A 57447-nucleotide genomic window follows, 5' to 3' on the forward strand; every position below is an offset into this window, starting at 1 on the left:
AGACCCCGGGTCCAGGAGCAGCTCGATACGCTCCCGCGCCGTCAGCTTGCCCTTGGCGTGCTGCGCCTCGGTCGCCCTCTCGCTGGGGCCCGCCAGCGCGTCTGCGCGCACCATGTGCAGTTCCGCAACGCGTACGCGGGCAGCTCCCACCTCCCCCGAGGCCTGGGGTATGGAAATGTCATTCACCATGGTCACGGCGTGTCCCTCCTCGTGGTGCGGCCCGAAGAATCGATACGCCCCCAGCGCGAGCAACCGCCTGCGCGGGGCATGCATGGGGGGTGCGGGCCGTTCACAAATCAGCCATGGACGCTGGCGGCTCTACCGCCAGTTGTACGGGGAGCGGTAGGCCGCACGCGCCCGCTCCGGGCGCCACCGCGGGACGGCGGGGGCGTGCCCCGTGCCCGCATCTTCGCCCTGGGCGGCCAACAGTGAGAGCAACACAACGGTGACAGCGGCCAGTTCCTCGTGCGTGGCCTGGCCCCGATGCACCCGGATCGCAGCGTGCGGGCTGCTCGTCGGGCCGGCTCCCCCGTCGTCGAACCTTCTGTCCGTGTCGCCCATGCCACCTCCTCTATTCGGCAACCGTGCGGCATGGCGCTCAAGAGGAGCTTTCGGCCCGCTGGAAGAGCACTGGCCCGGCTCAGTGCACGCGGTCGTGCGGCTGCTCCCCGTACGTCACGGAGGCCAGGACGCGGTCGGGGGCCGCCGCCAGCCACGGCAGGATGAGGGACCAGAACCGTGCCACGCGCTCGGCCGAGGGCCACTCCGTGTCCACCATGGCGATCACCTCGAACCCGACTGTGGCCGCGACGATCGTCGTCGTCGCGTCGTCGGCCGAGACATCCTGCGCCAATTCCCCCGCGTCCTGGGCCTGGAGGATCAGCTTGTGCACGAACTCGCGCCACCAGTGGAGCAGTTCCGTGTCGCTCTTACGGGACGGGTCGCCGCTCAGCTTGAATCCGGCGCGGACGACCGGGTCGTCGGCGGCGGCGGTCAGCAGGCCGAACACCGTTCGGACCAGCGACTGCAGCGCGGAGCCGGCCGCGCTGCGGCAGCCCTCGGCCAGCTGCTGCATGGAGTCCGTCGCCTCGGACTCCACTTCCTTGGCCAGGTCGTCCTTGCCGGCGAAGTGGAAGTGCAGGGCTCCGGCGCTCACCCCGGCGCGTTGGCTGATCACGGAAAGGGAGGCCATGGCATAGCCGTCGTCGGCGAACACCTCGGCGGCAGCGCGGATCAGAGCCTGACGCGTCCTCACCGCCCGCTCTTGCTTGGCCATCACGCCTCCTTTACGTGACCTGGGATATTAGCAAACCGCACGCTTGGTATGTTTATCAGATCGGGATCGGCCGCCAACCGTGCGGGCGCCTTCCTCCACCAAGCCTCCGCACACACCGGACAACGCCTCAACCTGCCGGAACACAACGGGACTCCGCCGCCCTGGGCCGGAGCGGCGGAGTCCCGTCGGTCGGATCGCGCCAGTGCCATCCGCGGAGCCGGTCCGACGGCGTCAGTCCGTCGGGGTCAGGATCACCGGCAGCTCACGGTAGGTGTTCATCAGGAAGGTCGGCATGGGCTCCAGTTCCTCCGGGGAGCAGGCCAGCCGCATCCGGGGAAAGCGCTCGAACAGCGCGGTGAAGGCTTCGGTCGCCTCCACGTCGGCGAGCGGGGCGCCCATGCAGCGGTGCGTGCCGTACCCGAAGCCGATGCTGGTCTTCTCACGGTCCTCGCGCAGGAGGTCGAAGCGGTCGGCGTGCTCGCCGTAGCGCTCGGGGTCCAGGCCGCTGGCGGCGAAGTTGACGATGATCGGGTCACCCTTGCGGATCGCCACGCCGTCCAGGTCGATGTCCTCCACGGCGAACCGCATCGGCGCGTAGGCGACGGGCGTGTGCGCCCGCATGGTCTCGGCACACACGTCCAGCCAGCTCGCCCGGCCCGCGCGGACGTGCTCCATCTGCTCGGGGTGGCTCAGCAGCTCGCCCACCGCGTTGGTGATCAGGGCCGCGCTGGTGTCCTGCCCGCCTGCGACGAAGAGGAAGAGGGTGCCGAACAGCTCCTCCTCGCTGAGCCGGTCGCCCTGGTCGCGCGCCTCGATCAGCGAGGAGGTCAGGTCGTCACCGGGCTCGGCCCGTCTGACCGTCACATGCTCGGCCAGCAGCATGAACGCCTGCATCCGCGCGGCCTCCACCTCCTGGCCGGAGAGGCTGGTGCTGAAAACCTTCTTCAGCGCTTCGCACAGGGTGTCCGTCTTCTCCCCCTGCGGGATCCCGAACAGTTCGCAGATGACCCGCATGGGCAGCACATCGGCGAAGGCGGCCCGCAGATCGACCGGCGTGCCTGCCGGGGTGGCGGCGAGTTCGTCCACGAGTTCGGCCGTGATCTCGGCGACCCGGGGGCGCATCCCCGCGGCCCGTCGCGCGGTGAACGCCCCATTGACCAGCCGGCGCAGCCGGGCGTGGCTCTCGCCGTAGGTGAACAGCATGTTCTCGTTGGCCACCCACGGATACAGCGGCCAGTCCTCGGTGATCTTCCCCTCGATGAACGCGGGCCAGTGCCGGCGGGCGTCCCTGGAGACCCGTGAGTCGGTCAGCAGCTGCTCGATGTAGCGCTGCCGGACCACGGCCCAGGCGGTGACACCCCCCGGCAACTCCACCTGGACGGCCGGGCCCTGGGCCCGCAGCATCGCGGATTCGCCCGGCAGATCACGCCCCATCGCGTTCAGGGCATAAGGGCATGAAGTCGTGTTCACTGTCGTTTCTCCCCGGGTCTTGGTAATGCACACATTGCGTTGCGCCGTGCCCAGGGGAGGGGTCCCCCGCCCTCCCCCCCGGGGGCGTACGGAATCCACGCCCCCAACGACTGTTCATTTGTTGTGCTCTGCGCCTGGCGTCCTGCGCGGCTCAGCCGCCGGCGGCGACCTGTTCGGCCGGGACGATCTCGTCGTGCTCGCTCTGCGCACGCAGCTTCAGTGCGGCCTCGTACACCCGAGACCCGCGGTCGGGGGTCGTGTCGAGCTGCATGAGCACCCCCGGGACGGCGATGCTGGCCATCATGTGCCGGTACAGGTCCGACACCCGTTCCGGCAGATCGGCATGATTCGTCATGATCTTGGACAGTACCTGTACGCCGGTGAACGCCCCGACCATCATCCGGGCAACGGCCGTCACCTCGATGTGCGGCAGCAGCTCCCCGTTCTCCTTGGCCTTGCGCAGGATTTCGACGTCATGCTGGAGCCAGCCGCTCATCGGCACCTGCCGGTCCAGGCCGTCGTTCGGGGCGCCCTGATCCACCGTCAGGCGGATGCTGCCCTGCACGACCGGGTCGCCCATAGCCAGGAGGTGGGCGAGCATGAACGCCTCGTCCATGCCCTGCTGGAGCATCAGCTCCTGCTGGGGCACGGCGGGAACCGCTGCGAGCTGACCGGCCAGGACCGCCTGGGCCAGCTCCTCCTTCGAGGCGAAGTGGAAGTACAGGGCACCCTTGGTGACGTCGGCCCGATGGAGGATTTCGGAGATCGTTGCCGCCTCGTATCCCACCTCGGCGAAGACCGCGGCGGCTGCGACGAGGATGGCCCGCCTCGTCCTGATGGCCCGTTCCTGCAGTGCCACGGCCACACACCTCCGCGCTGATCCCTGTGTCCGGAAAAAAATAAACCGGCAGGTTTGTATCCTGCCACCCCTCCGTCGCGTCATCAACTATCATCGTAACAATTGTCCATGCATGCCCGTTTTGGTGGTTATGGGTCTGCCACGGAGGCGTGAATTCAACTCGAAGAAAACCTGACGCCCGGTATTTTCCAACCTGAGCAACGATAATATCTTGCTGGAGGCTTTTGGCCAGTCGCCTGGAATCCGAAATTCCGCTCGTGATCGGCTCGGAACGCCTTCGAGAATGAATCGTCCAATGCTCGCACTTTGCCTGGATTTTACTTGATAAGAAAACCGGTAGGTCCGTATCTTCTGGCTTGCTGCACATCTTCGGATCTGCGACAACGGGGAGAGAGAGGGTCATGGCCCTTCTGACAGTCCAGCCCGGCAAACGTCCCACGTCCGACCACGGGGACGACGGGCCGGAGCCTCGGCCGGAGACTTCGCACACAACCGAAGAGGGGATACTCGGCGGCCCTGGAGGCATCGAGGCAGCACCCGCCCGGGAACTGGCCCGGCTCCTCTTCGGTCAGGGCGGCGAACGAGAGAAGATCCACGGCAGATGGCGCCGGCTGATCGCCACCGAAACATTCCGACACACCCCGGACCGCTCCCCCGCCCAGCAGGCCGCCCAGGCCTACGACTGGTTGCGGCTGGTGAACGACAACGTTGCGGACCCCATAAGCCTCGCCGCAGACCCTGATCTGCTGGCGAGCCTGCACGAGTGGACGGCGATCGTGGACGGCGGCGGGGGCCTCTGCACGGTGGCGAGCATCCACTACAACCTGTTCCTCGGCAGCCTGCTCGACCACGAGCCCGACTCCCGCAGGGACCTGTCCGAGTTCACCTCGCTGCGCCGTATCGGCACGTTCCTGTGCACCGAGGTGGACCACGGCAACGACAGTACGGCGCTGGAGACCACCGCCGAACTCGACCGGGAGACCGGGGAGTTCATTCTCCACACACCGCATGCGGGCGCGCAGAAGTTCATGCCCAACACCAGCACCACCGGCGGCCCCAAGACCGCCGTGGTCGCCGCCCGCCTCCTCGTGGACGGCGAGGACCAGGGCGTGTTCCTGTTCCTGACCCCGCTGAGCGACGAGCGGGGCCTGCTGCCCGGCATCAAGGTGCGCAGGCTGCCGCTGCGGCCCGGCGCGCCCGTCGACCACTGCCTCACCGCCTTCGACCGGGTACGGCTGCCCCGCGAGGCCCTGCTGGAGGCCGAACACGGCCGACTCGGCGACGACGGCACCCTGACCAGCAATCTGGGCAACCGCCGCAAGCGGTTCCTGCAGTCCATCGGCAGGGTCACCATGGGCAAGCTGTGCATGAGCGGCGCGGCCGTCGGCGCCTCCCGGGCCGCCCTCGCCATCGCCGTCCGCTACGGCCAGCACCGTGAGGTGGGCGGCCCGAAGGCGGGCGAGCGCATCCCGGTCAACAGCCACCGCACCCACCACAGCCGGCTGCTCAAGTCGCTGGCCACGGCGTACGCCACGACCTTCCTGCATCGCTCGGCGGTCTCCGCCTGGGCCCGGCACACCGAGGACAACCGCGCCGAGGTGGAGCGCCTGGTGGCCGTCGCCAAGGGATGGATCACCTGGCAGGCCCGTTCCATCACCGTCGAGTGCCGCGAACGGTGCGGCGCCCAGGGCCTGTTCGCGGTCAACGCGCTGATCGGCTTCCCGGAGTACGTCGAGGGGACCATCACCGCCGAGGGCGACAACCTGCTGATCTGGTCCAAGGCGGCGGCGGAGCTGCTGTTCGGCCACGAGGCCGCTTCCGGTGCGGCCAAGCCGGGCACACCGGAGGATCTGGCCGACCCCCGGTATCTACGCGCGCTGCTCGCACACGCCGAGGCCGTCTGGCAGGCACGGGCCCGGGCCGCCCTGCGCCGCGGCCCCTCCAAGGACCCGGTGGCCCGCTGGAACAAGTCGTCCTCGGCAGCCCTGGAGATGGTCGCCGTGCACGCCCCGCTACGGGCGGCCGACGCCTTCCTCGAGGCGGCCGAGCGGGCGACGGACCCCGAGGCCCGAAACCTGCTGGAGAAGCTGTGCACGCTGTTCCTGCTGGACCAGCTCGCCGGCCACACCGGTGATCTGCTCGCCGAGGAGTACCTGAGCGCCGATCAGGTCCGCGAACTGCCGTTCGTCGTGGACGAGGTCATGGACGACCTGGCCCCGCACATGACGACCCTGGTCGACGCCTTCGACCTGCCCGAGGAGTACCTGTCGGCCATACCGATAGCCAACAGCGGCAGCGTCAGCCTGGCCGACTACGCGGGCGACACCGAGTACGCGGGCTCCGCGCCCTGAACGACCCTCTATTACGGCGTAATAGCTCCGGGAGCAGCCGACGGGCCGCCATTACGCGAGCTATTACGCCGTAATAGCTCGCCCTACAGCGGCAGCGGCAGTCCCTGATCCGGCGAGGAACAGGTCCCGCCCTCGGAACGTTCCGTCTTGCGCCCCTTGCTGCCCGGGGCAAGCGTGCGCGGGTCGATGGCCTCGGCGGGCGCCCCGGTCGCGTACAGCCCGCCGGGGACGGTGTCGCGGTCGTGCGGCAGCAGCCAGAACACCCGGCGGCGGAACGTCCCGGAGGACCGGGACGCCTTGGCGTCCGGGCTGAGCTGGGCGTAGCCGACCATCCGGCCGTCGCGGTGGTAGGCGGGTCTTCCCCGACGCGTGGGCAGCCGGTCCAGACTCTGGCGTACGTAGTCCAGCTTGCCGACATCCTCAAGCCAGACGATCTCGGCCTCGTGAGCGATCTCGGCCTCTTCTATGAGGGCGCTCATGGTGTCTCCTCGTCGGCAACCAGTCCGATGCCCGGGTAGTACTTACGCTGGTTGGACAGGATCATGTCCTTCGGAGACGCCAGCCCCACCACTTCGCGGACGCGCGCCGCGAAAGCGCGGGACGAAACCGCCGGAGCCCCTTCCTCATTCTGACACCACGTCTTGTAAGCCGCGTAGAGCTGCGTCTGTTCTGCACGGAAATCGGGGCCGATTCGACACGACTCGGAGAGGAATCTCCCGGTGTGGTCCTCGGTCTCCGCGTACGCCGTGGTGGCGATCCTCACCCTCTCGGGCCCGGTGAGGTCCTTGTCCCCGCTCAGATAGCGACGGGCGCCCTGGATCAGCCAGTTGAGGATGCCGGGGCCCTCCTCGGTGACGAGGATGTCCGCCAGGTTGTCGATCTTGCGGTCGTCGGAGACCACCCGCTCGAACGGGATGAGCCGCATCCGGCGCCAGAAGGCAAAGCCTCCGGTGCCCACTTCGGGCCGGTGGTTGCCCAGCAGCCACAGCTTGTGCGTGGGCTGGAAGCTGAAGAAGTCCTGCCGCATCCGGCGCGCCTTGATCCGGTCGCCACCGGTCAGCAGCTTCACCCGGGCCTCGTCGAACCGGTCCCCCGGCTTGACCTCACTGCACACGATGACCCGCCGCCCGTGCAGTTCGGCCAGGTCGGTCGGGTGCCCCTCGTACGAGCGCGCCATCAGAAAGCCGGGCGGGGCCGCGTCGGCGTAGTCACCGACGAGCTTCATCAGCACGTCCAGCAGCACCGACTTGCCGTTCTTGCCGGAGCCGAACAGGAACGGCATCACCTGACCGCCGACGTCGCCGGTGATGGAGTAGCCCAGCAGCAGTTGCAGGAAGCCGACCATCTCGGCGCCCTCGGGCTCATCGCCGAAGGTGTCGGTCAGGAACCGGTCCCACAGCGGCGTGGGCACCGGCTCGGGGGCGGCGGTGGTGGAACGCGAGTGGAAGTCCTTCTCCGGGTCGGGGGTGCGCAGCAGCCCGGTGCGCAGGTCCACGATGCCCGTCGGCGTGCACAGCGCGTACGGGTCGGCATCCAGCCGGGCCGCGTTGAGGACCATGCCGGGGGCCGACTTGGCCTGGACGAGCAGGGCGGTGAGGCCGCTGGTGCTCAGCGTGCGGCGCCGGTGCTGCACCAGCACCTCGGACGTGTGCACCCCGTTCGGGTCCTGGGTCGCGAACGACTCCGCCATGTCGCCCGCGGCCCACAGAACGGTGTCGTCCTCGTCCATCTGCCAGCGGGTGCCGTCCCAGCGGTACCAGCCGAGCCCCGGCACATGCCGGTAGTCGTTGGCGTACAGCTTCACGAACAGCTTCGCGTTGCCGCGGTCGCTGAGGCTGTCGGGCACCAGCCCGTCGGCCGTCGCCCTGCCGTCCCCGCCCTGCGGATCCGACACGTGCCCGACGTCGTCCGTCCGTGGCGCGGAAGCCTGCCGGGGCAGCTGGGCCTGCTGCTCGGCGATGATTCGGGCGGCGATCGCCCGGGGGTCGAAGAGCGTGTCGCCGTCGCTGACTTCCTCGGGTACCTCGTCGTCGGGCGTCATGCGACCCCTCCCGGTGTGAAGGGGCGTGTCCGCCCGGCACTGAGCCCGCTGCGGATGATGGCGCCACAGCGCCGCTCCTGCCCCGGCCGGGCGTACTCGGCGGCCTCGGTGAGCACCTGCTCGGCCTCGGCCTCGCTCAACTGCCCGGCGGCGACGAGCCCTCCGGCGGTGTAGGCGGCCCGGTTGAGCTTCTCCGAGAAGGCGGCTCCTTCGGGTACGACGGCACAGGCGGTCACCTCCGCCAGTACGGCGTTCAGGGCGCGCCTGGCGGCGGAGCCGGCGCCCCTGGCCTCCAGGACGGCCTGCCGGGCGCGGGGCGGCACCGGCCGGGGTCCGGGCAGCCCTGCGGCGGGCAGATGCCCGGTGCGCTCCAGCTCGCAGGCCAGCCAGGCAGGCAGCGGAGCGGGTTCGCGTCCGGCGTCGACAGGCTCGTACACGCCCGCCTCGGTGACGGTGCCGGGCGCGACGATGTAGCCGCCGTGCGCCCGTACGTCGACCTGCCAGGCCAGCGAACGGCCGCCGCCCGAGCCCGTGGAGCACTGCCAGCGCTGCCCTCGCGGGGCCCGGTACCAGACGTGCAGCCCGCCCGAGGGCGTACGCACGCGCATGGTGGTCTCGTCGTCCGCGGGGCTGTCCGCACCGCGCAGAGCGGCCAGTACGGCGATGGTGTGGAAGCCGTTGGCGAGCCCGGTCAGGTCGACGGCGGCGGGGATGGTGATGCCGGGCAGCAGCCGGTCCCGGCCCGGCAGTTGGGTCGTATGGGCATCGATGTCGATGACGACCAGCCCGGCCGGGCCGCACGCGACGCCCACGCCGAAAACCGGGTGGGCGCCCCACCACTGCTCGATCCGGGCCGGGTCGAGGGTGGCGGCCCGGAAACCGTGACACCAGCGCCCGGCGGCCGGGCACGCGCACTCCCGGTAGTTGTGCCCCGGCTCCCGGCAGTCCTCGCAGTTGCCCGCCGGCGTCTTGCGTCCGGGGGCCAGCGGGTGCACCGGCCACCCCCGCCCGGCGCACCACCGTGCGGTGGCCAGGGCCCGCCCGGGCCCCTGCGGCCCGGGACGCGGCTGCGGCTGCCTTGAGTCGCTGCGGGAAACCGGCAGCTCAGGCACCATGCGCATTCCCCCACCAGCGACCGAAGCGACTCAACGTTTGAGACAGGTTAGCGAACCAGAGGGACAGCAGGGGACACGAGTCGAAGCAAAACAGTCGTGTGCCTCCAGCGATCCACGAGCTACTGAAGCCATCTGACCCAGCGACTGAGGAAGTTTCAGTCGCTGTCTGGGTAGCTCAACGAATCCGCAGGTCAAAGGGTACGCACAAGCCAAACAGCGACTGAAGCGACTGAAGGCCCCTATGTATGACGCCAGCGCGCGCACACGCACACGCACGCGCCAATGTCGTTATATATAGCCCCCTTGAGTCGCTTCAGTCGCTAATCGGGCCTTAAACCCATCTTGACCTGCGGTTTTGTTCAGCGACTCAAAGCGACTCAGAAAACCTTCGGTCGCTGTTTTTCGGTAGCTGTTCAGTCGCTGAGGGCCTCGACCCCCCTCAGCGGGCCCGCCGAGGGGGGTCTTCCAGCGACTCAGGGCAGCGACTCAACGAAACGGGGCAGCGATCCAGCGACTCAAGCAACTCTTCGACTCCTCTGGAGGACCCGAGCCCGGGCTCACCCCGACTCCGGGCGCGGGTCGCTTGAGTCGCTTCGGTCGCTGCGTCCGCCGCCACCGCAGCCGCTGGCGGCACGACGAGGGCTATTACGCCGTAATAGCCCTCCCCCACGGCCCGGCTGACGCAGGATCGCCGGACCGCACCAGCCAACTTTCCCTAGCTAACGTGTCGCAGGAGATTTTGATCAAGCGCGTTAGTAAGGTAGCCCCATGAGTTCTCCAGCCACCTCCAGCGACCGTGAGAAGGTCGTCTCCAAGTTGCCGGGTCGGCTCCGTCAGGACCTCAAGGTCAGAGCCGCCCAACACGGGCTCGACATCCAGAGCGCCGTCGAACAGGGCATCACCGCCTGGTGCGGCCTCGCTTCCGCCCGCGAACCCGTCGACACCTCGGGCGCCGACTCCTTCTCCACCTTCCTCCCGCAGGGCCAGTGGGACGACTTCAAGCGCACCGCCGCCGACCGGGGCGTCTCCCTCATCCAAGGCCTGGCCCAGTCCGTGAAGCTCTGGCTGGACACCAACCCCGCCCCGGACGTCGTACGCCCCGCCGTCACCCGGCGCATCATCGTCTGCAACCAGAAGGGCGGTGTCGGCAAGACCGCCATCACCGCGGGCACCGGCGAGGCGATGGCCGAGGACCCCAACAAGCTCTACCCGGTCCGCGTCGCCAAGCAGCTCGTCGCCGCCCTGCGTGCCGTCGAACAGGCGGACACCCCGGAAGCGGCCGACGACCCGCTGGACATCGAGAACCTGCCCGGCCTCGGCATGCGCGTCCTGCTGGTCGACTTCGACCCGCAGTGCCACCTGACCAACCAACTGGGCGCCGCTCCCCTGCCGATGAACGGCGACAGCCTCACCAACCACATGGCGGGCGACCCCAAGGGCGACCTGCGCGACCTGGTCGTCGCCGTCGACGAGGACACCTTCGAGGGCCGGCTGCACCTCCTGCCAGGCTGCAACGACGCCTTCCTTCTCGACGTACGCCTGTCCGCCGTCCGCGCCCGGGAGGCTGCCCTGGAGCGGGCCCTCGCTCCGCTGGAGCCCTATTACGACGTAATAATCGTCGACTGCCCGCCCAGCCTCGGCCTGAGCATGGACGCCGCCGCCTATTACGGCCGCCGCCGCGACAGCGAGAAGCCTGGCCAGTCCGGCGCCCTCATCGTCGTCCAGGCCGAGGACAGCTCCGCCGACGCCTACGAACTGCTCACCACCCAGATCGAGGACCTGCGGGCCGACCTGTCCCTGGAGATCGACTACCTGGGCATCGTCGTCAACCTCTACGACGGCCGCCGTGGTTACATCGCAACCTCCTCCCTGCAGGGCTGGGTGGACATAAAGGATCCGCGCGTCGTGGGTCTCGTCGGCGACCTGAAGGAACAAAAAGAAGCCGTCCGCATGAAGCAGCCCCTCCTGTCCTACGCCCCCAAGTCCCAGCAGGCCGTGAGCATGCGTGCCCTCGCCCGGGAGATCTCATGACGAAGAAGGCCGACCAGCTGGGCGCCGGCCGCTTCGGAGCCTCGGCCCGACCCGTCAGCGCCCGCCGCGCTGCCGTGGCGGCGGCCACCGGAGTCCCCACGGACGGGATCGCCCCGCCCACCGAACTCCCGCCCCACCGCATCAGCCCGAACCCCGACAACCCGCGTTCGTCCCTCGGCGACCTCACCAACCTTGCGGGCAGCCTCGCCACCCACGGCCAGAAGCAGGCCATCACGGTCATGAACCGCGACGCCTACCTCCGGGCCAACCCCGCCCACGAGGCCGACCTCGAACCCGACACCTATTACGTCGTAATCGACGGCAGCAGCCGCCTGGCCGCCGCCCGGGAAGCCGGACTCGCCACGGTCAAGGTGATGGTCAGCGACGACCAGGGCAGCACCTCCGAGGAACTCCTCGAATCAGCCCTGGTCGCCAACATCCACCGCCAGGACCTCGACGAGCTCGACGAGGCCAGGGCCCTCCACCGCCTCCTCGCCATCCACGGCAGCCAGACCGCCCTCGCCAGGCGCCTGCACCGCTCCCAGGGCTGGGTCTCCCAGCGTCTGGCCCTGCTCAATCTCACCCCGGAACTCCAGTCCCGCATAGGCGAGGAGCCGATCGACCTCCTGCGTGCGGTGGGCAACAAGCCGGCCGAGCGGCAGGAGCAGGCCCTGGAGGAGCTGAAGGCGGAACGCGCCCGCAAGGACGCCCAGAAGCAGGGCAGGCAACCCGAGCCCCATGACGAGCCCGCGCCCCACCCCGACCCCGAGCCACCCCACCCCGACCCCGAGCCACCTCATGCCAACCCCGAGCCCTATTACGACGTAATAGAGGAGACTCCCCCACCGCCTGTCTCGCCCCACCAGGAGACACCTCCGCAACAGGAGACCTCGGTCCCCGAACCCCGCGGTACGGAGTCACTGTCCACCGGCAACCCGCCGAAACTCCCCTACGACGACGGTGCCTTCCTCGCGATGCACCTCATTCGCAAGATGACGGGCACCGAGTTCGACAAGATGCTCCGCATCCTGAACGAGCATCAGCACCAACGTCTGGCCGCCACGGCCACCGACAACTGAACACCCGATGCAAGGGGCCCCTGCCACTCCCGGCAGGGGCCCCAGTGCTTGGGTCTCCGTGCTCGCCCACCCTGAAGTACCGGGATACGTGGCTGATGCCGTCCCTGGTTGCTGGAAACACACGCGCGCCTGGTCGTCCGGCGCACCCACCGCTGTGGCGGGCTTTCGGTGGCCGAGGTCAAAGGGGGCCGGAACAGGGTCACTCCACCATCAACGGGACACCGGGTGTGCCGAACTGCCCATGCCGTTCCCGGCTTTCCCGCACCCAGCAACGGCGGGTTTCCCACAGTAAGAGAGCACCCCGCTCTCAAACCCCCTCTGACCTGCGAAAACGCCCCCTCCGACCAAGATCTGCGGAACTGCCAGGCAGTTCCGTCAGCAGCACAGGGGGTTCCTGGGGACTGGGCACCACGATCACAGGAACCGGGTAAATTGACCTCACGTTCATGAAGGCAGCCCTGAGGGGGCCTCCGGACACCCTTCTCCGAGGTCACTTGAGAATCCCTGGAGAATCCCTGGAGAAGTTCAGCGACACGGCCTGTCGGGCAGGGTTCATCGACTTCCTGTTCATGTACGTTAAGTTCATCTGGTCGGCCAGACAGCCGTCCTTCATGACCACACCAGCAACCAGGCACGGAGGCCCCTTTTGGGAACAGCGCGCAGACTGCTGGACGCCGACACCGGTGAGCTGGTCCCCTATGCGCCGTACGCCTTCTCCGGACGGCACACCCAGGTCGACAAGGCCCGCGTGGAGGCGATCACCGAGAGCAAGGCCTTCACGCCCAGTCAGAAGTTCCTCGTGCTGTGGTGGATCGGCGTCTCCCCGGAAGGCATGGAGCCGCTCAAGGCCACCGGCGCGGACATTGCCAAACGAGTCGGCATGTCCACGGACGCCGTAGGGAAGATCAACCGGAAGCTGGCCAAGCACCGCATCCTGATCGTGCGGGGCCGCATCGGCAACTACAACTTCTACCGGATCAGCCCGTACATTGCCTTCCACGGAACGGGAATCGAGCAACGGGAAGCCATCAAGACCTGCAACCCGCCGGACATCCCCGGATTCGACGAGTCAACCCCTGCCAGGTGGGAGGCCAAGTGAACAACACCAAGGACATGACCCTCCGCCTGCTGGAGCACACGGCCGGTCTGCCCGCGAACCAGCGCCTGATCCTGATGCTCTACGCCGCGCACCCAACCGACCGCGCCGGTACCGTCAGCAAGACGGCCGCCGAGCTTGCCGAGGTCCTCGGCATGTCGCCCACGGTGTTCTCCCGCACCCGCCGCCAGGTCGTCGAGGCCGGCTGGCTGGAGGAGTCCGAGCGCCTGGGCCACATCCGCTACTACCGCCTGAGCGCCAAGGCCACCGGCGAGGACGTCGTCGTACCTCTGCGCCGAGCCACCTGAGCCGACCCGGCGGTCGTGGCTGATGAACCTCAGGTCAATCAGCCACGACCGCCAGGACGCCTCGCCTGCCCTCACATCCATCACTCCGGCTCCCGCCCCTATTACGGCGTAATAGGGGAGACACCGCCCGCCCCCGCCGGACGGCTCGGCGTACTATCCGGGCATCGGGCTGCTGGGTGACGGCGACGAGGAATCGGCATGAGTTCTCTCATCAGTGACGACGAGATCAGTCACGAAACCGAACTCGTGTGGCTTGAGGAGGTCAGCGAGTTCGACTACGTACGGCAGCGCCTGGACCGCCTGCCCACGCGTCGCGGCAAGCCCCCGTACCACCGCGCCGGCCGGATCGTCGGGTACGCCCTCCTCGGGCCCGAGGCCAAGCCCTCGCGCGCCTCGGGGACGTTCCGCCGCCGCGTCTTCTGGCTCCAGCCGCACGACCGCCCCCTCGACCCCGACGGCCTCTACGCCACCGGAGCCCCCGCGGAAGCGGTCGACCCACGCACCCTCGCCCCCGGGAGCAAGGGCCGCAAGACCGAGCGCTCCGAAGGCGGCCCCCTGTCCTCTGTCAAACGCGCACCCACTATTACGACGTAATAATGGCCCGGCTACGCGTCAGGAGTCGGCCTTGACGGCTCCGATCGGGATGCAGTTATGACCTGAGAGTTGCACCTCGCAGAGGGAGGCGCCGGTCAGGTCGGCCTTCTCCGAGACAAGCTGCCATACCCAGTGGTAGTACACGGTGTTCGCCTGCAGGGTGCCGAACACCGGGTCGATGCCTTCGACGCCGTCACCGCCGTAGAGCATCTGATCCTCGGTCAAGTAGGACGTCGCGTTGTCGATCACGTCCCCGATGTTCTGGTCCTTGTCTGCCTCCAGGCTGGGGTACTCGATCCCCAGTTCCGCGTAGGGCGCGTGGATGCTGCGGTTCTGCGGCTCGGCCTCCACCCGCAGCAGCAGAGCCAGCGCCTTCGTTCCGGCCGGTGGCGGGTTGTCCGGCAGATCCACCATGGTCTTGGCGTTCAGGATCTGCACCTTGTACGTGTAGTCACCGTGCACATGCAGCACCGACGGACGCGCGGGGGGCAGCTTGAGCGGCGACGGCTGGTCGGTCGGGTTCTTGCCCGGCGAGGGGGCCTGGGCCGTTTGCGTCGGTCCTGCTCCTCGGGTACGCGCCGTGTCATGGCTGCCGCAGCCCGTCAGTGCGCTGATGGCAACGACCATTGCGCACGCCCACCACTTGGGCGCAGGGATCCATCGATCTCCACTCACGTTTTCCCCCGTTCCCGGCACATCAGCAGCTCAGTAGGTGATCAGCCTATTCGGTGCCTCGGATCCACCCCGCACACAGCGGTGGTGTGCGGTGGTGAGGAGCCGGAGCCCGCCACTCGTCCGCGGCCTGTCGCGCACAAGTACTGCGGCAAGGGGTAGCCGGGTTACTGGCTCAGGTGGCGGCGGCAATCCCGCGCCACCAACCGCGCCCGCAGCGCCGCGATCGTCTCGGGCGTCACGCCGGCGCACTCGATCACATAGTCCCTCACTGATCCGTACCGCTCGCGCAACGCGTCCAGCGTGGCCGCCATCGCATGCCGGGGTGCGCCGAACACCGCGTGGTAGCGCTCCAGAGCCAGGCCATGCTCGGCAAGTCTGGGCAACAGCCGGGCCATCCGGCGTTCGCTGTAGTAGAGCCTGCTCAGCGTGTAGTCGTCCAGCACCGTCGCGTCGTCCACACCGAGCACCGACAGCAACAGCGCAGCCGCCAGACCGGTGCGGTCCTTGCCCGCGGTGCAGTGGATCACCGCGGGTACGGCGTCCGGCGCGGCGAGAGAGGTGAGGACCCGGCCGAGGACAGGCGCCTCCTGCTCGGCCATGTCCAGGTAGACCCGGTGCAGAAAGTCGTCCGGGACGGCGTCGAGTCGGCCACTGCGGAACAGGTCGCCGAGCGGGGTCGCGCGCGAGGCCTCGCCGCCGATGGCGAACGGTTCGCGCCGGACCGCGGCGGGCAGCGCGGAGGGCGCCTTCGTGCGTTCGCCGTCGGTGCGCAGGTCGTACGCCACCCGAAGGCCGAGTCGGTCGATCGCGGCGACGTCGGCGGTGGTGAGCCGGTCGGGCGCGTCCGCGCGGAAGACCAGGCCCCACCGGGTACGGCCGCCGTCCTGCGTGCGGTATCCGCCCAGGTCCCGGAAGTTGCTCGCGCCCTCCAGCGGCACCACACGTTCGGCGGCGAGCACCGCCGCACCTCCGTCGGCCGGCGCGACGGACACGTAGTGCCGGCCGGGGCCCAGCCCGGGCAACGGCAGCCGCGTCGCGCCGTGGACGCGGGCGACCGGACGATCGTGGTCGACCGACTCGGGTGTCGGTCCGACCGCCACTTCCACCGGGCCGGCGCCGGCCAGCGCCCAGGACACGTCGAGGACGCCGGTACCGTCGCGCACCACGTCGACCGCCAACACGACCGTTCCCATGCCATTTCTCCCCATCGTCAGGTGGAGCCCGGTCAGACGCGAGCCGCCCAGTCGATCCGGTGGTCGAGGACCCAGTCGAGCGAGTTGTCGGGCAGCGAGTCGTTCAGCTTGGCGGCCGACGCGCGGGCGCCGAGCGCGACGATGCCCTCGACCCGCTCCCGGCGCAGTTGTTCGTAGCGGGCGAAGGCCTGCGCCCTGGGCAGGTCACGCAGGCACTTGGCCAGCACCACCGCGTCCTCGAGCGCCATCGACGAGCCCTGACCGGAGGTCGGCGTGGTGGCGTGCGCCGCGTCGCCGAGAACGACCAGCCTGTCCCGCCACCAGGTCGGCACGGTGGGCAGGTCGTGGGTGGGCAGCGCGTACAGGTCGGAGTAGGTCGCGCGGATCACGTCCGCCACGAACGAAGGGGCTTCGACGAAGGTGTCCAGCAGCCGTTCGGTGAGCAGGTCGCGGTTCATCGCTGCCAGTTCGGCCCGGCTCGGTTCCTCGCTCCAGAGCAGGTTGGCGAACCACCACACCTCGCCCCTGCCCGAGGTGGTGTAGCCGAAGAAGGCCTTGCGGCTGGGGATGAACTGAAGCTGGGCCGGTTCACCGGGAGCGTCCACATCGGAGGCGTAGCCGCGGATGTTCAGCAGCGGGACGTAGCGCGCGGCCGGCGCGGCCGGGTCGATGACCGACCTGGTCCGGGAGTAGATGCCGTCGCAGCCGATGAGCACGTCGCCGGTCAGGGCCGTACCGTCGGCGAACCGCGCGACCACCCCGTCGCCGGTGGTGTCGGCGTCGACCAGCTTCCGGTCGTGCTCGATCCGCGCGCCGCGCGCCACCGCGGCTTCACGCAGCAGCCGGTACAGGTCGGCGCGGCGCATCGGCGCGAAGCCGGACGGCCCGGCCGCGCCGGCGAGCGACTCCCGCAGCGCGGTCTGCTCGAGTCCCAACACATCCAGCGCGGCAAGGCCGTTGGGGGCGAGCATCACCCACAGCCCGGCGTCCTTGTCCTCACGCGGACGGGCCTCGCAGATGGTGACGTCGGCACCGATCGAACGCAGGGCGACGGCGGTGGCCGGACCGGCCACTCCGCCACCGATGACCAGGGCGTGCATTGCTGGCTAGTTCCTCTCTTGTTCGGTCGCGCGGGCATGCACGATCCGCCCGCCGAACAACAGGTCGGGCAGCGATGGGTCGAGCTCGTAGCGCTCCAGGCAGTCCCGCCAGCCGAGGTCAGCGACGCTGTCGAACCCGGCATCGGCCAGTTCGGCGGCGATCTCGGCCGGGGTGAAGAACGACCGCCATGGCTCGCCCATCCGGGCCTTCGCCTCGGTCTGTGCGGCGAGCGCGGGCCTGCGGTGCGGCGGCAGCGCGGAGGGTGGCTGGTTGTAGTCGAAGACCAGTTCGGCCGGCGCGGGCAACCGGGCCACGAAGCACGCCGTGGCCAGCAGCGCTTCCCTGTCCAGATAGGGGACCACGCCCAGCAGTAGGAAGAACGCCGGTGCGTGCCGGTCGAATCCGGCCGCGGCAAGGCCCGCTTCCGCGGTCTGCTCGGCGAAGTCGACAGGGCAGAACACGACCGTGTCCGGTACCTCGATGCCGGCCTCGGCCAGCCGTTCGCGCTTCCACGCCTGGGTGGCCGGATGGTCGACCTCGAACACGCGCAGCGCCGGATTCCGGTTCCGGTAGGCGAAGGTGTCCAGGCCGGCGCCGAGGATGACCACCTGCCTGGTGTGCGCGGCGGCGGCGAGCGCGTCCTCGGCCACCCGCTGGCGCAGCGCCATGAACAGCCGGACCTCGGCAGGCATGCCGGGCGCGCCGGCCGGCCTCGGGTCGTCGTCGACGCCGCCGACGATGCGCGCCGCCAAGGGGTCGGTGAACACGCGTGGCGAGTCCGCCACCTGGTGCACGGCGCGGGCGCGCGCCGAACTCAACGCGGTACGGCTGGGCCGGCCCGTCTGCATCACCGATCTCCTCCTGTGGTGGTCAGCCGCAGCCGCCGGGCGCAGCTGATCAGCTCCGCCCGGCGGCTGACTCCGAGCTTGACCTTGATCGACGCCCGCTGTGCCTCGATGGTGCGTACCGACAGACCGAGCGCGTCGGCGATCTGCTGATGGGTCAGGCCGTCGGCGATCAGCGCGAGCACCTCGCGTTCCCGTCTGCTCAGCGCGCCGTCGGGATCGGCGTGCCGGTCGAACAGGGCCGCGCCGAGCGCCGGATGGAGATAGCGGCCGCCCGCGGCGAGCGCGTCGACCGCGGCGACGAGTTCCCCGGCGGCGGCGTCCTTGGGCAGGAACCCGTGCGCGCCGGCGGCGAGCGACTCCCGTGCCGAGTCCAGGTCGTTGTGCATGGTCAGGATCAGCACCCGGGTGGTCGGCGACAGGGCCCGCACGGTGGGCAGGACGCCGAGGCTGAGGGTGCCCTCGAAGCTCAGGTCGAGCAGCAGCACGGTGGGCCGATGCAGGTTCACCTGCTCGACGGTGGCGGCCAGGTCCGCCGCCTCGCCCACGATCCGGTAGCGGTCGTCGGCGAGCAGCGTGCGGATGCCGCAGCGCACCACCGGATGGTCGTCGCTGATCAGAATGGTCGGCCGGGACGTGGGGTCTCGCGGCGTCATCGCTGGACCTCCCTCTCCGATACCGGGTTTCTGGGCAGTACGAGGGTGACGAACGTGCCGGCGCGACCGGACTGGACGGCCAGGTGTCCGCCCGCGTCCCGTGCCTGCGCGTCCATGGCGGTCAACCCGAAGTGGGGGCGGGTGGTGGCCGCCGTGAAGCCGCGGCCGTCGTCGTGCACCGCGCAGACCAGCCGGTCCGGCCATGTGGCCACGCTCACCCAGGCATGCTGCGCGTCACTGTGCTTGGCGGTGTTGTGCAGTGCCTCGCGCACGATCCCGTAGGCGATCAGGTCGTTTCCCGCCCACCGGCCGGGCGGCGCGGTGCGGTTCTCGACGCGCATGCGGATGCCAGTGGCGGACTGCAGGTGTTCGGCGGTGGCGGCCAGCGCGCTGGGCAGGTCCGGCTGCGGCGGGGCGGGCGGGGCCGAACCGCCGATCAGGCGGCGCAGGCCCGCGATCTCGTGGTCCAGCAACTGCCGTAAGTCCGTGCCCAGTTCGCGGGGCAGCGGGCCGTCCTGGGCGAGCGCCCGGTCCAGCCGGATCCGCGCGATGGCCAGGGCCTGCAGCACGCCGTCGTGCAGTTGCTGGGCCAGCGGGGGAGACGCGCCGCTCATCGTGCCCCCGGACAGCGTGCGGAGAACAGGCAGACCGCACCGGACCGGACCGTTTCGACGTCGGTGAACCGGGCGCGCAGCTGCTCGTCCAGATCCTCCATCCGGTCGTCGAGGTTGCTGAACACCTCGCTGCGGTTGAGCTTGGCCAGCAGCTTGGCGGACCGCTTCGTGTGGTGCGGGCCGGTGCCCAGCACGGTGCTGCCGAACACCCGCGCGCCGGGCTGCAGGAACGGCACAACCTGGTCGAACACCACCGCCTTCTGGCGCATCGACCCCGGCAGGCAGTGCAGCAGGAAGTTCATGCCGACCGAGTCGAACCGCGCGCTGCCGAGGGCGAACGGCTTGAACGCGTCACCCACCAGGGTCTCGGGGCGATAGCGCCGTATGCGGTGTGCGGCGGTGGCCAGCACCACCTCGTTGAGGTCGACCAGGGTGATCGACGGGGATTTCGCCGGAAACCGGCATTTGTTCAGAAACCAGCCGGTGCCCGGTCCGATATCCAGATGCGACGCGCTGACCTGCCGGTTGTAATGCGTCAGCATGCGGCCACGCGGGCAGCGCCACATGAACCGGCTCATCATGCCGAGCACGAACATGTCGTAGGCGGCGAGCATCGGACGCCGGTAGTGCTCGGCGGCGGCCTGAATGCGCGCCTCGGCCGGCTCCGCGGGCCCGGTCCGCGCCTGGTTCGCTTCCATGTCCCTCGCCCCGCTCAGGCGCGGGTCGCGGTGATGAACTGGCCGCCGGTCAGCCGGCCGTCGGGCCGTCCGTACCGCGGCCCCAGCTCGCCGCGCTCGGTGATCTCGATGGTCCAGCCCTGGCCGGCCACCCAGTCCCGCCCGCCCGGGCCGAGGCCACCGCGGACCATCTTGCTGATCCGGTCCGCGCCGGGCGTGGTCAGCGCGGCGGCTGCGGCCTTCGGGTCCGGACCCGGCTTGTCGGAGTGCTCGAACACCAGCCGGCTGCCCGGCGCGGACAGCCGTCCGACGTCGGTGATCACCTGCTGCGCCTGGTCGGCGGTCAGGTAGGGCAGCACGCCCTCGGCGACCCACGCGGTCGGCCTGCCCGGGGCGAACGTGCTGCCCGCGAGGCGCGCGGCGAAGTCCTCACGCAGGTCCGCGTGGACGGCGGTGCGCGAACGGGCGGTCGGGCGCGCACCGGCGTCGGCGAGCACCTTGTCCTTGAAGGCGAACACCGACGGCGTGTCCACCTCGAACACGTCCGCGTCCGGCACCGGCAGCCGGAAGGCACGCGCGTCGAGACCGGCCCCGAGCAGCACCACCTGGCTGCAGCCGCCCGCCACCGCCTCGCACAGGAAGTCGTCGATGAACCGGGTGCGCACCACGCCCCGGGAGTAGAACAGGTCGACCCAGGCGACCAGCGACGGCCACTCGTCGTCGGTGATCACCGCCTTGGCCGCGTCGACGAACGACTGGGCGTACGGATCGTGGAACATGCGGTCTTCGCGGCCGGATTCCATGGCCCTGGCCATCGCCACCGCGACCGCGGTGACCCCGGCCCCGGCCGGTGCCTTTGTCTGAGCTGCTGCCGCGTCCATTCTCAACTCCTCATGCCCGGGGAAATCAATTGAATTCAGTGAAGCATCACGCCTGAAAAGGCGTCAATTGATTCCGCAGGCAGGTGAAAAGCCATTCGCGAGGATGGGTCGGCCTCATTCTCGAGAACGAGCCGATTTAGTTCTCTTGGCTGAAGATGATCCGACTGATTTCCGCGTAGTCTGAGCTGCGGGTTCGTTGCCTATTGCGAAGGGAATGACCGTGTCGGTATTCACAATTAACGAACTAATGGAGATCCTGGTCGTCAAGGCCGGGCTGCCCCGGTCCGCGGTCACGGACGATCCGACGGCCACGCTGAGCGACGTCGACCTGGACTCGCTGGCGCAGCTGCAGGTCAGGGCGGAGATCGAGGACCGCTACGGGATCGAGTTCGGCGAGGAGTACACGAACGCGACCTTCGGTGAGCTGGTGACGCTGGTCAACAAGGGACTGAGCGAGCACGCGCGATGAGCGAGGAGCGACGCATCGCGGTCACCGGGATCGGTGTGGTCGCACCCGGTGGCGCCACGCGGAAGGCGTTCTGGCAGCTGCTCACCGACGGGCGCACCGCGACCCGCCGGATCTCGCTGTTCGACCCCGCGCAGTTCCGCTCCCAACTGGCCGCCGAGGTCGACTTCGACCCGCTCGCGGCGGGGCTGACGCGTCAGGAGGTGTTCCGCAACGACCGGTCCGTCCAGTTCGCGTTGGTCGCCGCCGACGAGGCGATGGCCGACGCGGGCCTGGCGCTGGACGCCGGACTGGACCACGACCGGATGGCCGTGTGCCTGGGCAGCGCGGTCGGCGCGAGCACCCGCCTCGAGGACGAGTACGTGGTGGCCAGCGACGGCGGCCGGGACTGGCTGGTCGACCCGGAGTTCGGCTCCGGCTTCCTCTACCAGGCGTGGATACCCAGCACCATGGCTGCCGAGGTCGCCTGCCGGTACGGCGCGCACGGCCCGGCCTCGGTGGTCTCCACCGGCTGCACCTCGGGCATCGACGCGATCGGGCAGGCGTACCAGCTGATCCAGGACGACATGGCCGACATCGTGGTCGCCGGCGCGAGCGACGCGCCCATCACACCCATCTCGATCGCCTGCTTCGACGCCATCGGCGCCACCAGCGCCCGTAACGACGACCCCGAACACGCCTCCCGGCCCTTCGACGCGACCCGCGACGGTTTCGTGATGGGCGAGGGCTCGGCCGTACTCATCCTGGAGGAGTACGAGCACGCCCGGGGCCGGGACGCGCACATCTACGCCGAGATCCTCGGCTACGCCAACCGGTGCAACGCCTTCCACATGACCGGACTGCGCCCGGACGGCAACGAGATGGCCGTAGCGATCCGCAGTGCGCTGGCCCAGGCGCGGCTGGACCCGACCGCGGTGGACTACGTGAACGCGCACGGCTCGGGCACCAAGCAGAACGACCGGCACGAGACCGCCGCGTTCAAGCAGAGCCTCGGCGCCCACGCCTACCGGGTGCCGGTCAGCTCGATCAAGTCCATGGTCGGGCACTCGCTCGGCGCGATCGGCTCCATCGAGGTGGCCGCGACCGCGCTGGCCATCGAGCACAACGTCGTGCCGCCCACCGCCAACTACGCCCACCGCGACCCGTTGTGCGACCTGGACTACGTGCCCAACACCGCACGCGACCACCGGGTCGACGTCGCGCTGTCGGTGGGCAGCGGGTTCGGCGGGTTCCAGTCGGCCATCGTGCTGGCCGGGGTGCGCTGATGGCGGCCGTGATCACCGGTCTCGGCGTGGTCGCGCCGACCGGCATCGGAGCGAACGACCACTGGCGCGCGACCCTGGCGGGCGAGCTGGCGGTGCGGCCGATCGAGACGTTCGACACCAGCCGCTACGCCACCACACTGGCCGGTCAGGTGCCCGGCTTCGATGTCACCGAGCACGTGCCCGACCGGCTGGCCGTCCAGACCGACCGCTGGACCTGGCTGGCAGTAGCCGCCGCCGGCATGGCCCTCGACGACGCGGGCTACGACCCCTCCGCCCACGATCCGTACGCCACCTCGGTGATCCTGGGCAGCGGCTCGGGCGGCAACGAGTTCGGCCAGCGCGAGATCCAGGCGCTGTGGAGCCGGGGCCGCAAGGCGGTCGGCGCGTACCAGTCCATCGCCTGGTTCTACGCCGCGAGCACCGGGCAACTGGCCATCCACCACGGCACCAAGGGGCCGTGCGGGGTGCTGGTCTCCGACGCGGCATCCGGCATCGACAGCCTGGGCTGGGCCGACCGCGCGATCCGCCGCGGCACCGGCGCCGTGCTGGCAGGCGGCACCGAGGCGCCGATCGCGCCGTACGCGCTGACCGCCCAGATGGCCGGTGGCCACCTGTCCACCGCGACCGACCCGAAGGCCGGCTACAAGCCGTTCGACCGGGCGGCCAACGGCCACCTGCCCGGCGAGGGCGGCGCGGTGCTGCTGGTGGAGGACGAAGCCGCCGCGCGGGCCCGGTCCGGGCCGGCCGGCTACGGCGTGATCGCCGGCTACGCGGCCACCCAGGACGCGCACCACTACCGCACGGCCGCACCCGACGGGCAGCAGTACGCCCGGGCGATCGATCTGGCCCTGCAGCGGGCCGGCGTGCGTCCGGACGAGGTGGACCTGGTGCTGGCCGACGGCGCAGGCCGCCCGGACGCCGACGCCGCCGAAGCGAGGGCGCTGTGCTCGGTGTTCGGCGCGCACGGGGTTCCGGTCACCGCGCCGCAGGGTCTGGTCGGCCGGCTGCTGGCCGGCGGTTCGGCGCTCAACGTGGCCACGGCGCTGCTCGCGATGAGGGAAGGTGTCGTCCCGCCGGTGGGCAACCTCGACGACCCCGATCCGGCGTACGGCCTCGACCTGGTGCGCGAGCCGCGCGAACGCAGGCTCGACACCGTGCTGGTCACCGCGCGCGGACACGGCGGATTCAACAGTGCGTTGGTGCTGCGCACCTGTACTGCGTAACGCACAGAGCGTCTCGTGTGAGGAGGACCGAAGCCGACGGGCAACGAGTTCCGACATGACAACGGCCGCGCGGGTTCTTCGAGTGTGATCGGGAAGTGACCTCGCGCGGCCTGTCTCATCCTGCCTTCTGCGGCGCCCCGGGCGCCGGGCGTTCATCTGCAAGCCACATTCCGGACTTTGTCGGCACGCTCCGGCAGCCTTCGGCAGTGGCCGTGCTGCCCGTATAGCAACACGGCGGACAGTAACAGGGTCGAGCCGACACGCGGCGTTCGTTGCTGCGAACCACGAGGGAGCGTGAAGATGACGGTTACGCCACTGTACTGCAGGCCAGCCGAGTGCGGGGAATGCTCTTTGCCTGACAAATCCGCAAATGGATTTATCACCCCCCGGGCGGGTTCGACAGATGTTGTGCGTGGTTTGAAGGAGTTGTTGCCGGTCGGAGTCTGCAGTGGTTCTGGTGTGTACCGGGCGGGCATGATGACCGTTCTGCGCGGTATTCCGGGGATGGATGTGGTGGTCGAATTCGACACCGCGAGTTACAGTCCTCGGCTGCTGCTGGACCAACGGCCGCGCGTGCTGCTGATGGACCTGGACGGCTTCGACATCGAGGACCTGCTGGCCCGACGGGTGGTGAGCCGGACCGCGGAGCAGGCGGTGAAGGTGCTCGCCCTGTCCACCAGCCTGGACCCGGACCTGGCGATGAAGGTGCTCCGCGGTGGCGCGGAGGGCTTCCTGCACAAGGACACACCGGTGCGGGGGCTCGTCGACGCGATCCGCGCGGTCGACCAGGGCGGCGCGGCACTGGACCCGCAGGTGGCCGGCGAACTGGTCTCCGCACTGCGCTACAGCGGCCCTTCGGAGGTTCAGGCCGGGCCGGGCAGCGGGGTCAAGCTCACCCCGCGGCAGCGGCAGATCCTCGGCCTGATCGGCCATGGGCTGACCAACGTGGAGATCGCCGACCAGCTGCAGCTGGGCAGGCCCACGGTGAAGACGCACATCTCCTCGTTGCTGCGCGCGCTCGACCTGCGCGACCGGACCCAGCTGGCGGTGTACGCCTGCACGCACGGTTTCCGGACCTACGCGACACTGCCCCTGAATTGACTGCCGGATATCCCGAGTCACGCCGTTGCGGGTTTCCCGCAGCCGACTGCGGATTTTCCGCGGAGTTTTCACGGAATATTTCTGATGCGGCCCGAGAAGATCGCCGGAGATGATTCTTTCATGAGCAATTCACAGGTGGGCCGAATCCGCGCCTCAGACATAGAGCCCTATCGGGCGCGCGGCGGCCAGTTGCGTATGGTGCTCCACCCCGGTTCGGTGGGCAGCCGATCCGGCTATATGGGCACGGCTGTTCTCCAGCCCGGCGAACACGTGGTGGAGCATTTCCACCCGTATTCCGAGGAGTTCCTGTTCGTCGTCAGCGGCGACCTGGTGCTCGAGGTCGAGGGCGAGGACTGGGCACTGAAGGCCGGCGACGGCATATACGTGCCCATCGGCAAGCGGCACCGGCTGCGCAATGTCGGTACGACCGAGTCGATGACCGTGTACCACATCGGTCCGCTCGCGCCGGACCCGTCGCTGGCGCACGTGGACACCGAGGTCCTCGGCGAACCGCAGGCCGAGACGACCGATGCCGCGGCCGGCACGGCCCGCATCCTGTTCATGATGACGGTGGCCGAGGAGAAGCGGGAGGAGTTCCTGGCCGCCTACGAGAAGGTCCGGTTCAGCGTCGCGGCGACCCCCGGACACATTCGCGACCAGATCTGCCAGGCGCCGGACAACCCGGAAAAGTGGCTGATCGTCAGCGAATGGACCTCCATCGCGGACTTCTTCACCTGGGAGAAGTCCGACGAGCACAAGGAACTCGTCAAGCCGATGCGGGCCTGCTACTCCGATCCGGAGTTCCGCAGCTTCACCGTGGTGGCCGAGACGATGGGGACACGGTCATGAGCACGATCTCGGCCGACAACCCTCTCATGACGTACATCAACGTCTTCCACTGCAAGCCGGAGAACCAGCAGGCGTTGTCCGCCGCGATCCGCAAGGAGACCGACGAGGTCGTCCGGCACATGCCCGGCTTCATCTCCGCCAACGTGCACTGCAGCGTCGACGGCAGCCGGGTGACCAACTACGCCCAGTGGAGCGAGCTCGCGGCCTTTCAGGAGCACATCCGCAGCGAGGCGGGCCGCGCGCTGATTCTCGAACTGCACAAGTACGCCGACGACGTGGACGTACACGTGTACCAGGTCGACTGGATCGTGTCCGGCGAGGGGGAGTGACCGTGAAGACCGCGAAGGAACTCTGGGAGGCCGTGTACGCGGTGGTCGACGCCGGCAACCCCGCCGGGGTGGACGCCATGTGCGCCGCCGACGTCGAGATCCGCACCGCCAGCCAGCACAAGAGGGGCGCGAAGGCACTCGCCGCGATGTTCACGCAGCAGCGCGGGCTGTACACGGAGCTGGAGATCACCATCGAGGGGACCGTCGAGTCCGCGGACGGCTCCGCGCTGTCGGTCGAGCTGACGCTGTCCGGTGTGCCCAAGGGCACCGGGCAGCGGCTGACCTGGAACGTCGTGGAGACGATCCGGGCCGACGCCGGCCGCATCGTGTCCTGGCACGCCATGCTCGACCGCACCGGCCTGGTCCAGCAGATCCGCGCGCTCCAGGGATGACCGCCATGCCGGCCGGGATATCGGTACGCCAGGAGGTCGAAGTCGCCGACGGCGTGGTCGCGGTGGTCAACGGCGACGGCAGCGCGGGCCTGTCGAACAGCGTGCTGCTGCTCGGCGATCCGACCACGGTGATCGACACGATGCTGCTGCCGGAGATGGCGGCAGACATCGTGACCGCGCTGAACCGCCGGGGCCGCGGCGCCGAGCTGGTCGTCAACACGCACATCCACACCGACCACATCGGCGGCAACCTGCTGTTCGACAAGGTGCCGATCATCGCCCACCCGCGCACGGTGGCCGGGATGCGCAGGATGATCGGCGAGCCCGGCCTGCCCGCGCTGCTCGCCAAGGTGATGCCGAGGTTCGCGACGCGGCTGGCGGACTGGGACAGCGTGGCCGCCGAACCGGTGCCGCCCGCCGGCATCCAAGGCGCGCTGCCCGACGGGGCGCGGGTGCTGGAGTTCACCGACGCTCACTCGGCGGCCGACCTCGTGGTGTGGCTGCCTGCCCAACAGGTGCTGATCACCGGCGACTTGTGCTTCGCCGGGGTGACACCGCTGGCCGTGCACGGGCGGGTGGGCCGCTGGCGTGCGGCACTGGACCAGCTGATCGCACTCGGTCCCAGGGTGGTCCTGCCCGGGCACGGCAGGCCGGCCGGGATCGAGGCACTGCGTGAACTGGCCGACTACTTCGACCGTGTGCTCGCCGCCGCCCGGCTCGCACACGCCGAAAAGCTGCCCGCGGAAACGGTGTGGGCCCGATTCGATCCGGGCCCGGCGGCGGGCTGGCTCGAACCGGAACGAACTCTCGTGAACATCCAGGTCGCTCTGTCCGAGCTGACCGGAACAACCTTCCAAGGAGAACACCGTGTCTAACAAGATCAAGTGCCGTCGGATTCTGGACGAGGCCTTCTCCCAGGGCAAGGTCGACGTCCTCGACGAGCTGATGACCGAGGACTTCGTCAACCACAACGCCCCTCCCGGCATGGACACCAGCAAGGAGGGCGTGAAGTCCGTGATCCGGGTCGAGCGCGAAGGCTTCCCGGACATGAAGGTCGAGCTCATCCGCGACTTCGAGGAGGGCGAGTTCGTCATCCAGCACGTCAAGGTGAGCGGCACGCACAAGGGCTCGGTGTTCGGCGCGGAGCCGACCGGCCGCACCATCACCTGGAACGAGATTCACATCGTCAAGCTCCGTGACGGCCGCGTGAGCGACCACTGGGCCTGCAACGACCTGCACGTGCTGCTGATGCAGCTGGGCAAGATGACGCCGCCCGACACGTCCGCGTTCCTCCAGGCCACCGGTTCCTGACCGGCAGCCTGCGTCGTCATCCGGGATTTCGTCGAGGAGTTGCATCATGACAGACGGGTTCGCGATCGTCGGCCTGGCCGCCCGGCTGCCCCGGGCGAACGGACCGGCCGAGTTCTGGCGGCTGCTCGCCTCGGGCACCGACGCGGTCACCGATCCGCCCCCGGACCGGATGATCGCGCGCCCCGGCGCGTTCCTCGACGACATCTCCGGATTCGACGCGGGCTTCTTCGGCATCCTGCCGCGGGAGGCCGCCGCCATGGACCCGCACCAGCGGCTGATACTGGAGCTGGGCTGGGAGGCGTTCGAACACGCCCGGCTGACCGCGGCCCGGCTGGCCGGCACGCAGACGGGCGTGTTCGTGGCCGCGCCGGGGGAGACCGAGCCGGCGTCCACGCTCGACCACTACACCTTCGTCGGGCGACAACGAGCCATGGCGGCCAACCGGTTGTCCCACGCCTTGGGCCTGCACGGCCCGAGCCTCACCGTGGACACCGGGCAGTCCTCGTCGCTGGTCGCGGTGCACCTGGCGGTGCAGTCGCTGCGGACGGGTGAGTGCGACCTGGCCATCGCGGGCGGGGCCAGCCTGATGGTGACCCCGGACGCCCACAGCGGCCTGGCCGAGATGGGCGTGCTGTCCCCGGACGGCCGGTGCCACGTGTTCGACAGTCGCGCCAACGGGTTCGTACGCGGCGAAGGCGGCGGCCTCGTCGTACTGAAACGGCTGGCCGACGCGCTCGCCGACGGTGACCGCATCGCTGCGGTCATCGTCGGCAGCGCGGTGAACAACGACGGCCGTACGAAGGGGCTGACGCTGCCCAGCGCCACGGCGCAGCAGGCTCTGTTCGAGCGGGCGTACGGCCAGGCCGGGGTCGACCCCGGTGCGGTCCAGTACGTCGAACTGCACGGAACCGGTACCGCCGTGGGCGACCCGATCGAGGCGGCCGGCCTCGGTGCTGCCCTGGGCACGGTCGCGACCCGGACGACACCGTTGCTCGTCGGGTCCGTCAAAACCAACATCGGCCATCTGGACGCGGCGGCCGGGATCGCCGGCCTGCTCAAGACCGTACTGAGCCTGCAGAACCGGCAGGTGCCCGCGAGTCTGCACTTCGCCGAGCCCAACCCGGCCATTGCGTTGGCCGAGTTGAACCTTCGGGTGAACACGCAGGCCCGGCAGTGGCCCGGCAGCCCGGCCGTGGCCGGCGTCAGCTCCTTCGGCCTCGGCGGCACGAACTGCCACGTGGTGCTCGCCGAGGCACCACCGGTTCCGGGCCTGCCCGCGCCGTCGGGCCTGCCGGTGGTGCCGTGGGTGCTGTCGGCGCAGACCCGGGACGCCCTGCGCGGGCAGGCCCGGCGGCTGCTGGACCAGGCCGTCGCGTCCGACCCGGTGGACGTCGGGTTCTCGCTGGCGACCACCCGGACGCCGTTCCCGGTCCGCGCGGTCGTCTTCGGCCGCGACCGGCTCGAACTGGAGTCCGGGTTGCGGGAGGTGGCCGATGGGGACGGGTCGGCGGTGGCCGGACTGGCGGTGGTCGGACCGGCCGCGGAACCGCTGGTGGCGATGGCCCGTGAGTTCGTGGCCGGCGAGGAGGTGGACTGGTCCGCCGTGTTCGCCGGCGCCGGGGCGCGCCTGGTGGACCTGCCCACCTACGCGTTCGACCGGCCGACCGCCGACGCCGGTCGACAGGCGAGTACGGTGCCCGCGTCCGCGCCCGGCGGCGACCTGATCGGCGTCGTCCGAGCCGAGATCGCCGCCCAGCTGGGGCACCACGACGTCGACGCCGTACCGTACGAGCGCAGTTTCCAGGAGCTCGGCTTCGGCTCGCTCAGCGCGATCGAACTGGCCGAGCGGCTGTCGGTGGCGCTCGGCAAGCGCGTCGACGCGACCGCGATCTTCGACTATCCGACGCCGGCCGCGCTGGCCGCACACCTGGCCGAGGACACCGCCGACGACACCGCCGACGTCCACCTGGCGGACGATCAGCCGGCACAAGACCTGACGGCTGGCGATCCGCCGGCTGACGACCACTTGCGGCCGGCCCGGACCACGGAACCCACCGACGACGACCCGATCGCGATCGTGGGCATCGGCTGCCGCTATCCCGGCGGCATCGCCTCGGCGGCCGACCTGTGGGACGTCGCGGCCGGCGGACGTGACGTGATCTCCGCGTTCCCCACCGACCGGGGCTGGGACCTGGAGGGCCTCTACGACCCCGATCCGGACCGCGTCGGCACGACGTACGTCCGCGAGGGCGGCTTTCTCACCGACGTCGCGGGGTTCGATGCCGGGTTCTTCGGCATCAGTCCCGGTGAGGCGCTCGCGATGGACCCGCAGCAGCGGCTGCTGCTCGAAGTCACCTGGGAGGCGCTGGAGAACGCGGGTATCGACCCGCAGTCGCTGGCCGGCAGCCGGACCGGCGCGTTTGTGGGCATGTACGGCTGGGACTCCAGCGAATCCGTCGAGGGCTACCGGATCACCGGCGGCCTGTCGAGCGTCGCCTCCGGCCGGGTGGCGTACACGCTGGGCCTGGAGGGTCCGGCGGTGACCGTCGACACGGCGTGTTCGTCGTCGTTGGTCGCGGTGCATCTGGCGTGCCAGTCCTTGCGGTCGGGGGAGTCGGACCTGGTCCTGGCCGGCGGCGCGACCGTCATGGCGACGCCGCGTGTCTTCCTCGAATTCGCCCGCCAGCGCGGTCTGTCGCCGGACGCGCGGTGCAAGTCCTTCGCAGCCGCGGCGGACGGTACGGCCTGGGCCGAGGGCGTAGGCGTCGTCGTACTGGAGCGTCTGTCGGACGCGCGGCGCCGCGGGCATGAGGTGCTGGCGTTGGTGCGCGGCAGTGCGGTGAACCAGGACGGTGCCTCCAACGGGCTGACGGCGCCGAACGGCCCGTCGCAGCAGCGGGTGATCCGGGCGGCGCTCGCCGACGCCGGGCTGTCCGCCGTGGACGTGGATGTGGTGGAGGCGCATGGCACGGGCACGGTGCTGGGTGATCCGATCGAGGCGCAGGCGGTGCTGGCGACGTACGGCCAGGACCGGTCTGCCGATCGGCCGGTGCTGCTGGGGTCGTTGAAGTCGAACATCGGTCACACGCAGGCAGCCGCGGGCGTGGCAGGGATGATCAAGATGGTCGCGGCGATGCAGCGGGGCTTGGTGCCCGCGACCTTGCACGTGGACGAGCCGAGCCCGCATGTCGACTGGTCGTCCGGCGCGGTGGAACTGTCGACGAGCCGGCAAGGCTGGCCGGATACCGGACGCCCACGCCGAGCCGCGGTGTCGTCCTTCGGCATTTCCGGGACCAACGCACACGTCATCCTTGAACAGGCACCCGCCCATGCGAGCTCACCACAGGGTGAACCGCCCTGGCCCGCCGTGCCGTGGGTGCTGTCGGCGAAGACCGAGGAAGCGCTGCGCGGTCAGGCACGGCGCTTGCTCACGCACGCCACAGAGCACGCCGACGCGTACGCCGACGAGTACGCCGACGAGTACGCCGACGAGTACGCCGACGAGTACGCCGACGGGTACGACGTCGCCGGCATCGGCCGATCGCTGGCCACCACGCGGTCGCGCTTCCCGCACCGCGCGGTGGTCGTCGGCACGGACTCCGCCGAGCTGGCCGCCGGGCTGTCGGCGGTGGCCGCCGGCCTGCCCGCCGCGAACGTGACCTACGGCCAGGCCGAGGACAACCCCGGGAAGACCGCGTTCGTCTTTCCCGGGCACGGCATCCAGTGGCTGGGGATGGCCGCCGAACTGCTCGACTCCGCCCCGGTGTTCGCCGCGAAGATGACCGACTGCGCGCGGATCATCGACCCGCTGGTGGACTGGTCGCTGCTGGACACGGTCCGGGAGGCCACCGACGGCTCCTGGCTGTCGCGCGTCGACATCGTGCAGCCCGCGCTGTTCGCGGTGCTGGTGTCGCTGGCCGAACTGTGGAGTTCGCTCGGCGTGCGGCCCGACGCCGTCGTGGGCACCTCGCAGGGGGAGATCGCAGCCGCCTGCGTCGCCGGTGCGCTCTCGCTCGACGACGCATGCCGGCTCATCGTGGCCCGGTCGAAGCTGATCGCCGAGCAGCTCCCCGGCGCGATCGTCTCGGTCGGCGCCCCGGAAAGCGTGGTGGCGGGGCGGCTGCTCCCCGGCCTGGAGCTCGCGGGCGTCAACGGCCCGAACGGGACGACGGTGGCCGGGCCGACGGACACGCTGGACGCGTTCATCGCCGAGCTGCGCGCGACCGGGGTGCCGGCCCGGATCGTCACGCCGTTCGCCTCGCACTCCTCGCTCGTCGATCCGCTGGAGGACCAGTTCGCCGACCTGGTCTCGTTCGTCCGCCCCTCCGGCGCCGCGGTGCCGGTCTACTCGACGGTGACCGGGGCGGCCATCGCGGGGGAGGACCTGACGCCCGCGTACTGGTACCGGAACTGCCGGCAGCCGGTGGCCTTCCAGCCGGTCGTCGAGGCTTTGCTCGCCGACGGGTTCACGCACTTCGTGGAGTGCGCCCCGCATCCGGCGCTGGGCATCCACATCGAACAGACCGCCGAGCGGGAGGGCCGCGCCGTCGTCGTGACCGGCTCGCTGCGTCGCGACGACGGCGGCCCGGCGCGGCTGCTGACCGCCGCCGCGCAGCGGTACGTGCGCGGCGGCGAGGTGGTGTGGGACTCGGTGTTCGGCGATGCCCGCCGGGTGCTGCTGCCCACGTACGCGTTCGACCGCAAGCGGTACTGGCTGGAACCGAAGCCGTACACGGACGTGACCGGGCTGGGCCTGACCTCCGCGGACCATGCGCTGGTCGGCGCCGTGGCCGAGCTGCCGGACACGCACGCGGCGCTGCTGACCGGACGGCTGTCGCTCGCCACGCACGGCTGGCTGGCCGACCACACGGCCGCGGGCGCGACGCTGCTCCCGGCCACGGCATTCGTCGAACTGGCCCTGCGCGCGGGCGCCGAGGTCGGCCGCACGTTCCTGCGGGAACTGGTGATCCAGACCCCGCTCGTGCTGCCGGAGCAGGGCGGCGCGGCCATCCAGGTGGTCGCGGACCACGACGGCGAGATCGCGATCCATTCCCGCACCGACGGCGAGTGGGTCAGGCACGCGCGGGGCGAGTCGGCCGCCGAGGAGCTGGATGCCGGGGAGACGGCCGACCCGCGCCTGGCCGAATGGCCGCCCGCCGAGGCGACCACGGTAGGCCTGGAGGACGCCTACCAGCGGCTGGCCGAGCGCGGCTACGGCTACGGACCGGCGTTCCGTGGTCTGCGCGCGGTGTGGCGCCGGGGCGACGAGGTGTTCGCCGAGGTCGCGCTGCCCGACGGCGCGGATCCGGCCGGGTTCGGCCTGCACCCGGCGCTGCTCGACGCGGCGTTGCACGCGGCACTGGTCACCGTCGCCGACCACGGCGTGGCGCTGCCGTTCTCCTGGTCCGACGTCCGGCTGTTCGCGACCGGCGCCACCGCCCTGCGGGTGGTGATCACGCCGAGCGGGCCGGACGAGCTGTCCCTCGCGGCCTACGACGACTCCGGCCGGCCGGTGTGCACCGTCGGGTCGATCGTGCTGCGGCAGCTGTCGCGTGAGCAGCAGGCCGCGGTGTCCCGGGCGGGCCGGTCCGCCGCCCACCGCCTGCTGGAACTGACCTGGCAGCCGCTGGACCGGCCGGGTGCGCTCCCGGTGTCGGTCGTGGGCTGGGACGACCTGGACCGGACGGCCCCGATCCCGGACGCCGTGGTGCTCGACGGCGGATCCGGCTCGGACGAAGCCGTACCGGACATGGTCGCCGGGACCCACGCCGCCACCCACCGGGTGCTCGGCGCCCTCCAGGACTGGCTGGCCGACGAACGCACGGCGGACAGCACTCTGCTGATCGTCACCCATGGCGGGGTGCACCCGGCCGGCGAAGGCGCGCCCGATCCGGCCGCCGCCGCGGTCTGGGGCCTGGTGCGCGCGGCACAGGTCGAAGCGCCCGGCCGGTTCGTGCTGGTGGACACCGACGCGGACACCGACACGGCCGTCGACGTCGCCACCGTCGTGGCGAGCGGCGAACCGCAGGTGATGATCCGGTCCGGCGTCCTGCACGCGGCCCGGCTGGCGCCGGTGCCGGCCACCCCCTCGGTCCCCTCGGGCGGGTTCGACCCGGCCGGGCCGACCCTGATCACCGGCGGCACCGGTGGACTCGGTTCGGCACTGGCACGCCATCTGGTGACGCAGCATGGCGTACGGCGGCTGGTGCTCGCCTCGCGCCAGGGCCCGGACGCGCCGGGCGCCGCGGAACTGGTCGCCGAGCTGGCCGAGCTGGGGGCGACGGCGCAGGTGGTGCGGTGCGACGTCACCGACCGTGCCGCGCTCGCCCGCCTGGTGACGCCGGAGCTGACCACGGTGATCCACGCGGCCGGGGTGCTCGACGACGGCGTACTCGACTCGCTGACCCCGGACCGGATGGACAACGTACTGCGTCCCAAGGCCGACGCCGCCTGGTACCTGCACGAAGCCACCGCACACACCGGCGCCACGCTCGTGCTGTTCTCCTCGGTGCTCGGCGTGTGCGGCGGTCCGGGACAGGCCAACTACGGGGCCGCCAACGCCTTCCTCGACGCGCTGGCCGCGTACCGGCACGGGCACGGGCTGCCCACGCTGTCCATCGGCTGGGGGCTGTGGGACCGCGTCACCGGCATGGGCGGGCAGCTGCGCGACGCAGACCTTGTCCGGCTCAGGCGGCGCGGCCTGACCGAACTGCCGGTCGACGCCGGACTGGCCCTGTTCGACGCGGCCCTCGCGCAGCACCGGCCGCACGTCATCGCGATGCCGGTCGACCGCCCGGCGCTCCAGCTGTCCGCCGACATCGGCGAACTGCCTGCGGTACTACGGGACTTGGTGCCGACCCGGCCGCAGGCGCAGCCCGCCGCCGAGCCCGGAACCGGGCCCACGGACCTGCTCGCGCTGACCAGGACCGAGACCGCGCTCGTGCTGGGACGCGACGGCGGCGAGCAGATCGATCCGGACCGCAACTTCCGGGAGCTCGGCTTCGACTCGCTGCTGGCCGTCGAGCTGCGCAACCGGCTCAAGACGGCCACCGGCATGGCGCTGCCCGCGGCCGTGGTCTTCGACTACCCCACGCCTGCCGCACTGGCCGGCTACCTGCGCGACCGGACCGCCGGACGCACCGAACCCGCGGACGAGCAGCCCGCGGCCGTGGTGGACGAGACCGACCCGATCGTCGTGGTGGGCATGAGCTGCCGTTTCCCCGGCGGTATCGACTCGCCCGCGGACCTGTGGGACGCCGTGGTCGAGCGCCGCGACGCGATCGGCGACTTCCCGGCCGACCGCGGCTGGCAGGTGAGCGGACTGTCCATGCGGCAGGGCGGATTCCTCGACGACGCGGGCGCGTTCGACGCCGCGTTCTTCGGCATCAACCCGCACGAGGCCGCCGCGATGGACCCGCAGCAGCGGCTGCTCCTGGAGGTGTCCTGGGAGGCGGTGGAGCGCGCCGGCATCGACCCGGAGTCGCTGGCCGGCAGCCGGACCGGTGTGTTCGCCGGAATCATGGCCCAGGAGTACGGCGCGGGTGCCGACGACGCCGCGGCCGGAGTGGAGGGCTACCGGCTGATCGGCAGCCAGGGCAGCGTCGCCTCCGGCCGGGTCGCGTACGCGCTCGGCCTGGAGGGGCCCGCGGTCACCGTGGACACGGCCTGCTCCTCGTCGCTGGTCGCGGTGCACCTGGCCGCGCGCTCGCTGCGGTCCGACGAGTGCGACCTGGCGCTGGTCGGCGCCGCCACGGTGATCGCCACGCCGAGGGTGTTCGTGGAGTTCGCCAAGCAGGGCGGACTGGCCGGCGACGGCCGGTGCAAGTCGTTCTCCGCGGCGGCCGACGGAACCGGCTGGAGCGAGGGCGCGGGCGTCCTGGTGCTGGAGCGGCTGTCACGGGCCCGGGAGCGCGGGCACCGGGTGCTCGCGGTGGTCCGCGGCAGCGCGGTGAACCAGGACGGCGCCTCCAACGGGCTGACCGCGCCGAACGGCCCGTCCCAGCAACGCGTGATTCGCGCCGCCCTCGCAGCCGCCGGCCTGTCCACCGCGGACGTCGACGTGCTGGAGGCGCACGGCACCGGCACGCGGCTGGGCGATCCCATCGAGGCAGAGGCGATCCTGGCGACGTACGGCCAGGGCCGCCCCGCCGACCGGCCGCTGCTGCTCGGCTCGGTCAAGTCGAACCTCGGGCACACCCAGGCCGCGGCGGGCATGGCCGGCATCATCAAGATGATCGGCGCGATCCACCACGGCATGGTGCCGCCGACGCTGCACGCCGACCCGCCGACGTCCGCGGTGGACTGGTCGGGCGGTGCCGTCGCGCTGGCGACCGAGCCGGCCGACTGGCCGCGGACCGGGCGACCTCGCCGGGCGGGGGTGTCGGCGTTCGGCATCTCCGGCACCAACGCCCACGTGATCCTCGAACAGCCGCCCGCGCAGCCGGAACCGCCCGCCACGGAACGGAACTGGCCGGTGCTGCCGTGGGTGCTGTCCGCGCGCACCGAGCCGGCACTGCGCGGCCAGGCCGCCCGGCTACTGGCCCACCTGCGGGCGGACGAGAACCTCGACCCGGCGGCCGTGGCCTCCGCACTGGTGGCGACCCGCTCGCGGTTCGGTCACCGGGCGGTCGTCACGGGCGCGGACCGCGCCGAGCTGCTCGACGGGCTGGCCAAGGCCGCCCAAGCCGATCCGGCCCAAACGGCCCAACCGGCCGAACCGGCGGAGGCGGTGACCGGACCGGTCGTGTTCCTCTTCCCCGGCCACGGCAGCCAGTACGCGACCATGGGCGCGAGCCTGTACGCCGAGTTCCCGGCGTACGCCGCCGCGCTCGACGAGGTGCTCGCCGAACTCGACGCACACCTGGACCGGCCGCTGGCCGACCTGCTGTTCGCCGAGAAGGGCACGCCGGACGCGGCCATCCTCCAGGACCGGACCGAGTACACCCAGCCCGCGCTGTTCGCCATCGAGGTTGCGCTGTTCCGCCTCGTCGAATCCTTCGGGCTGCGACCGGACTACCTGCTCGGCCACTCCTTCGGCGAACTGGCCGCCGCGCACGTGGCCGGGGTCCTGTCCCTGCCCGACGCCGCCAGGCTGATCGTCGCGCGCGGCCGTGCCATGGGCGCCCTGCCGCCCGGCAGCATGGTGCAGATCCTGGCGGGCGCCGACGAGATCGAGCCCACCCTGGAGCCAGGCGTGTCGATCGCAGCCGTCAACGCGCCGGACGCCACGGTGATCTCCGGGACGCCGGAGGCGGTCGACCGGGTCGTCGAACGCTGGCGCGAGCGAGGACGGCGCTCGATCAAGCTGCGCAACCGGCACGCCTTCCACTCGGCCGAACTCGACGGCCTGCTCGGCGAGTTCGCCAAGGTGGCCCAGGAGGTCACCTATCACCCGCCGACGATCCCGATCATGTCCAACGTCACCGGCGGACCGGCCGCCGAAGGCGACCTGCGCTCGGCCGACTACTGGCTGCGGCACGCCAGGGGGACCGTACGGTTCCTGCCCTGCGTGAACGCCCTGGCGGAGCTGGGCGCGCGGACCTTCGTCGAGCTCGGGCCGGGGCGCGCGCTGGCCACACTGGCGGCGCAGAGCATCCCCACCAAGGTGGTCGCGCTGCCGCTGCTCCGCCGCGACCTGCCCGAACTGGCCACCCTGCTGCCCGCGCTCGGCGAGCTGTCCGCGCGGGGCCTGCCCGTGGACTGGCGGGCGGTGTTCGGCGAGCCGTCCGGCCCCTTCACGGAGCTGCCCACCTACGCGTTCGACCGCCGGCGCTACTGGCTGCGGCCGGAACCGCCGGTCGCAGCCACAGGACTGGGCTTCGTCGCGGCGGACCACCCCGTCCTGACCGCCCGCATGGAACTGCCGGACAACGGCACGGTGATCTTCTCCGGCTCGGTCTCCCGGAACGCGCCCGGCTGGCTGGCCGACCACGCGGTGGCCGGCCAGGTGCTGGCACCCGGCACCCTCTTCACCGAACTGGCCCTGCATGCCGGCGTCGACATCCGCGCGAACACGGTGCGCGAGCTGGTGATCCAGGCTCCGCTGGTGCTGCCCGGGCAAGGCCGCCTGACCGTCCAGGCGGTCGCCCACCCGACCGGCGAGCTGGTGCTCTCGGCCCGCCCCGACGAGCCGGGAGCGGAATGGACGGTGCACGCCAGGGCAACGTTGACCACAGCGGACCTGGAAGACCCTCCGGAGCTGCAGGCCTGGCCGCCCGCCGGCGCCGTACCGATCGACCCGGATGGGGCGTACGACGGGCTGGCGGACCAGGGATACGACTACGGCCCGGCCTTCCGCGGGCTGCGCGCGCTGTGGCGCGACGGCGACGACGTACTCGCCGAGGTCGCGGCCGACGCCGACACGACCGGCTACGGCCTCCACCCGGCCCTGCTGGACGCGGCGTTGCAGGCGTGGCTGGTGGCCACCGGCCGTGGTGGCACGGACGTCCCGTTCGCCTGGGAGTACGTGGTGCTGCACCGGGCCGGGGCGGACGGCCTGCGGGTCCGGCTGTCCCCGACGGGTCCGGACGCCGTGTCGGTCGCGGTGTACGACCGGGCCGGCCGCCCGGTGCTGACCGCCGGATCGGTGCGCCTGCGGCCGATGACCGCGTCGACGGCCCGGCTACGAGAACTGGCCTGGACCCCGCTGACCTCCGAGCCCACCTCCACCCCGAACACAGACGTCGCGGTGCTGGACGCCTTCCCGGCCGCCGCAGACGTGATCTCCTCGGTACACGCGGCGACGCAAACGGTGCTGGACGCGCTGACCGCCCCGACGTCGAAGCGGCTGGTGATCGTGACCCGAGGCGCGGTCGGCCTGCCGGGCGAGGACGTGTCGGACCTGGCCGGCGCGGCGGTGTGGGGCCTGGTGCGGTCCGCACAGGCCGAACAGCCCGGCCGCTTCGTGCTGGTGGACACCGACGACGAACTGGACCTGCCCGCGGCCCTGGCGACGGACCAGCCACAACTGCTGATCCGCTCGGGCGTACCGCACACGCCCCAATTGACCCCACTGTCGCAGTCCTCGGCAGGCGAGCCCCCCTTCGGACCGGACAGCAAGGTGCTGATCACCGGCGGCACCGGCGGTCTCGGCGCCCTGATCGCCCGGCACCTGGTGGTGGCGTACGGCGTCCGGCGGCTGGTGCTGGCCGGCAGGCGCGGGCCGGCCGCACCGGAAGCGCCCGCACTTTGGGCCGAGCTGACCGAGCTGGGCGCGACCGTCGACATCGTGGCCTGCGACGTCTCCGACCGGGCCGCGGTGACCGGCCTGGTGACCCCCGACTTGACCGCGGTGGTGCACGCGGCCGGCGTACTCGACGACGGAGTGCTGGGGTCGCTGACGCCCGAGCGGCTGGCAGGGGTGCTCGCGGCCAAGGCGGACGCCGCCTGGTACCTGCACGAGGCGACGCGAGACCTGGACCTCACCGCGTTCGTACTGTTCTCCTCGGTGGCCGGCACGCTCGGTTCGGCGGGCCAGGCCAACTATGCCGCGGCGAACGCGTTCCTCGACGGCCTGGCCGCGCATCGCCGGGCGGCCGGTCTGCCCGCGGTGTCCATCGCCTGGGGGCTGTGGGCGGGCCGGAGCGGCATGACCGAGCACCTGAGCCAGACGGATCTGGCGCGGCTGCGCGACCGAGGGTTCGCGGCGATCTCCGAGTCCGACGGCCTGGCGATGTTCGACGCCGCCCTGACCGCGCCACGCGCACAGGTGACCGCGGTGACACTGCGCGCGACGCCCGCCCGGCCGAGCCACCAGGACGACGCGGTCCGGCTACGGCACGAACTGGCCGGCCTCGACCAGGACGAGCAGCGGCAACGCGTGCTGGACCTGGTGAGCCGCAAGCTGCTGGCGGTGCTCGGCCACGCCGAAGGGCAGCCCCTCGACGAGGACCGCACCTTCCGCGACCTGGGCGTCGACTCGCTCACCGCGATCGAACTGCGCAACGCCCTCGCGCCGCTGACCGATGTGCCGCTGCCGGCCACGGCCGTGTTCGACCACCCGACTCCCGCGGCGCTCACCGACCACCTGCACCGAACCCTCGTCGCGCCGGTGCCTGATGCCCGGCCGAGCCGGAAGGAGTTGATCGACACGATGGACACCGAAGAACTGATCGCGGCGGCGTTGGGTGAGGGTGGCACGCGATGACCGACCGGATCCCCACGGTACGGATTCCCGTCCCGCGCACGGCGGGCACGGGCACCCGGCCGCGGCCCGAGCCGTCCCGCTGGGACTGGCTTCTCCTGTCCGCGTTCTGGCAGGCCCTCGCGGGCCTGGGCAGCTGGTGGATGCCGTGGATCGCCGTACCGGTCGAGACCGACGACTACGCGCATGACTCCGGGTGGAGTGACATGCGATGAGCAAGGACACCGAAGCCAGGCTGGTGCAGGCACTGCGCGAGTCGCTCAAGGAAATCGAGCGGCTGCGCCGGAACGGCCGCGGCGCCGACGACGCCCCGATCGCGATCGTGGGCATCGGCTGCCGGTACCCCGGTGGCATCGCCTCGCCGACGGACCTGTGGGACGTGGTCGCCGAGGCTCGTGACGTCATCTCGGCCTTCCCGTCCGACCGCGGCTGGGACCTGGACGGCCTCTACGACCCCGACCCGGACCGCCCGGGCACGACGTACGTCCGCGACGGCGGCTTCCTGGCAGGTGCCACGGACTTCGACGCGGGCTTCTTCGGGATCAGCCCGGCCGAGGCCGTGGCGATGGACCCGCAGCAGCGGTTGCTGCTCGAAGTCACCTGGGAGGCGCTGGAGAACGCGGGCATCGACCCGCATTCCCTTGCCGGCAGCCCGACCGGGGTGTTCGTCGGCCACATGGCACAGGAGTACGGACACGACATCGACGAAGCCGGCACGGAGGGCTACCGCCTGACCGGCACGGCAGGCAGCCTGATCTCCGGCCGGGTGGCGTACACGCTGGGTCTGGAGGGTCCGGCGGTGACCGTCGACACGGCGTGTTCGTCGTCGTTGGTGGCGGTGCATCTGGCGTGCCAGTCGTTGCGGTCGGGGGAGTCGGACCTGGTCCTGGCCGGCGGTACGACGGTCATGGCGACCCCAAGGGGTTTCGTGGACATGGCCCGGCAGCGAGGCCTGTCGCCGGACGGGCGCTGCAAGTCCTTCGCGGCGGCGGCGGACGGCACCGGGTGGGCCGAGGGCGTAGGTGTGGTCGTACTGGAGCGTCTGTCGGACGCGCGGCGCCGCGGGCATGAGGTGCTGGCGTTGGTGCGGGGCAGTGCGGTGAACCAGGACGGTGCCTCCAACGGGCTGACGGCGCCGAACGGCCCGTCGCAGCAGCGGGTGATCCGGGCGGCGCTCGCCGACGCCGGGCTGTCCGCCGTGGACGTGGATGTGGTGGAGGCGCATGGCACGGGCACGGTGCTGGGTGATCCGATCGAGGCGCAGGCGGTGCTGGCGACGTACGGCCAGGACCGGTCTGCCGATCGGCCGGTGCTGCTGGGGTCGTTGAAGTCGAACATCGGTCACACGCAGGCGGCTGCGGGCGTGGCGGGGCTGATCAAGATGGTCGCGGCGATGCAGCGGGGCTTGGTGCCCGCGACCTTGCACGTGGACGAGCCGAGCCGACACGTCGACTGGACGTCGGGTCATGTGGAGCTGACGACGAGCCGGCAAGGCTGGCCGGATACCGGACGCCCACGCCGAGCCGCGGTGTCGTCCTTCGGCATTTCCGGGACCAACGCACACGTCATCCTCGAACAGGCACCGCCGACGCCCGCCCCGCCCCGGCGCCCCATGCCCGCGGTGCCCTGGGTGCTCTCGGCGAAGACCCCGGCCGCGCTGGCGGCACAGGCGGACCGGCTGATCACGCTGCTGGAGCGATCGGACATCGACCCGGCGGACGTAGGGCTCACCCTGCTGTCCCGGGCGCGGTTCGCCCACCGGGCCGTCGTACTCGGCGCGGACCGGGACGAACTGCTGACAGGGCTGCGCACCCTGGCCGGGGCACCGGAGCCGGGCACCGTGGTCGGCCGGACCGCGCTGCGCGGCCTGGCCGACCGTTTCGTGGGGGGCGCCGTGGTCGACTGGCCGGCCGTGTTCGCCGAGTCAGGCGCACGGCGGGTGGACCTGCCCACGTACCCCTTCGCCCGCCAACGCTTCTGGTGGACACCGCCCACGCCGACGGCCACACCCGCCACTGATCATGCGAGCGACATCCCGAGCGACATGACCGCCGCAGTGCGCACCGCCGTGGACGAGGTGCTCGGCGAGTACGGCACGGTGGTCGGCCTCGACGACGACATCGCCGCCCATGGACTGAACTCGCTGTCCGCCGTGGAACTGCGTGGCCGGCTGCAGGCGCTGACGGACACGCGGATCAGCATGGCCGACATCCTCGACAACCCGACGATCCGCTCGCTGGCCAAGTTCTTGGACGAGCGCAGCCAGTCCCGGAGGCTCTGATGACCAACGATCCCGTTGCCGCCCTCAGCTTCGACCAGTTGGTGCCGCCCATGACGGTGAACCGGCGCTCGCCCCTCGAAGTGTTCGTCACCGACCATGCACAGATCGGCCCGGACGAGTTCGCCATCGCCCTGCGGGTGGCGCACGACCACCCCCTGTGGTCCGACCAGCGGACCCCCCGGCACGACCCGGCAGCCGTGATCGAGGCGTTCCGGCAGGCGTTCGTCGTGGCCCGCCACGAGTACCTCGGCGTCCCCCGGGGCACCCCGTCGGCCGTGCAGCAGGTGACGCTGGCCGTGCCGGAGCTGCACGCCTTCCGTGCCGACGCAGCCAAGCCGCTGCAGGGTGTCATCAAGGTCCGCGTCACCCAGACCGACGGCACGTACGACATCGCGGGCGACTTCCTCGTCGGCTCGGCACGGGCCATGACGCTCTCGTTCACCAGCATCCTGTTCCCGCGCGAGTCCTACCAGGAGATCCGCGACTACCAGCGCTCCCGCCGGGCCGCGTCCGCGAACGACACCCCGGACACCAAACCGATCGACCCCGAACTGGTCGGCCGGCGCGACCGGAACAACGTGGTGATCGGCCCCGCCACACGGCCCAACCGCTATCCCGTGCTGGTGGACCGGACCCATCCCTCCTTCTTCGACCGGGACTACGACCACCTCCCCGCATCGCTGCTCATAGAAGCGATGCGGCAGTCCGCGCTGCGCAGTGCGGCGGAGGCGGGCCTGCGCACGGGCGAGTCGGCGCTGACGCGAGCCGAACTCGACTTCGGCATCTTCGTGGAGACCGACGTGCCCGCCGAGTGCGCGGTGTCGGTGACCGGGCGACCGGGAGTGGTGACCGCGTCGGTGGGCATCGACCAGGCCGGCGTCCGAGTAGTGAGCGGAACCCTGGAACTCACCGAACTGAACCCATGACGAAACCGGCAAAGACTTGAGGCCCTCATGGACATGCGACGTGACGTAGCTCTGGTGTTTCCCGGCCAGGGCGGCCAGCAACCGAGAATGGGCGCCGACCTGTACGGCGTTGACCCGACGTTCACCGCGGTGATGGACGAGTTCTTCGCCGAGTACGGCCCCGACGGCCCGCGACTGCGTGACGCCTGGCTCTCCGAGCGGCCGGGACCGGATTTCGACGACTGCTCCCGGGCACAACCGCTGCTGTTCGCCATCGGCGCGGCACTGGCGTTCGCGGTGATCGCACGGGGCTTACGGCCCAAGGTCCTGGTCGGGCACAGCGTCGGCGAACTGGCCGCGGCTGCCGTCGCAGGGGTGTTCAGCATCGCCGACGGCAGCCGGGCGATGGTGGTGCGGACCAGCGCGATGGCGGCGACGGAACCGGGCGGGATGCTCGCGGTGGCCGCGGGCGTCGACCGGATCCGCGAGGTGCTCGGCGACGACCTCGCAGAGCGAGGCATCGCGATAGCGGCGATCAACAGCCCACGCCAGACGGTGCTGTCCGGCGGGACGGCGGCACTGCGCGCCGTCGAGCGGACCCTGAAGGCCGGGGTGGTCGCGTGTCGCCCGGTGAAGGCTCGGCAGGCGTTCCACAGCCCGCTGTGCGCCGACGCGGCGATCCGCTTCGCCGGACTGCTCCGGCGCATCGAGCTCCGCCCGCCCGCCATCACGATCCGGTCCACCTGCACCGCCCGCGACGTGACCGACGCGGAGTCGGTCACCCCCGAGTTCTGGTCGGCTCAACTGGCCAGGCCGGTGCTGTTCTGGCCCGCGATGAGCGACCTGCTCGAATCCGGTAACCGCATATTCCTCGAAGCAGGCCCGAAGGGCAGCTGTGCGGCCGCACTGCACCTGCACCCCACGGTCCAGTCCCGCGCGAACGTGGTACTTCCTCTGCTCCCGGCATCGGCACGGGGAGAAGACCGCCGAGTCTTCGACGAATCGGTCACCGCCGCACTGTCGATAACCGCCGCTATGTGACCCAGGTCACAAGTTCCTGTCGGGAATCGGGGCTTCTGTCAGGAATCGGGGCGTCGTTCCGTTCAACTCACAGGGGGCAGGCGAACCACAGGAGCAACACATGAAACACCGCATCGTCGTCCTCGGCGCCGGCTATGCCGGGGCCTACGTGGCCGGGAACTTGGCCCGCCGGCTGTCCCTGGCAGACACCGAGATCACCGTGGTCAACGCTGAGCCGGACTTCGTCGAGCGGCTGCGACTGCACCAGCTCGCGGCCGGCCAGCAGATCGAGGCTCTCAAGCTCGCCGACGTCTTCGCAGGCACGGGGATCCGGCTGCACCTGGCACGTGTCACCGCTGTCGACCCCGAGCGCCAGGTCGTCGCCGTGGCCGACGCCGGCGGCGGCGAGTTCGGCTACGACACGCTTCTCTACGCGCTCGGCAGCCACGTCGCCGACCACGGCGTCCCCGGCGTGGCCGAGCACGCCTTCGACGTCACCGGGCGGCCCTCGGCGCTGCGCCTGCGCGAGCACCTGGACAGCCTCGGCAGGCGGGGCGAAGGCGGGAGCGTGCTGGTCGTCGGCGACGGGTTGACCGGCATCGAGACCGCCACCGAGATCGCCGAATCCCGGCCCGGCCTGTCGGTGGCGCTGGTCGCCCGCGGCGAGCTGGGCGCCCGGCTCTCCGCCGGAGCCCGCAGCCACCTGCGCCAGGCCTGTGACCGGCTGGGCATCACCGTCCTCGAGCACACCAGCGTCGAGGCCGTCGAAGCGACGCGGGTGCTGTGCGCCGACGGCACCGCCCTGGCGTCCGACGCAACCGTGTGGACGGCCGGGTTCGCGGTCCACCCCATCGCCGCTGCCAGCGGGCTGAAGGTCACCGAGACCGGTCAGATCGTCGTCGATCGCACCATGCGGTCGGTCTCGCACCCCAACGTCTACGCCGCCGGCGACAGCGCCTACGCCATCGGCGACAACGGCCGGCCGCTGCCGATGTCCTGCGCTTCGGCCGGATACACCGGCCGGCAGGCCGTGGACGCGATCGTGGGACGCCTGACCGGCCGCAGGATTGCGAACACCAAGCTGCTCTATCTGGGCAACCACATCAGCCTCGGGCGGCGGGACGGGATCTTGCAGCTGGTCGACGGCGAAGCGCAAGCAAAGGCGAAGTATGTGGGCGGCCGGAAGGCCGCGCGGGTCAAGGCGGGCATCGTCAAGATCTCGCTGTGGGGCATCTCGCACCCGACCTTCGGCCTGCCCACGCGCAAGCGCCGCCTGGCCGCCGCGCCGGAGGCGTCCGTCCTGCGAGAAGGCGGTCGCGTAGCTGCCTAGTGTGGTCCGCGTGGACAGCACCGCCACTGATCGCTTCGACACCAGTCGGTTCGAGGCCAGCCGGAACCGGCTGGCCTCGCTGGCGTACCGGCTGCTGGGCTCCGCCGCCGACGCCGAAGACGCCGTGCAGGATGCGTTCCTGCACTGGCAGGCCGCCGACCGGCAGCGGATCAAGGTGCCGGAAGCATGGCTGACCAAGGTCGTCACCAACCTGTGTCTCGACAGGCTCCGCTCGGCACAGGCCCGCCGCGAACGCACCGTCGGCGCCTGGCTGCCCGAACCGCTCCTCGACGGCGACCCGATGCTCGGCCCGGCCGACACTTTCGAGCAGCGCGAATCGGTCTCCTTGGCCGTGCTGACCCTCATGGAGCGCCTGTCACCCCCCGAGCGGGCCGTTTACGTCCTGCGCGAAGCGTTCTCCTACGGCCACGCCGAGATCGCCGAGATCCTCGACATCACCGAGTCCGCAAGCCAGCAGCACCTCCACCGGGCCCGGCGCCGCATCACCGCAGCGCGCCGCCGCGACGGCGGCGAAGTCGACCCGGCATCCGCCCGCAGGATCGTCGAGGAGTTCCTCGCCGCCGCCTCCTCGGGCCGCACCGAACGGCTGGCGGCGCTGCTCACCGACGACGCAACCGCGATCTCCGACGGCGCCGGCCTGACCGAGACGCTGCTGCGGTACGACACTCCGCAGCGCATCGCTGCCATCGCACGGGCCGGCTTCAAACCCACACCCGCGAAACGGCGACTTGCCGGCGGCACGCCCGCCATCCACTACGCGCTCGTCAACGGCGCCCCCGCCATCCTCTTCGTGCCCGGCGATCAGGTCGTCGGCGCCGTGACGTTCGACATCACCAACGGCAAGATCGCAACCGTGCGCGGCATCGCCGCCCCCGCCCGCCTCGGCCGCCTCACCGCAGCCTGGCGGCAGCACGAACCGGACACGCCTCTCATCGCCCAGTGGTGACCGACGCCGACCGCGGCCAGGCGCAGCCGTTGAGTGTCATGACCGCGTCATTCTCTAATGCGGCGAGACTCACGCAATCTCCATCCACGTTCAAGTGATAGTTGCTACCATTTTCTTATGGCTGTCAAAAATCGTTGGTTGGCGCTGATTGGTCTGACGATCAGCGTCCTCGTCATCGGATTCGATACGACGATCCTGAACGTCGCCCTTCCCACCCTCGCCGCCGACACCGGCGCCTCCGCGGGGCAGCTGCAGTGGATCGTCGACTCCTACGCCGTCGTCTACGCCGCCGCCATGCTCCCCGCGGGCTTCCTCGGCGACCGCTACGGCCGACGCAATCTGCTGGTCGCCGGGCTCGTGATCTTCCTCGGCGGCTCCATCGTCGGTATGACCGTGTCCAGCCCGGGCCCGCTCATCGCGGCCCGTACGGTCATGGGCCTCGGCGCCGCGCTGATCATGCCGCTCACGCTGTCCATCATCCCGACCCTCTTCAAGGGCGAGGAGCAGACCAAGGCGATCGCGATCATCACCGCGGGTATCTCGATCGGCCTGCCGCTCGGACCTCTGCTCAGTGGCTGGCTGCTCGAACACTTCTGGTGGGGCTCGGTCTTCGCCATCAACATCCCGCTGATCGCCATCGGCATCGTCGCCTGCGCCCTGCTGATCCCCGAGACCCGCGACCCGTCGGCCCCCAGGGTCGACGTCATCAGTACGGTGCTGGGCATCGTCGGTCTCGGCGCCTTCGTCTACGGCGTCATCGAAGGGCCCGCCAAGGGATGGGGCAACCCGGTCATCCTCGCCTCGATGATCGGCGGTGTGCTGATGCTCGTCGGTCTGGTGCTGCGCGAGCGGCGCCAGGACCGCCCGATGGTGGACCTGGAGCTGCTGCGGAACTACTCCTTCCGGTGGAACACGCTCTTCCTCATCCTGGGCATGTTCGTGTTCATGGGCCTGATGTTCGTGCTGCCGCAGTATCTGCAGGTCGTGCAGGGCCACGACGCCTTCGCCACCGGCGTGCGCCTGATGCCGCTCATGGCCGGCATGATCGTCGTCGCCAAGATCGTGCCGCCGCTGACCGTCAAGTTCGGCACCCGGCCGCTGGTGGTCGCGGGCCTGGCCATCATGTCCCTGGCGATGTTCCTCGGCAGCACCACGGACACCGACACCGGCTACGGCTTCACCGTGCTGTGGATGATCCTCACCGGCCTGGGCGTGAGCCTCGTGATGGTGCCGGCCCTGGACACCGCCCTCGCGGTACTGCCCAAGGGCAAGGAGGGCACCGGCAGCGGGCTGAACACCACCCTGCGACAGGTCGGCGGCGCCATCGGTATCGCCCTGCTGGGCAGCCTGCTCAACGCCGTGTTCAAGGACCGGATCGACACCCACGGGGTACCGGCGCAGGCGGCCGATACGGCCAAGGAGTCCGTGGTGGCCGCACAGGCGGTCGCCGCACAGCTCAAGATGCCCCAGCTGGCCGAGTCCGCCCAGTCCGCCTTCGTCCACGGCATGAGCCTGGTGCTGCTGATCTGCGGCATCGCCGGCGTCGTCGCGGCCGTCCTCGCCGCCTTCAAGCTGCCGGACAGCCGGACGACCAAGAAGACCGAGGAGGAGGCAGAAGAGCAGCCTCTGCCCGAGGCGCTGTCCGACATGGCAGACGGTGCGCGACAATGAGTCGTATGCCCTCTACAACGACCAGCGCACCGGTGTCGGCGATCGCAGTCGCCGAAGCCGGCCTCGGCCTGCGCGAACGCAAGAAGCTGCGCACCGGCCAGGCCATCCGTGAGGCGGCTCGTCGGCTGATCGACGAGCGAGGGTACGACAACACCACGATCGAGCAGATCGCCGCGGTGGCCGAGGTCTCGCCGAGCACGGTCTTCCGCTACTTCCCCAGCAAGGAGCACATCGTCCTGACGGACGACTACGCCCAGTTCAGCATTGCCTTCCTGCGCGAGCGCCCTGCGGACGAGCCGCCGCTGGCCGCCCTGCGGGCGGTGGTGAGGGAGATGGTGCGCAGGCTGGCCGAGGACTTCAGCGAGGAGTACCGGTGGCGGAGGGAGCTCGTGCGCCAGGTGCCCTCGATACGGGCCCTGGTGGGCGAGGAACAGGACAGGTGGGTCGAGTCCGTGAGTGAGGTGTTCGCCGAACGGGCAGGCCTGCCCGCGGACGACCTCGAACTCCGCGTCCTGGTGGGCGCCGTGACGGGCGCCTTCCACCAGGTGCTGTGGGGAGACCACAGCGAGGACACCGACCTGGTGGAGATGATCGAACGGGCCCTGGCGGTGCTGGAGCGTCCCGACGCCGTCGGGCGCCCGGCGGACACCAGGCTGAGCAACGTGTGAAGCTTCCCGGCCGTGTGTGAGAAGGGGCCCCGGCACTCGACACGAGTGGGTGCGGGGCCCTTTTCTACTGCGGCAGGGCCGTCAGTTCTTGACGTCGCCCTTGACCTGCCGCTGTACGAACTCGTAGGCCATGTCGCCGAACTGTGTTGGCGGGGATGTCGTCGACCGTGCCCATGCCGGGTCCGCCTGATCGTCTTCCTTGTTCTTGAAGAGAAGGGCCTCCACAGCCGAGCCTGCGGAAGGGCCCTTCATGAGGAACGGGATAACGGGATATCGATGGCTGCGCCGCGGCCTTCTGGCTCTGTCGACGCAAGCCCAGCGCGGCGGCGGGCACATGGGCCCGCCGCCGCGGTGGAAGAGGGTCAGTGCTTGACGTCGCCCTTGACTTGCCGCTGTACGAACTCGTGGGCCATGTCGCCGAACTGCTTACCGAACTCGAGGGACCTCGCGACCGTCTTCCCGAAGTGGACGCCGCCATCCACCCGGCTCCTGGCACACGCGTTGGCGAGGTCGGTGAAGGTGGCGAAGTGGATCTTGAGGTCCTTGGCGGGGGAGATCCCCGGCTCCACCCGCAACCCGCCGGCCGGGATGTTGATCGTCCAGTCCAGGTCGTCGGAGCCGAAGTAGCGCCGTGCCGTCTGCGCCCCGGCGGCCATGATCGTCGTGGAGCCCGAGGGGTACTCCGGGTGGTCGCTCACGGGCAGGTAGGTGGCCCACTCGGAGGCGCGGATGTCGTTGACCGTGCCCATGCCGGGACCGCCCCAGGCGGTGATCTTGCTCTTGCCGTACACGTGCCGGACCGCGCTGATCGGCCGCACGGCGTCGAACTTGTACTTCTGGTACCAGGCGGCGATCAGCGTGTCGAACGTCGCCAGGATGTGCTGGAGCAACCACTGAGCCCAGCCGTGCACGCCCATGTGGTCGTCCTGGTCGTTGTTCCGGGCGACGACGATGGACGAGTAGCCGATCCCCCAGGTCTTGTTGTCCATGATCTCGCAGAGCGCCTTGCGCTCGTCGGTGAGCGAGGCCGACGCCTCGATGATCTCGTCCACCGAGCGCTTGTACTCCTGCGGCCGGGTGTGGTCGCTGTGCGTGGGCGGGGCGAGGTGGAACTGGCCCGGGTCCCGGAAGATGTGGGGCTTGACCAGCCGGATGTGCGGGGTCACGAACTGCTGGACGACGTAGATGCCCATGTCACCCGGGCCGCCGCCGACCCGACGGCCGTTGTGGGGGAACAACTGCGGCTGCCAGCGCGAGGGGTTGCTCAGCTCGAAGGCGGTGTTCACGGGCTGGTAGCCGGTGTAGTCCGCCCACGGCTTGGGGTTGTACTTGCGGCCGCCCTCGTAGCCGAGGGCGTTCATGCCGTCGTTCTTCAGAACCTCCCAGGCGTTCTTGGCGGCCACGTTGCCGATGCCGATCGGGCTGGTCAGGTCCTCCGACTCGTCGTCGGGGTTCAGGCCGAGCGCGACCATCAGCTGCCGCAAGGCCCCCAGGTCATCATGCGGCAGCATGCGCTTCCAGATGGCGAGCTGGGCGTAGATGACGGCGATGTTCATGTTCCGGTTGGTGGCGGACTCGCTGGAGGGGCGGCGCGGAATCTGGGAGTACATGCCGACCGCGGTCTCGTGGTACGGCGCCAGCGCGTCGAACACCGCCAGCATCGCCACTCTGGTCGTCCACAGAAAGACGGTCGCGTCCATCGGGCCGATGTACGCCAGCCTTTCCTCCTGACCGGCGTGATCGTCGGTGGGCTGGGCCCACTTGATGTAGTTGTCCTTGTCCAGGTCGAGGTCGATCTCGAGCTTGTCGCTGGTGGCGGCACCGGCCGTGCGGGAGAAGGCCAGCATGGACAGCGCCATGGCCGAGGCACCGCCGACCAGCAGCGACCTGCGTCGCGGCAAGAAGCCAGAGACGGGAGAACGTCCGGAAGTCGTCATGATGATGTTCCTTGTCCCATTCTTAAAGAGGATGGAAGAGGGATCGATGGCCGTGCCGTGGGCTCTCCGGGCTCAGGGGAAGAGCGGGATGAGGTTGAGCGTGGCGGTGGGCTGCGGTGCCGGTGCCCGCCGCCGTGGTGGGAGAGGCCGGTCAGTCCATGACGTTGCCGTTGATGTGTCGCTGTAACTCGTGGGCCAGGTGGCCGAACCGGGCACCGAAGGTGAGGAAGCCGGAGGGGCATTCGGGGTGGTTGCCCACGGGCAGGTAGCCGGTCCACGCGTCCGCGGGGATGTCCGCGACCTGCGCGCCGGCCTGGAGACTGAAGATGACCCCGCCGGTATTCGAGAATCCACCCTCGAATGCGGACAGGATCTCTTCCGCCCCAATGCCACCGGACATCAAATATCTCCAAGCGGTCGGCGTCGACAGTTCTTTCCACGTGGAATCTTGCACTGGGGCGGCCACCTTACTAGGCGCCGCTAGAAGATCACTCGAAGTGCATTAAGAATAGAGAACTTCTTGACATGTTCGTGCTCGCCGCCCACACTTCACGGGGTGGCGAAAATGGGAACTGCCATGCCCGTAGGCCCTGTTCCTCGATAATTCGGCCGCCGTTAAACAAATATCCGGTCGGCCGCAGATTCACAAGACGCTCAGCTCGGATGGATACTGGAGGACGCATGACCAGCACAGGCGTGGAAGGTCTTTACTCGGCCATTGAGGAAGCAGCCGGACTGCTGGAGATTTCCCCCGCGCCCGACAAGGTCCGGCCGATCCTGTCCGCGTACGACCTGGACAAGGTGGTTGTCGCCTTCCGTGTGACCACTCGTGGTCATCAGGACCTCGACTGCCGTTTCACGGCTCTGCCGGCGGACGTCAACCCGTACCTGTACGCGGTCTCCCGGGGCATCGCCGAGGGCACCGACCATCCGGTGGGCAGGCTGCTCGAGGAGGTCCAGGAGAACATCCCGGTCACCGCTCACGGCGTGGACTTCGGGGTGGTCGGCGGTTTCAAGAAGACCTGGACCTTCCTGCCTGTCACCGATCTGCAGAAGCTGCAGAAGGTCGCCGCTCTGCCGTCGATGCCGCGCAGCCTGGCGGAGAACCTCGATTTCTACGCCCGCTACGGGCTGGACGACAAGAACAGCATGATCGGGATCGACTACCCGAGCCGGACGGTGAACGTCTACTTCCTCCAGTTCCCGGACGCGTGCCGCGAGCCCGGGACGGTCCGCGCCATGCTGCGCGACCTGGGTCTTCCGGAGCCGAGTGAGCGTCAGCTCGAGCTGGCCCGCCAGGCCGTGGGCATCTACACCACGCTGAACTGGGAGTCTTCCGAGATCCAGCGGATCACGTTCGCCACGATGGTTCCGGATGTCCGTGCGCTTCCCGACCGGATCACGGTCGATGCGCAGGTCGAGAAGTTCGCCAAGAACGTCTCCCACACCTACCCGGGCCCCCTGCAGGGCCTCTACAACGTCGCCTCCTACTCCGGCGGCGAGTACTTCAAGCTCCAGACGTACCACCAGCTGAGCGAGGGCTCCCTGGAGGCGAAGGTCCTGCTCGGCCCCACCGGCGCCGGCAACTGACACATAATCACTATTGTCCGGGATCACGGCACTCCGAATATCCATAGGAATTATTTACCTATGGTCCGGAGTGCCGAAATTCCTTCCGGGGGTCAGTCCGGCAGAGCCGCTGGCCACGGAAACCTGTTGATCGTCACGGCCGCCCTGGCGATCGTCGGCGCGAGAAGCGCTGCGGTGGTCGCACCGGCGATTCGCCGTGAGGAGCCCTCCGCGCACGCAGAACACATTTCAAAGACCAGGGTGAAGGGAAGCGCCAGGCGGTGTCATCGCCCAGATTGCTCAGTGGAAAATCCGCTGAAACAGGTTCAGGAGTGCGACAGGATCCCGGTGCGACGGCTCGACCTGGAGCCATGCTGCAATTGAGCTCGATATTCCATAGGGCGAACGAGGGTTCGCCGGCCCTGCCCTCGAGAATGACCCCCGCCACCTGTCAGTTCTGATCTCTGGTCCTGGAGGAACGATGCTGAGTAGACGATCCCTTCTTCGCGCTGGTGGCAGCATGGCGCTCGCGGCTGCCACTGTCGGGACATCGGTAATGTCGGTATATGCAGGTGAAGACAAGTGGGGGCAGCTGCGCAGGCATCTGCAGGGAGATGTGGTGCTGCCCTCCGACCAGGCTTACGCCTATTCCAAGCAAGGCGTTCTGGTAGAACTCGACACCGTAGAACCGCAGGGAATCGTCTACTGCGAGACTCCCCAGGACGTGAGTATGGCCATCAAGTTCGCCGGTGACAACGACATCGCGGTACACACCCGCAGTGGCGGCCACAGCCTGGCCGGCTGGTCCACCGGCCAGGGCATGATCCTCGACATCTCCCGGCTGAACCATGTCTCGGTCGGCGACGACACGGTTCGGCTCGGCCCCGGGGTGCAGAGCATCGACGCCCATACCGCGCTCAAGCCCTACAACAGGCAGGTAGTCACGGGCACATGCGCCACCGTACGCATGGGCGGCTACATCTCGGGCGGGGGCATGGGCTTTCAGGTACGGAAGTTCGGGGTCGCGAGTGACCGCCTCGTTTCAGCTCGGATGGTCCTCTCGGACGGTCGGATCGTGTGCGCCTCCGAGACGAGGCACCCCGACCTCTTCTGGGCCATACGCGGTGGTGGCGGCGGCAACTTCGGCGTGGTCGTCGACTTCGAGGTACGCCCGATATCGGCCCCTCGCATGGTGTACTTCGACACCTACTGGCCGTGGGACAAGGCCCAGGAGATCATCACGGCCTGGCAGGAGTGGTGCTCCAGCGGCTCGAACAACCTGGGCTCGACCCTGAACGTGCTCCTGCGCGACGGCGCCCCGGGCAATGTGCCGATCATCAAGATCAACGGCGGCTACCACGGGCCGCAGTCGGAGATCGAGCAGGCCCTGAACGAACTGGCCGCCGAGGCGGGCGCCACGCCCAGCCTCCGTACGGTCGAGGAGCTTCCGTACGACGAGGCGATGAAGGCCGTCTACGGCTGCGAGCAGCTCACGTTCCAGCAGTGCCACCGCGCCGGCTCGAACCCGGACGCCAAGATCCAGCGCACTCCCTTCCTCAGGGAGCGGACCAGGCTGCTCAACCGTCCCACGGGCAGCTCCGGGGTGGCCGACCTGCTCGCCGCCTTCGAAGCCGACCGCAGGCCGGGCCACATCACGTACCTCTACTTCACGGCACTCGGCGGAGTCGTCAACGAGGTCCCCCGCGCACACACCGCGTATGTGCACCGCGGCGCGGAGTTCTTCGTGGCCTGCGCGACCCTGTTGCACGACGGGCAGCCGCCCGCGGAGGAGGCCGAGGCCGCCATGGTGTGGCCCACCCACGCCTTCAACATCATCGACCCGCTCTCAAGTGGCGAGTCGTACCTCAACTTCCCCAACCCGGACCTGGGGGACTGGCGGCAGGCCTACTACGCCGAGAACTATTCCCGGCTGGTTTCGGTCAAGCGCCGGTACGACGCGCCGAACTTCTTCAGGCACGCGCAGAGCATCGGCAGCTGAGCCCGACTCGGGACGGCTTCGGTCCGGCGCGGGGCGGCGCCGGACCGAAGCCATCTGGGTTCCTGACCCACCGTCCGACCCGTGACCGAACGGCTCTCTCCTCCGTTCCTGGATCGGAAGACGGGAGCGGGCGGAGGGGGAGCGGACGGTGGCTGATGTGGGTGACAGCCTGGAGGAGGCGGATGCCCGCCACTTCACCCGCCCGCTGCCGAAGTCACCCCAAGCCCAGATGCGGTACCTGGTACGACAACTCAAGGGCACCAGGCCGGTGGCGGAACTCCTGGGCATCTCCCAGCGCACGGTGGAGCGCTACATCAAGGGCCAGCTGAAACGCCCCCGCAAGGCCCTGGCCGACCGTCTCTACCGCGAAACCCGCCACCGCTGGCAGCCGAAGGTACGCGAGCGAGCCCGGCAGCAGGCGGCGACAACGGACGGCATCTTCGTCTCCACCCGGGCGCGCTTCGGTTTCACAGCGGCCCCTGGCAGTACCGACGACCCCCGTGTCCGCCACCTCAACCAGGCGCTGCCCCCCGAGTACGCGGCCCGCCTCTTCGCAGCCCAGGAGGCCGGCGCGACAGAGACCGAGCTCCAGTCGATCCTGGCCGAGGGCCTGGGCGAGATGTACTTCCGCGACCGGGGCCGCCGCGCCGAGGGTCTCCTGGTGGAGTTCACGGGCATCGAGCAGCTGGAGCTGGACTACTGATGCGCGTTATGGGTACGGGTACGTACCCATACTATGGGTGTGGAAGGGAGTCTCATGATGCCTGACGCCAACGTCCGAATCCCCGAGGAAGCCCGGGACCGCCTCGCTGCCATAGCAGCGGCCGAGGGCATGTCGCTGCGCGCCTATCTGGCCCACCTCGCTGCGACGCTGCTGACCCCCGCTGAGCGGGCCGAGCAGGCTGAGCAGGCCCGCGCCGCTCTGAAGGAGTGGACCGGCTACGCGCCGACCCCGGCCGAGGAGCAGGACCTCGACAACGAGCTGGACCGTCGACTCGCCCAGGCGGCGGCACGGTGAGCGATGCCATGCACATCGTCCTGGACGACACCGCGATGGCCGCGGCAGGCCGGGGCAACGTCCTCGCCTCACGCCTGATCCACCGCGCCCATGCAGAGGCCGGCTGGTACCTCTACGCCCCGGCGTGCGCGCTCGTCGAAGCCGACCGCGCCCGGCCCGGCACGGCAGAACACCTCGCCGCCCTGCCGGGCATCATCGTCCTGGACCTGGACCTCCCCGCTGCTTTGGCGGTGGCCCGGCAGAACACATGGGCGGCAGCACATTCTCAGTACGTCGCTCAACCCACCCCCGACCGCCCTGACGGAGCGATCATCGCGACTACTGCCCCCGACCGATGGATCGGCGAGCCGGTCCGCGTGCTGGCCCTGAACGCTTGACCACGGTGAAGAAGGGCCGCAGCCATGCATAGTCAGCGGATGCACGGCCTTCGAGCCACCTGCTGAGCGGGTCAGCCACTGACTGAGGTCTCCTCTGTGCGCCCCCGGCAGCGGCTCACGCCGATTGTGCGGCAGTTGGGCAAGCACAGGTCGTTGCCCGTGGTGGCTGCCGTTCTGGACAAGGTCGCGGTGGCCTGACGTCCTACGCGTCCGGAGTGGTGTTGGCAGCGATCCAGTCGAGGCAGCCCTGTGACCCTGCCGCGATCGGCACCGCAGTGATTTCAGGGTTCTGCCAGGGGTGATGCTTGAGTAGGTGAGCTTCTAGCTCTGGGTAACGGGCGGCGGTGGTCTTCAGCAGCAGCTGCCATTCCTCGCCGGTGCCGAATTCCCCGTCGTGCCAGAACGCGGAGATCACGGGCCCGACGATCTGCGCCCCTGCCGCAAGGCGATGGCTGACGACTGTCCGCGCCAGTTCAACAGCCTGGTCTCGGGTCGGGGTTGCCGTGGACACCTGGAGAAAGTCGGCCATATCGCGAGCGTAGCTTGATCGCGTGGGTCTGCGAAGGGGGTCGTGTCTTCGCTCAGGCGGTGTGGGGGAGGTTGGCGGTTTGTGCGGCGAAGCGTAGGCGCCGTTGCTGGGTGAGGCGCTGGGGGTCGCCGGCTTGGATGTCGGGTACGGCGGTGACGGTGCTGGCAAGTCGGCCGCCCGTGATGAGGGGGTGAAGCTGGTACTGGCCGCGTTTGTGGAGCCAGGCGAGTCCGCATTGACGGAGTTCGCGGAAACCTCGGTTGACGGCTGGTTTGGCGGCGCCGAGGGCCGCGCACATTTCGTCCTGGCTGATGTAGGCGGTGCCGGTGTCAGGGTCCTGGAGGGCGAGCAGCATGTCGAGGACGCGTCGGCCGGTAGGGGAGATGTCCACCAGGGCGAGGAGTTGCAGGACATCGCGGGAGATGGTGACTGGCTCGTCCGTCGGAGGGTCGGGGATGTAGGAGCTTGTCACGGGACCTCGATTCCGATTGGTGCGCCGCCTCGGACCGAGGATATGCCCGCGGGGTTCACGCGGTCTCCTTACCCTTTCGGATTGGTTGTCGACGACGCAGCGGTACGACGGCCTGCCTCCGCTGGGCGGCGTCCCCTTCCTTCTTGGCCTTGGCCCGCTCTTTGCGCCACTGCGCCGGGTAATCGGGTGCTGGGATGACACATTTCGGCCCACCAGCAGCATTCCAGGCGGCCTGCCATCGTTGCTGCTCGCCGGAGGTCCCAGCAACGGTCAGCCAGGGGTTGAGCTGGAGCAGGCCGGGCTTCGCGGTACGCATCCAGCCGATGTGGGTGAAGAACTGGCTGGGTTCGCTCACCGAGGCGGCTGAGAGTCCGCAGCGCTCCTGAAGCGCACGTTGCGAGATCCGGATGTACCCCCGAGGGGCGGTGTGGCTGCCGCCGGGCTGGCCGGTCGGGTCTTGGGCAGAGACTAACTTGGACCACACCTGAAACCAGGAGCCGGGCATCTTCAGGCTGCCCAGAACATCCCAGAGCAGCCTCGCGTCCAAGATGTATCCGACGCACTCTGCACTCACTGCGAAGAAGCGGCCCTGGATCTTCTCCACAGCGAGGATCATGCCGCCCTTGCCGTCCGAGCGTGCCACAACTCGCTCGCCGGGCCGCACAATCGGCAGCTGGTCCATCGGCTCCTCCTTGATGATCACCGAATGCATCGACGGTAGCACCAAGGAAACCGTCCTGTTTCAGGATCACAGAACATGCCAC

Annotated in this window: 49 protein-coding genes and 2 pseudogenes; 29 read left to right on the plus strand and 22 right to left on the minus strand. The window is 70.0% G+C overall.

What is annotated here, in order from left to right; all coding sequences use genetic code 11:
- From ACWD3E_RS39770 to ACWD3E_RS39790, 5 genes and pseudogenes are all read right to left on the minus strand, one after another.
- Positions 1-189, minus strand: a pseudogene (locus ACWD3E_RS39770) (methylmalonyl-CoA carboxyltransferase); the annotation flags it as partial.
- Positions 190-318: 129 nt separating this feature from the next.
- Complete coding sequence (locus ACWD3E_RS39775; RefSeq protein ID WP_451392366.1) at positions 319-561, minus strand: acyl-CoA carboxylase subunit epsilon; 243 nt, start codon at positions 559-561, stop codon at positions 319-321.
- 79 nt (positions 562-640) lie between these two features.
- Positions 641-1276 (minus strand): ScbR family autoregulator-binding transcription factor, encoded by a 636-nt coding sequence (locus ACWD3E_RS39780; protein WP_451392367.1) that lies wholly within the window; start codon positions 1274-1276, stop codon positions 641-643.
- A 231-nt stretch (positions 1277-1507) separates the two neighbouring features.
- Entirely contained in the window at positions 1508-2746 is a 1239-nt protein-coding gene (locus ACWD3E_RS39785; protein WP_451392368.1) for a cytochrome P450 family protein, read from the minus strand.
- 151 nt (positions 2747-2897) lie between these two features.
- Positions 2898-3605 (minus strand): ScbR family autoregulator-binding transcription factor, encoded by a 708-nt coding sequence (locus ACWD3E_RS39790; RefSeq protein WP_451392369.1) that lies wholly within the window; start codon positions 3603-3605, stop codon positions 2898-2900.
- A gap of 401 nt (positions 3606-4006) precedes the next feature.
- Between ACWD3E_RS39790 and ACWD3E_RS39795 the strand changes: the two genes are divergently transcribed.
- Complete coding sequence (locus ACWD3E_RS39795; protein WP_451392370.1) at positions 4007-5956, plus strand: acyl-CoA dehydrogenase family protein; 1950 nt, start codon at positions 4007-4009, stop codon at positions 5954-5956.
- An 83-nt stretch (positions 5957-6039) separates the two neighbouring features.
- Here ACWD3E_RS39795 and ACWD3E_RS39800 read toward each other — a convergent pair whose 3' ends face one another.
- The 3 genes from ACWD3E_RS39800 to ACWD3E_RS39810 are packed head-to-tail and all read right to left on the minus strand — an operon-like array spanning position 6040 to position 8992.
- Positions 6040-6435 (minus strand): DUF6009 family protein, encoded by a 396-nt coding sequence (locus ACWD3E_RS39800; protein ID WP_451355888.1) that lies wholly within the window; start codon positions 6433-6435, stop codon positions 6040-6042.
- The gene (locus ACWD3E_RS39805; protein ID WP_451392371.1) at positions 6432-7997 is read right to left on the minus strand and encodes a DNA primase family protein; all 1566 of its coding nucleotides are present in this window, start codon (positions 7995-7997) and stop codon (positions 6432-6434) included. The genes ACWD3E_RS39800 and ACWD3E_RS39805 overlap by 4 nt, the downstream gene beginning before the upstream one ends.
- Positions 7994-8992, minus strand: a complete 999-nt coding sequence (locus ACWD3E_RS39810) for a bifunctional DNA primase/polymerase (RefSeq protein ID WP_451392372.1) — start codon at positions 8990-8992, stop codon at positions 7994-7996. The genes ACWD3E_RS39805 and ACWD3E_RS39810 overlap by 4 nt, the downstream gene beginning before the upstream one ends.
- Positions 8993-9880: 888 nt before the next feature.
- On the opposite strand from ACWD3E_RS39810, the gene ACWD3E_RS39815 reads away from it, so the two are divergent.
- From ACWD3E_RS39815 to ACWD3E_RS39835, 5 genes are all read left to right on the plus strand, one after another.
- Positions 9881-11143 carry an AAA family ATPase gene (locus tag ACWD3E_RS39815; RefSeq protein ID WP_451392373.1) on the plus strand — a complete coding sequence of 421 codons (1263 nt, stop codon included), beginning with the start codon at positions 9881-9883 and terminating at the stop codon, positions 11141-11143.
- The gene (locus ACWD3E_RS39820; protein ID WP_451392374.1) at positions 11140-12222 is read left to right on the plus strand and encodes a ParB/RepB/Spo0J family partition protein; all 1083 of its coding nucleotides are present in this window, start codon (positions 11140-11142) and stop codon (positions 12220-12222) included. Before ACWD3E_RS39815 ends, ACWD3E_RS39820 begins: the two co-directional genes overlap by 4 nt.
- Positions 12223-12868: 646 nt before the next feature.
- A complete protein-coding gene (locus ACWD3E_RS39825) occupies positions 12869-13321 on the plus strand; it encodes a MarR family transcriptional regulator (protein WP_451355893.1) in 453 nt (150 codons plus the stop codon).
- Between the two features lie 14 nt (positions 13322-13335).
- Complete coding sequence (locus ACWD3E_RS39830; protein ID WP_451355927.1) at positions 13336-13626, plus strand: replication initiation protein, RepL2; 291 nt, start codon at positions 13336-13338, stop codon at positions 13624-13626.
- A 198-nt stretch (positions 13627-13824) separates the two neighbouring features.
- The gene (locus tag ACWD3E_RS39835) at positions 13825-14220 is read left to right on the plus strand and encodes a DUF6009 family protein (protein WP_451392375.1); all 396 of its coding nucleotides are present in this window, start codon (positions 13825-13827) and stop codon (positions 14218-14220) included.
- 18 nt (positions 14221-14238) lie between these two features.
- Here ACWD3E_RS39835 and ACWD3E_RS39840 read toward each other — a convergent pair whose 3' ends face one another.
- The 8 genes from ACWD3E_RS39840 to ACWD3E_RS39875 form a co-directional block, all read right to left on the minus strand.
- A complete protein-coding gene (locus ACWD3E_RS39840; protein WP_451392376.1) occupies positions 14239-14847 on the minus strand; it encodes a hypothetical protein in 609 nt (202 codons plus the stop codon).
- A 212-nt stretch (positions 14848-15059) separates the two neighbouring features.
- Positions 15060-16088 (minus strand): tyrosine-protein phosphatase, encoded by a 1029-nt coding sequence (locus tag ACWD3E_RS39845; protein ID WP_451392377.1) that lies wholly within the window; start codon positions 16086-16088, stop codon positions 15060-15062.
- A gap of 32 nt (positions 16089-16120) precedes the next feature.
- Positions 16121-17188: an FAD-dependent monooxygenase gene (locus ACWD3E_RS39850; RefSeq protein WP_451392378.1), complete on the minus strand. Its 1068-nt coding sequence runs from the start codon at positions 17186-17188 to the stop codon at positions 16121-16123.
- A gap of 6 nt (positions 17189-17194) precedes the next feature.
- Positions 17195-18037: a class I SAM-dependent methyltransferase gene (locus tag ACWD3E_RS39855; protein WP_451392379.1), complete on the minus strand. Its 843-nt coding sequence runs from the start codon at positions 18035-18037 to the stop codon at positions 17195-17197.
- Complete coding sequence (locus ACWD3E_RS39860) at positions 18037-18690, minus strand: response regulator (RefSeq protein ID WP_451392380.1); 654 nt, start codon at positions 18688-18690, stop codon at positions 18037-18039. The genes ACWD3E_RS39855 and ACWD3E_RS39860 overlap by 1 nt, the downstream gene beginning before the upstream one ends.
- On the minus strand, positions 18687-19304 hold the full coding sequence (locus tag ACWD3E_RS39865) for a sensor histidine kinase (protein ID WP_451392381.1): 618 nt from the start codon (positions 19302-19304) through the stop codon (positions 18687-18689). Before ACWD3E_RS39865 ends, ACWD3E_RS39860 begins: the two co-directional genes overlap by 4 nt.
- Complete coding sequence (locus ACWD3E_RS39870; RefSeq protein WP_451392382.1) at positions 19301-20002, minus strand: class I SAM-dependent methyltransferase; 702 nt, start codon at positions 20000-20002, stop codon at positions 19301-19303. The genes ACWD3E_RS39865 and ACWD3E_RS39870 overlap by 4 nt, the downstream gene beginning before the upstream one ends.
- 14 nt (positions 20003-20016) lie before the next feature.
- A complete protein-coding gene (locus tag ACWD3E_RS39875) occupies positions 20017-20862 on the minus strand; it encodes an SAM-dependent methyltransferase (protein ID WP_451392383.1) in 846 nt (281 codons plus the stop codon).
- A gap of 220 nt (positions 20863-21082) precedes the next feature.
- Between ACWD3E_RS39875 and ACWD3E_RS39880 the strand changes: the two genes are divergently transcribed.
- From ACWD3E_RS39880 to ACWD3E_RS39965, 18 genes and pseudogenes are all read left to right on the plus strand, one after another.
- Positions 21083-21331, plus strand: coding sequence for an acyl carrier protein (locus tag ACWD3E_RS39880; RefSeq protein WP_451392384.1), 249 nt, complete (start codon positions 21083-21085; stop codon positions 21329-21331).
- Positions 21328-22593, plus strand: coding sequence for a beta-ketoacyl-[acyl-carrier-protein] synthase family protein (locus ACWD3E_RS39885; RefSeq protein ID WP_451392385.1), 1266 nt, complete (start codon positions 21328-21330; stop codon positions 22591-22593). Before ACWD3E_RS39880 ends, ACWD3E_RS39885 begins: the two co-directional genes overlap by 4 nt.
- The gene (locus tag ACWD3E_RS39890; RefSeq protein ID WP_451392386.1) at positions 22593-23816 is read left to right on the plus strand and encodes a beta-ketoacyl synthase N-terminal-like domain-containing protein; all 1224 of its coding nucleotides are present in this window, start codon (positions 22593-22595) and stop codon (positions 23814-23816) included. Before ACWD3E_RS39885 ends, ACWD3E_RS39890 begins: the two co-directional genes overlap by 1 nt.
- Before the next feature lie 474 nt (positions 23817-24290).
- Positions 24291-24917 carry a LuxR C-terminal-related transcriptional regulator gene (locus ACWD3E_RS39895; protein WP_451392387.1) on the plus strand — a complete coding sequence of 209 codons (627 nt, stop codon included), beginning with the start codon at positions 24291-24293 and terminating at the stop codon, positions 24915-24917.
- A gap of 120 nt (positions 24918-25037) precedes the next feature.
- Complete coding sequence (locus tag ACWD3E_RS39900) at positions 25038-25766, plus strand: cupin domain-containing protein (protein ID WP_451392388.1); 729 nt, start codon at positions 25038-25040, stop codon at positions 25764-25766.
- Complete coding sequence (locus ACWD3E_RS39905; RefSeq protein WP_451392389.1) at positions 25763-26095, plus strand: antibiotic biosynthesis monooxygenase family protein; 333 nt, start codon at positions 25763-25765, stop codon at positions 26093-26095. Before ACWD3E_RS39900 ends, ACWD3E_RS39905 begins: the two co-directional genes overlap by 4 nt.
- Positions 26096-26097: 2 nt before the next feature.
- On the plus strand, positions 26098-26487 hold the full coding sequence (locus ACWD3E_RS39910) for a nuclear transport factor 2 family protein (protein WP_451355912.1): 390 nt from the start codon (positions 26098-26100) through the stop codon (positions 26485-26487).
- Positions 26484-27362: an MBL fold metallo-hydrolase gene (locus tag ACWD3E_RS39915; RefSeq protein WP_451392390.1), complete on the plus strand. Its 879-nt coding sequence runs from the start codon at positions 26484-26486 to the stop codon at positions 27360-27362. Before ACWD3E_RS39910 ends, ACWD3E_RS39915 begins: the two co-directional genes overlap by 4 nt.
- Positions 27355-27798: an ester cyclase gene (locus tag ACWD3E_RS39920; RefSeq protein ID WP_451392391.1), complete on the plus strand. Its 444-nt coding sequence runs from the start codon at positions 27355-27357 to the stop codon at positions 27796-27798. The genes ACWD3E_RS39915 and ACWD3E_RS39920 overlap by 8 nt, the downstream gene beginning before the upstream one ends.
- A 46-nt stretch (positions 27799-27844) precedes the next feature.
- Positions 27845-39943, plus strand: a complete 12099-nt coding sequence (locus ACWD3E_RS39925; RefSeq protein WP_451392392.1) for an SDR family NAD(P)-dependent oxidoreductase — start codon at positions 27845-27847, stop codon at positions 39941-39943.
- Entirely contained in the window at positions 39940-40155 is a 216-nt protein-coding gene (locus ACWD3E_RS39930; RefSeq protein WP_451392393.1) for a hypothetical protein, read from the plus strand. The genes ACWD3E_RS39925 and ACWD3E_RS39930 overlap by 4 nt, the downstream gene beginning before the upstream one ends.
- Before the next feature lie 83 nt (positions 40156-40238).
- A pseudogene (locus tag ACWD3E_RS39935) lies at positions 40239-42221 on the plus strand (type I polyketide synthase); the annotation flags it as partial.
- Positions 42221-43147, plus strand: coding sequence for an AfsA-related hotdog domain-containing protein (locus ACWD3E_RS39940; RefSeq protein WP_451392394.1), 927 nt, complete (start codon positions 42221-42223; stop codon positions 43145-43147). The pseudogene ACWD3E_RS39935 and the gene ACWD3E_RS39940, both read left to right, overlap by 1 nt.
- A 27-nt stretch (positions 43148-43174) precedes the next feature.
- Complete coding sequence (locus ACWD3E_RS39945; RefSeq protein WP_451392395.1) at positions 43175-44167, plus strand: acyltransferase domain-containing protein; 993 nt, start codon at positions 43175-43177, stop codon at positions 44165-44167.
- A 100-nt stretch (positions 44168-44267) separates the two neighbouring features.
- Entirely contained in the window at positions 44268-45476 is a 1209-nt protein-coding gene (locus ACWD3E_RS39950) for an NAD(P)/FAD-dependent oxidoreductase (protein ID WP_451392396.1), read from the plus strand.
- A 10-nt stretch (positions 45477-45486) separates the two neighbouring features.
- Positions 45487-46443 (plus strand): sigma-70 family RNA polymerase sigma factor, encoded by a 957-nt coding sequence (locus ACWD3E_RS39955; protein ID WP_451392397.1) that lies wholly within the window; start codon positions 45487-45489, stop codon positions 46441-46443.
- Positions 46444-46560: 117 nt separating this feature from the next.
- Positions 46561-48114, plus strand: a complete 1554-nt coding sequence (locus ACWD3E_RS39960) for an MFS transporter (protein ID WP_451392398.1) — start codon at positions 46561-46563, stop codon at positions 48112-48114.
- Positions 48115-48119: 5 nt separating this feature from the next.
- Complete coding sequence (locus ACWD3E_RS39965; RefSeq protein ID WP_451392399.1) at positions 48120-48782, plus strand: TetR/AcrR family transcriptional regulator; 663 nt, start codon at positions 48120-48122, stop codon at positions 48780-48782.
- A gap of 81 nt (positions 48783-48863) precedes the next feature.
- On the opposite strand, the gene ACWD3E_RS39970 is transcribed toward ACWD3E_RS39965, so the two are convergent.
- The 3 genes from ACWD3E_RS39970 to ACWD3E_RS39980 form a co-directional block, all read right to left on the minus strand.
- The gene (locus tag ACWD3E_RS39970) at positions 48864-49034 is read right to left on the minus strand and encodes a hypothetical protein (protein ID WP_451392400.1); all 171 of its coding nucleotides are present in this window, start codon (positions 49032-49034) and stop codon (positions 48864-48866) included.
- Between the two features lie 110 nt (positions 49035-49144).
- On the minus strand, positions 49145-50719 hold the full coding sequence (locus ACWD3E_RS39975) for a DUF6851 domain-containing protein (RefSeq protein WP_451392401.1): 1575 nt from the start codon (positions 50717-50719) through the stop codon (positions 49145-49147).
- Positions 50720-50870: 151 nt separating this feature from the next.
- Positions 50871-51119, minus strand: a complete 249-nt coding sequence (locus ACWD3E_RS39980; protein WP_451392402.1) for a hypothetical protein — start codon at positions 51117-51119, stop codon at positions 50871-50873.
- A 281-nt stretch (positions 51120-51400) separates the two neighbouring features.
- Here ACWD3E_RS39980 and ACWD3E_RS39985 point away from each other — a divergent pair, with 281 nt between their 5' ends.
- The 5 genes from ACWD3E_RS39985 to ACWD3E_RS40005 all read left to right on the plus strand — a co-directional run bounded on the left by ACWD3E_RS39985 (position 51401) and on the right by ACWD3E_RS40005 (position 55682).
- The gene (locus tag ACWD3E_RS39985) at positions 51401-52309 is read left to right on the plus strand and encodes an aromatic prenyltransferase (RefSeq protein ID WP_451392403.1); all 909 of its coding nucleotides are present in this window, start codon (positions 51401-51403) and stop codon (positions 52307-52309) included.
- 535 nt (positions 52310-52844) lie between these two features.
- Positions 52845-54287, plus strand: coding sequence for an FAD-dependent oxidoreductase (locus tag ACWD3E_RS39990; RefSeq protein ID WP_451392404.1), 1443 nt, complete (start codon positions 52845-52847; stop codon positions 54285-54287).
- A gap of 148 nt (positions 54288-54435) precedes the next feature.
- Positions 54436-54990: a telomere-protecting terminal protein Tpg gene (gene tpg / locus ACWD3E_RS39995; protein ID WP_451392405.1), complete on the plus strand. Its 555-nt coding sequence runs from the start codon at positions 54436-54438 to the stop codon at positions 54988-54990.
- A 57-nt stretch (positions 54991-55047) separates the two neighbouring features.
- The gene (locus ACWD3E_RS40000) at positions 55048-55305 is read left to right on the plus strand and encodes a hypothetical protein (protein ID WP_451392406.1); all 258 of its coding nucleotides are present in this window, start codon (positions 55048-55050) and stop codon (positions 55303-55305) included.
- An 8-nt stretch (positions 55306-55313) separates the two neighbouring features.
- Positions 55314-55682: a hypothetical protein gene (locus ACWD3E_RS40005; RefSeq protein WP_451392410.1), complete on the plus strand. Its 369-nt coding sequence runs from the start codon at positions 55314-55316 to the stop codon at positions 55680-55682.
- 202 nt (positions 55683-55884) lie between these two features.
- Here ACWD3E_RS40005 and cutA read toward each other — a convergent pair whose 3' ends face one another.
- From cutA to ACWD3E_RS40020, 3 genes are read right to left on the minus strand one after another with little or no spacing between them, the layout of a single operon-like run.
- The gene (cutA, locus tag ACWD3E_RS40010) at positions 55885-56211 is read right to left on the minus strand and encodes a divalent-cation tolerance protein CutA (protein ID WP_451392407.1); all 327 of its coding nucleotides are present in this window, start codon (positions 56209-56211) and stop codon (positions 55885-55887) included.
- Positions 56212-56263: 52 nt separating this feature from the next.
- Positions 56264-56683: a helix-turn-helix domain-containing protein gene (locus tag ACWD3E_RS40015; RefSeq protein ID WP_451392408.1), complete on the minus strand. Its 420-nt coding sequence runs from the start codon at positions 56681-56683 to the stop codon at positions 56264-56266.
- Positions 56684-56738: 55 nt separating this feature from the next.
- Complete coding sequence (locus ACWD3E_RS40020; RefSeq protein ID WP_451392409.1) at positions 56739-57395, minus strand: hypothetical protein; 657 nt, start codon at positions 57393-57395, stop codon at positions 56739-56741.
- Positions 57396-57447: the final 52 nt, after the last annotated feature.

The organism is Streptomyces sp. NPDC002676, from assembly GCF_053592455.1.

Coding starts and splice junctions, on each gene's coding strand:
- ACWD3E_RS39965 (WP_451392399.1), top strand. CDS start 48,120: ATGCCCTCTACAACGACCAGCGCACCGGTGTCGGCGATCGCAGTCGCC.
- ACWD3E_RS39930 (WP_451392393.1), top strand. CDS start 39,940: ATGACCGACCGGATCCCCACGGTACGGATTCCCGTCCCGCGCACGGCG.
- ACWD3E_RS39905 (WP_451392389.1), top strand. CDS start 25,763: ATGAGCACGATCTCGGCCGACAACCCTCTCATGACGTACATCAACGTC.
- ACWD3E_RS39990 (WP_451392404.1), top strand. CDS start 52,845: ATGTCGGTATATGCAGGTGAAGACAAGTGGGGGCAGCTGCGCAGGCAT.
- ACWD3E_RS39945 (WP_451392395.1), top strand. CDS start 43,175: ATGGACATGCGACGTGACGTAGCTCTGGTGTTTCCCGGCCAGGGCGGC.
- ACWD3E_RS39895 (WP_451392387.1), top strand. CDS start 24,291: ATGATGACCGTTCTGCGCGGTATTCCGGGGATGGATGTGGTGGTCGAA.
- cutA (WP_451392407.1), bottom strand. CDS start 56,211: ATGGCCGACTTTCTCCAGGTGTCCACGGCAACCCCGACCCGAGACCAG.
- ACWD3E_RS39860 (WP_451392380.1), bottom strand. CDS start 18,690: ATGACGCCGCGAGACCCCACGTCCCGGCCGACCATTCTGATCAGCGAC.
- ACWD3E_RS39775 (WP_451392366.1), bottom strand. CDS start 561: ATGGGCGACACGGACAGAAGGTTCGACGACGGGGGAGCCGGCCCGACG.
- ACWD3E_RS39855 (WP_451392379.1), bottom strand. CDS start 18,037: ATGCAGACGGGCCGGCCCAGCCGTACCGCGTTGAGTTCGGCGCGCGCC.
- ACWD3E_RS39915 (WP_451392390.1), top strand. CDS start 26,484: ATGACCGCCATGCCGGCCGGGATATCGGTACGCCAGGAGGTCGAAGTC.
- ACWD3E_RS39875 (WP_451392383.1), bottom strand. CDS start 20,862: ATGGACGCGGCAGCAGCTCAGACAAAGGCACCGGCCGGGGCCGGGGTC.
- ACWD3E_RS39900 (WP_451392388.1), top strand. CDS start 25,038: ATGAGCAATTCACAGGTGGGCCGAATCCGCGCCTCAGACATAGAGCCC.
- ACWD3E_RS39830 (WP_451355927.1), top strand. CDS start 13,336: ATGACCCTCCGCCTGCTGGAGCACACGGCCGGTCTGCCCGCGAACCAG.
- ACWD3E_RS40000 (WP_451392406.1), top strand. CDS start 55,048: ATGCCTGACGCCAACGTCCGAATCCCCGAGGAAGCCCGGGACCGCCTC.
- ACWD3E_RS39800 (WP_451355888.1), bottom strand. CDS start 6,435: ATGAGCGCCCTCATAGAAGAGGCCGAGATCGCTCACGAGGCCGAGATC.
- ACWD3E_RS39835 (WP_451392375.1), top strand. CDS start 13,825: ATGAGTTCTCTCATCAGTGACGACGAGATCAGTCACGAAACCGAACTC.
- ACWD3E_RS39805 (WP_451392371.1), bottom strand. CDS start 7,997: ATGACGCCCGACGACGAGGTACCCGAGGAAGTCAGCGACGGCGACACG.
- ACWD3E_RS39980 (WP_451392402.1), bottom strand. CDS start 51,119: ATGTCCGGTGGCATTGGGGCGGAAGAGATCCTGTCCGCATTCGAGGGT.
- ACWD3E_RS39970 (WP_451392400.1), bottom strand. CDS start 49,034: ATGAAGGGCCCTTCCGCAGGCTCGGCTGTGGAGGCCCTTCTCTTCAAG.
- ACWD3E_RS39885 (WP_451392385.1), top strand. CDS start 21,328: ATGAGCGAGGAGCGACGCATCGCGGTCACCGGGATCGGTGTGGTCGCA.
- ACWD3E_RS39850 (WP_451392378.1), bottom strand. CDS start 17,188: ATGCACGCCCTGGTCATCGGTGGCGGAGTGGCCGGTCCGGCCACCGCC.
- ACWD3E_RS39890 (WP_451392386.1), top strand. CDS start 22,593: ATGGCGGCCGTGATCACCGGTCTCGGCGTGGTCGCGCCGACCGGCATC.
- ACWD3E_RS39865 (WP_451392381.1), bottom strand. CDS start 19,304: ATGAGCGGCGCGTCTCCCCCGCTGGCCCAGCAACTGCACGACGGCGTG.
- ACWD3E_RS39925 (WP_451392392.1), top strand. CDS start 27,845: ATGACAGACGGGTTCGCGATCGTCGGCCTGGCCGCCCGGCTGCCCCGG.
- ACWD3E_RS40005 (WP_451392410.1), top strand. CDS start 55,314: ATGCACATCGTCCTGGACGACACCGCGATGGCCGCGGCAGGCCGGGGC.
- ACWD3E_RS39845 (WP_451392377.1), bottom strand. CDS start 16,088: ATGGGAACGGTCGTGTTGGCGGTCGACGTGGTGCGCGACGGTACCGGC.
- ACWD3E_RS39820 (WP_451392374.1), top strand. CDS start 11,140: ATGACGAAGAAGGCCGACCAGCTGGGCGCCGGCCGCTTCGGAGCCTCG.
- ACWD3E_RS39985 (WP_451392403.1), top strand. CDS start 51,401: ATGACCAGCACAGGCGTGGAAGGTCTTTACTCGGCCATTGAGGAAGCA.
- ACWD3E_RS39795 (WP_451392370.1), top strand. CDS start 4,007: ATGGCCCTTCTGACAGTCCAGCCCGGCAAACGTCCCACGTCCGACCAC.
- ACWD3E_RS40020 (WP_451392409.1), bottom strand. CDS start 57,395: ATGCATTCGGTGATCATCAAGGAGGAGCCGATGGACCAGCTGCCGATT.
- ACWD3E_RS39940 (WP_451392394.1), top strand. CDS start 42,221: ATGACCAACGATCCCGTTGCCGCCCTCAGCTTCGACCAGTTGGTGCCG.
- ACWD3E_RS39975 (WP_451392401.1), bottom strand. CDS start 50,719: ATGACGACTTCCGGACGTTCTCCCGTCTCTGGCTTCTTGCCGCGACGC.
- ACWD3E_RS39950 (WP_451392396.1), top strand. CDS start 44,268: ATGAAACACCGCATCGTCGTCCTCGGCGCCGGCTATGCCGGGGCCTAC.
- ACWD3E_RS39815 (WP_451392373.1), top strand. CDS start 9,881: ATGAGTTCTCCAGCCACCTCCAGCGACCGTGAGAAGGTCGTCTCCAAG.
- ACWD3E_RS39780 (WP_451392367.1), bottom strand. CDS start 1,276: ATGGCCAAGCAAGAGCGGGCGGTGAGGACGCGTCAGGCTCTGATCCGC.
- ACWD3E_RS39840 (WP_451392376.1), bottom strand. CDS start 14,847: ATGGTCGTTGCCATCAGCGCACTGACGGGCTGCGGCAGCCATGACACG.
- ACWD3E_RS39870 (WP_451392382.1), bottom strand. CDS start 20,002: ATGGAAGCGAACCAGGCGCGGACCGGGCCCGCGGAGCCGGCCGAGGCG.
- ACWD3E_RS39960 (WP_451392398.1), top strand. CDS start 46,561: ATGGCTGTCAAAAATCGTTGGTTGGCGCTGATTGGTCTGACGATCAGC.